Raw genomic sequence first — 55,369 nt, forward strand, 5'->3', positions numbered from 1 at the left:
ACCGGCTGCGCGACCCTTCTGGCTTGCCTGTTTTTGCTTTTATCATCGGTAACCAACACCCTTAAAGATTGCCGAAGAACCTGTGGGAGCGAGCTTGCTCGCGATGACGGACTGACAGTCAGCATCTATGTTGATCGATAAACCGCCATCGCGAGCAAGCTCGCTCCCACATTGAATATGGGCCATTGCGGTTATAGCGCGACGTGCATGAAGCTTTGCGACTGCACCAACGCAAACGGGCTGAACACCTGCCAGGTCTGCTCACGCTGAAACTGGCCTTGGATGAACGGTGCAATCGGGCCGCTCAAGGTATCTACCGGTTCCAGGCTGTCCTGGGCAAAGTGCTGCAAGCCGAAAACCTCATCGACCATCAACCCGGTAAACACCTCGTTATGCTCCACCACCAATACCCGGCGCTGCTTGCGCACGGCTGACAGCTCATGCCCAGGCTCATTACCAGAAAAGAAGCCGCACAAGTCGATGATCGGCAACAGACGCCCGCGCAGGTTGGCCACTCCCTTGACCCAGGGTCTGACCCCCGGCAGCTGGGTATACCTCGGCTCGTGCAACACTTCGCTGACCTCGCCCATCGGCGCGACGTACCAGTGCTCGCCCAGACGGAAGCCGATGCCGCTCCAACTGTCCTGTCGGGTCGGCTGGGACGGCAAGTCAGCCGCCAGCAGACGACAACGCTGGTCGATCTGCAGCAGCAGTTCGAAAGCCGTCAGCGACTCGGTCATGGCCGGACGATCAACCGGCCAGTACGTTGTTCAGGGTTTTGATCAGGGTTTCTTCGTCAACCGGTTTGGTCAGGTAGTCCTTGGCGCCCTGGCGCGTGCCCCAGACTTTGTCCGTTTCCTGATCCTTGGTGGTAATGATGATCACCGGGATGTGCCCGGTTTCCGGGTCTTTGGTCAGCTGACGGGTCGCCTGGAAACCATTGAGGCCAGGCATGACGATGTCCATCAGAACGGCGTCGGGTTTTTCCTGACGGGCCAGGGCCACGCCGTCGGCGCCGTTTTCGGCTTTCAACACTTCGTGACCGTGCTTTTCCAGCATGCCGGTCAGTTTGTACATTTCGGTCGGCGAATCATCGACGATCAGAATACGTGCCATGGTCTTCCCCATTTTTGTCGACGCCGGGCCCGCTGGCCGAGCGTCACTGTGCGTGTCCTACTGCGGCAAAACGGCGGCGAAGCCCGGTACATGGGCCTGGATCGCGTTCAGCAGTTCTTCCTTGCTAAAAGGCTTGGTCAAAAACTGGTCGGAGCCGACGATGCGCCCCTTGGCCTTGTCGAACAGCCCATCCTTGGACGACAGCATAATCACTGGCGTGGACTTGAACGCACTGTTGTTCTTGATTAAAGCGCAGGTCTGATAACCATCCAGACGCGGCATCATGATGTCGACAAAGATGATGCCGGGGTGATTATCGGCAATCTTGGCCAGGGCATCGAAACCATCGATGGCGGTGATCACTTCACACCCCACGTTCTTCAACAGCGTTTCGGCGGTACGGCGAATCGTCTTCGAGTCGTCGATCACCATGACCTTCAAGGCGCTGGAATGCTGTTCCATAAATGCTCTGCCGTCGCCTTTGCGAATCAAATTGTCCATTTCCGATAACCGGAGGCTCGAAACCCTTGATGCTCAAGGGCCAGCGCGATATGGCAGCCTTTTTAGCACAGTCTCCAAAACCAATCTATCGGCCAACCCTGGCAGTGGTTTTTCCTTGACCGGGAACACACTCAGCGCCACTCTGACGCCACTTTTGCAGGTCACTGCGACCCACCCAATTTCGAGGAAAAACCCATGAGCGTTCGCGTCGGGATTGTCATGGACCCTATCGCCAGCATTTCCTATAAAAAGGATAGCTCGCTGGCCATGCTGCTGGCCGCACAGAAGCGCGGCTGGGAACTGTTCTATATGGAACAGGGCGATTTGTACCAGGCCGAAGGCGAAGCGCGGGCGCGGATGCGTCCGTTGAAAGTCTTTGCCAACCCGGAAAAATGGTTCGAACTCGACGCCGAAACCGACGCGCTGCTGAGCGATCTGGACGTGATCCTGATGCGCAAGGATCCGCCGTTCGACATGGAATTCGTCTACTCCACCTACCTGCTGGAGCAAGCCGAACGCGCTGGTGTGCTGGTGGTCAACAAGCCGCAAAGCCTGCGTGACTGCAACGAGAAACTGTTCGCCACGCTGTTCCCGCAGTGCACGCCGCCGACCATCGTCAGCCGTCGCCCGGATGTACTGCGTGAATTCGCCGACCATCACGGCGACGTGATCCTCAAGCCGCTGGACGGCATGGGCGGTTCATCGATCTTCCGTCACACCGCTGGCCACCCGAACCTGTCGGTGATCCTCGAAACCCTGACCCTGCACGGCAAACAGCAGATCATGATCCAGGGTTACCTGCCGGCGATCGTCGATGGCGACAAGCGCATCCTGATGATCGACGGCGAACCGGTGGATTACTGCCTGGCGCGAATTCCTGCCGCCGGTGAAACCCGTGGCAACCTCGCCGCCGGTGGCCGTGGCGAAGCCCGACCATTGACCGAAAAAGATCGCTGGATCGCCGCACAAGTCGGCCCGACCCTGCGCGAAAAAGGCCTGCTGTTCGTCGGTCTCGACGTGATCGGCGAGCACCTGACGGAAATCAACGTCACCAGCCCGACCTGCATTCGCGAGATTGATAACGCGTTCGGCACCGACATCGGCGGCCTGCTGATGGATGCCATCGATCAGAAGCTCAAGGCCCGTTGATATAGAACAGCCAAGAAACGACCAACATTGCGTTATCATCCGCGGCCTGTGAAAAACGCGATGTTGGTTTTTTTGTCATGACGCTCCCGTCCGATCTGCCCGCTGAACTCGCCCATCGTGGCGTGCGCCCGGCTGATCGCCTCGGTTTTACCCTGTTTCTCGCGGCGCTGATTCACCTGGCCTTGCTGTTGGGCGTCGGCTTTACGATGGTCGAACCCAAGCAAATCAGCAAAACCCTGGAAATCACCCTCGCCACCTTTAAAAGCGAAAAGAAGCCTGAGAAGGCCGATTTCCTCGCTCAAGAGAATCAGCAAGGCAGCGGCACCCTGGATAAAAAGGCAATTCCCAAGACCACCGAGGTCGCGCCTTTCCAGGACAACAAGGTGCAGAAAGTCACGCCACCGCCAGCGGCCAAGCCTCAAGTGCAGGAAGCCGCACCGAAGGCAGCCGTGACGACCGTCGCGCCCAAGCCGAAAAAGGCCGCGGCCAAAACCGAAGAACCCAAACCCGTCACCAAACCCGCAGTCGCCGCTCCGACGTTCGACAGTGAACAGCTGTCCAGCGACATCGCCAGCCTGGAAGCGGAGCTGGCCAGCGAACAACAGTTGTATGCCAAGCGCCCGCGCGTCCATCGCTTGAGCGCCGCGTCGACCATGCGCGACAAGGGCGCTTGGTATAAGGATGAGTGGCGCAAGAAGGTCGAGCGCATCGGCAACCTGAATTACCCCGACGAAGCGCGACGCAAGCAGATCTACGGCAATTTGCGCCTGATGGTTTCGATCAACCGCGACGGCTCGCTCTTTGAAGTGCTGGTGCTGGAGTCGTCCGGACAACCGCTGCTGGATCAGGCCGCGCAGCGCATCGTGCGGCTGGCGGCGCCGTTTTCACCGTTTACCGGGGATTTGTCGGATATCGATCGTCTGGAAATCATCCGGACCTGGAAGTTTGCCCGTGGGGACCGGTTGTCCAGCAACTGACACCCCACAAATCCCCTTGTGGGAGCGGGCTTGCTCGCGAATGCGTTCAATCATTCAACATTAATGTCGACTGGCACGATGCCTTCGCGAGCAAGCCCGCTTGTGTCTTGCGCAGGAATTAGACTGAGGGTGAGAGCGGTGAGTGGCAAGCTGAATGCCCGGAGTGCTTAAAGCACGTGTGGGAGCCCATGCTGCCATTCACCTCTCCGCTCTGGTTATTGAGCCCGAACAGTTGAACGAGCCGACCTCGAACATTACAAGCGTGGTGCCCAGCCAGAGCGCTCTCACCTTTGAGTGTAAGAGGGATCGGCTATGTTTTCCTGCGCAGGCATCGATGTTTCCAAAGATACCCTTGAAGTTCGGATTAACCCGCAAGACGTTGGCGCGAGTCACCTCAATACCGCCAGTGATTTCCTTGCGCTGATTGACTGGTTAAAGCGCTATCAGGTCAGCCGCGTATTGCTGGAAGCCACCGGCGGCTATGAGCGAGAGGTCATGAAAGCGCTTCAGGCTGCCGGCTTCGAAGTCTTGCGGATCAACCCTCGCCGAGCCAGGGATTTTGCCAAGGCCATGGGGCAGCGCGCTAAAACCGACCCGATAGATGCGCGGCTGCTCGCGCAGTTTGCCGAAGTCATAAAGTCGCCAAGCAACCGAATCACCAGCCCTGAACAGGACAATTTGCGTGCGCTGGTACAGCAGCGCGAAAATTTTGTTCAGCAGCAAGGCGACGATATACGGCGCCTTAAAACAGCCTCTGCTGACACGGTAAAACCCTGTCTGCGAAGTCATATCGACTATTTATGCCAAGCCATAAAGTCGATAGAAAAGCTGATCCGTCAAACTGCTAAAGACCTGGACAGTGATAAAACGGCCCGTTTGTGCTCGGTCAAGGGTATAGGGCTCGTGACGGCAGCCAGCTTGATGGCCTACTTACCCGAGCTGGGCGAGGTTGGACGGCACGAGATTGCAGCGCTGGCAGGCATAGCCCCCTACAACGACGACAGTGGCAAGCATGAAGGCCCCCGCCACATTAGCGGCGGCAGGTTTGCTGCGCGTCGGGCAATGTACATGGCGTGCTGGGTGGTGATTCAGCGACAGCCTGAGTTCAAAGCGCGGTATGACGCACTGCGTCATAAGGGTAAATGCGCAAAAGTAGCGCTCATCGCCTGTATGCGTGTGTTGTTGATACGGCTGAACGCCATGATCCGAGACCGAACCGAGTGGAAAGAACCCTTGGCCTAAACGGGTCGCGGTGTTCCTGTAGGGCATCGCATGGCCTAAAGCTGTGGGAGTTCAGCCGTCTATCAATATGCTTTCAAAATAAAGGTCATCAAGACAGTTGCTCCCACATTTGATCTGTGTCGACTGCCAAATTGCGCCATCCTCAGCTTGTCAGTTCGCCCCTCCAACGCCACACTAGCGCTCATGAAGAACGTCAGCCCCAGCTACCTCAAGCATCAATTCCTGATCGCCATGCCTCACATGGTCGACCCGAACTTTGCGCACACCTTGACCTACATCGTCGAACACACGGCCAATGGTGCCATGGGCCTGGTGGTCAATCGTCCGCAAGACCTCAACCTGGCCGATATCCTCGAGCAACTGCGCCCCGACATCGAACCGCCGGTGCTCTGCCAGCATGTGCCGATCTTCATCGGCGGCCCGGTGCAGACCGATCGCGGTTTTGTTCTGCACCCCTCGGGGCAGAGTTATCAGGCCACCGTCGAGCTCGATGAGAAACTGGCTCTGTCGACCTCTCAGGATGTGCTGTTCGCCATCGCCGACGGCGTCGGTCCGGCGAAAAGCCTGATCGCCCTCGGATACGCTGGCTGGGAAGCCGGGCAGCTGGAAGCCGAACTGGCCCAGAACGCTTGGCTGACCTGCCCGTTTGATGCCGATATTTTGTTCAACACCAGCAGCGAACTGCGCCTGGAAGCAGCGGCCAAGCACCTGGGCGTCAACCTCAGCCTGCTGACCAGCCAGGCGGGACACGCCTGATGGCCCTGCGCCTGATTTTGGGTTTCGACTACGGCACCAAACAGATCGGCGTTGCGGTCGGCCAGGTGATTACCGGCCAGGCCCGCGAGCTGTGCACCTTGAAGGCACAAAACGGTATTCCCGACTGGAATCAGGTCGAAGCCCTGATTAAAGAGTGGAAACCCGATGCCGTGGTGGTTGGCCTGCCCTTGAACATGGACGGCACGCCGAGCGACATGTGCCTGCGCGCCGAGAAATTCGCCCGCCGCCTGAATGGCCGCTACAACCTGCCCTTCTATACCCACGATGAACGCCTGACCACTTTCGAAGCCAAGGGTGAACGACGTGATCGTGGCGGACAAAAGGGCAGCTACCGCGACAACCCGGTGGACGCCATCGCCGCCGCCCTGCTGCTGCAAGGCTGGCTCGACGAAAACACCGCACTGTTCGAATCCTGAAGAGCCGCTGCAGCGTCTCTACTTAGCTACAACCCGAGCCACCTCTCCAGCAGAACCCGGCTCGGGCCCAAGAAGGAGCAACCATGAGCCTGCCCAATCCCGTTGAACTGATCAGCCAGATGGCGACCCGGCTTGACGCCTATCTGGCCAAACGTGGCATCAGCGAACCGCGCTACATCGGTATTCGTACCGGCGGCGTCTGGGTCGCCCAGGCGTTGCTCGATGAACTGGGCAGCGACTCGCCCCTCGGCACCCTGGACGTCTCCTTCTACCGCGACGACTTCAGTCAGAACGGCCTGCACCCACAAGTGCGCCCTTCGGCGCTGCCGTTCGAGATCGAAGGCCAACACCTGGTGCTGATCGATGACGTGCTGATGAGCGGCCGGACCATCCGCGCCGCCCTCAATGAGCTGTTCGACTACGGCCGCCCGGCCAGCGTGACATTGGTGTGCCTGCTGGACCTGGACGCCGGCGAGCTGCCGATCCGCCCGAACGTGGTCGGTGCGACCCTGTCGCTGGCAGCCCACGAACGGGTGAAACTGTCCGGCCCGGAACTCAAGCTCGAACTGCAAGACCTCGCCCTTTAATTCGCCCTATTGAGAGTCCCCCTCGCGATGACGCCTCTAGAAACCAAGCGCCCGCTGCAGCTCAATGATCAGGGCCAGCTGCGCCACTTCCTCTCGCTCGACGGTTTGCGCCGCGAGCTGCTGACGGAAATCCTCGACACCGCCGACTCGTTCCTCGAAGTCGGCGCCCGGGCGGTGAAGAAAGTCCCGTTGCTGCGCGGCAAGACCGTGTGCAACGTGTTCTTCGAGAACTCCACCCGCACCCGCACCACCTTCGAACTGGCGGCCCAGCGGCTGTCGGCGGACGTGATCACCCTGAACGTGTCCACGTCATCGGCGAGCAAGGGCGAAACCCTGCTCGACACCCTGCGCAACCTGGAAGCCATGGCCGCCGATATGTTCGTCGTGCGTCACGGTGATTCCGGCGCGGCGCACTTCATCGCCGAACATGTCTGCCCGCAGGTGGCGATCATCAACGGCGGCGACGGCCGTCACGCCCACCCGACCCAGGGCATGCTCGACATGCTCACCATCCGTCGGCACAAGGGCGGTTTCGAAAACCTTTCCGTAGCCATCGTCGGCGACATCCTGCACTCGCGGGTGGCACGCTCGAACATGCTGGCACTGAAAACCCTCGGTTGCCCGGACATCCGCGTGATTGCGCCGAAAACCCTGCTGCCGATCGGCATCGAGCAATACGGCGTGAAGGTTTACACCGACATGACCGAAGGCCTGAAAGACGTCGACGTGGTGATCATGCTGCGCCTGCAGCGTGAACGCATGACTGGCGGCCTGCTGCCGAGCGAAGGTGAGTTCTACCGCCTGTTCGGCCTGACCACCGCGCGCCTGGCCGGAGCCAAACCGGATTGCATCGTCATGCACCCGGGGCCGATCAACCGCGGCGTGGAAATCGAGTCGGCGGTGGCCGATGGCCCGCACTCGGTAATCCTCAATCAAGTCACCTACGGTATTGCGATTCGTATGGCTGTGCTGTCCATGGCCATGAGCGGGCAGACTGCCCAGCGCCAATTCGAGCAGGAGAACGCCCAGTGAAGCTCAGCATTCTCGGCGCCCGCGTCATCGATCCGGCCAGTGGCCTGGATCAAGTTACCGATATCCATATTGAAGCCTGCAAGATCATTGCCCTTGGCGCCGCGCCGGCCGGTTTTGTCGCCGTCGACACCCTCGACGCCAAAGGCCTGGTCGCCGCCCCTGGGCTGGTTGACCTGAACGTCGCCCTGCGCGAGCCGGGCTACAGCCGTAAAGGATCAATCGTCAGCGAAACCCGCGCCGCCGCAGCCGGTGGCGTCACCAGCCTGTGCTGCCCGCCGAAAACCAAACCGGTGCTGGACACCTCGGCCGTGGCCGAACTGATCCTCGACCGCGCCCGCGAGGCCGGCAACACCAAGGTTTTTCCGATCGGCGCCCTGAGCAAAGGCCTGGACGGCGAACAGCTGGCCGAACTGGTTGCCTTACGCGACGCCGGTTGCGTGGCCTTCGGCAACGGTCTGGACAGCTTCCGCAACACCCGCACGCTGTGCCGGGCGCTGGAATACGCCGCAACATTCGACCTGACGGTGATTTTCAACTCTCAGGACCATGACCTGGCCGAAGGTGGCCTGGCCCACGAAGGCCCGACCGCCAGCTTTCTCGGTTTGCCGGGCATTCCCGAAACCGCCGAAACCGTGGCTCTGGCCCGAGATCTGCTGTTGGTCGAGCAAAGTGGCGTGCGTGCGCACTTCAGCCAGCTCACCAGCGCCCGTGGTGTGGCCCTGATCGCTCAGGCCCAGGCTCGTGGCCTGCCGGTGACGGCCGATGTCGCCTTGTATCAGCTGATCCTGACCGACGAAGCGCTGATCGACTTCAGCAGCCTCTATCACGTCCAGCCACCGCTGCGCACCCGCGCTGACCGCGACGGCCTGCGCGAAGCGGTGAAATCGGGTGTGGTATCGGCGATCTCCAGCCATCACCAACCCCACGAGCGGGATGCCAAACTGGCGCCGTTCGGGGCCACCGAGCCAGGCATCAGCAGCGTTGAACTGCTGTTGCCGCTGGCGATGACGCTGGTGGAGGATGGTTTGCTGGACCTGCCAACACTGCTGGCACGTTTGAGCACCGGACCTGCCGAGGCGTTGCGCCTGCCGGCGGGCAAACTGGCGGTAGGGGGACCGGCGGACATCGTGCTGTTCGATCCGGCGGCTTCGACCGTGGCTGGTGAGACCTGGCTGTCCAAAGGCGAAAACTGCCCGTTCATTGGCCACAGCTTGCCGGGCGTGGTGCGTTACACCTTGGTGGATGGGCGTATTAGCCACCAGGCGTAAGACCGGGTCGCTACAATCGCGAGCAGGCTCACTCCCACATGGACCGCATCAACCCTGTGGGAGCGAGCCGGCTCCGGGCGGCGATCCGACGATGACTTACTGGAAAGCACCTCGGTTCTGCGCATTGCGAATCGACACCTGATCATTCAGCGTCCAGAAGTCATACAGCACCCCCAGAAAGAACAACCCACCCGTCACCAGGTACAGCAATCCGCTGATCCACTTCCCCTGATACATCCGGTGCACGCCGAACACCCCAAGAAACGTCAGCAGAATCCACGCAACGTTGTACTCAATAGGCCCGGCGGTAAAACGCAGGTCCGCTTCACGATCCATGGCCGGGATCAGAAACAGGTCGATCAGCCAACCGATACCCAACAAACCTAAGGTGAAGAACCAGATCGTCCCGGTCACCGGCTTGCCGTAATAGAAGCGATGAGCGCCGGTAAAACCCAAAATCCACAGCAGGTAACCGATCACTTTGCTGTGGGTATCTTGTTGCGGATCGGACTGTTGATAGGTGTTCATGAGGGTCCTCGTTTCATACGATAGATAAATATTCTTGAATTCTTTGTGACTTTTTTACAGGTGGCCGACGTATGGCATCTGCTACCTTGTGTCCCGTCAAAGCCTTATACCACCTGACTTCTGTCCGACAATTGCGTCAATTTTCTGCTTATTTGGTTCCGTTGTCCGAAAGTTGAATCGACCAACGGCCTCGGAAGGGCCAAAAAAGCTGTTATAAAGTTGCGCGCTAACTTATATGAGCCTTGCCTAATGCGTCCATTTTTCAAGACATGGCTAACCATTTGCCTTTTGATGCCACTGGCCGCCCACGCCACCAATCGTGAGCAACGTCTTCCTGACGTTAATGGTTACACCCAAAAATCCCATGTTTCTGCTCCTTCGAGCAAAAACAAACAATCCGCAAAACGCGCTCCCCAGTTGAGCAGCAGCAAAAGCAGCCTTGTACCGCCGATGGCGAGCAAGGAAAGCAGCAACGTGCTGAGCCGCGCCGTAAACGTCCTGGGTACTCCGTACCGTTGGGGCGGCAGCAGCCCAAGTAAAGGGTTCGACTGCAGTGGCCTGGTGAAATACGCGTTTAACGACGCCACGTTTGACCTGCCGCGCACCTCCAACGCCATGGCCAGCGGTCATGGGGAGAAAGTCGATCGCAAGGATCTTAAGCCTGGCGACCTGATTTTCTTCAACATCAAGAGCCGTCGGGTCAATCACGTTGCCATCTACCTGGGCAACGACCGCTTCATCCACGCACCACGTCGTGGCAAGTCGGTGACCATCGACACGCTGAAAAAACCCTACTGGGAAAGCCACTACGTGGTTGCCAAGCGGGTTATGCCGAAAGAGAAGAACACCCTGCAGGTTGTTCAGCGCTGATTTGAAGCAAGATCAAAAGATCGCAGGCTGCGATCTTTTGCTTTTAAGCCTCAAAAACCATCCGGCGTGCGCGCCTTCTCCCGCGCATGCTCGCGGCTGATCAAGCCCTTGCTCACCAGCTCCTTCAAGCACATATCCAGCGTCTGCATCCCCAGGTTTCCCCCGGTCTGAATCGACGAGTACATCTGCGCCACTTTATCTTCGCGGATCAGGTTACGGATCGCCGACGTGCCGAGCATGATTTCGTGGGCCGCGATCCGCCCGCCGCCGATTTTCTTGACCAACGTCTGCGACACCACCGCCAGTAACGACTCGGAAAGCATCGAACGAACCATCGACTTCTCGTCCCCCGGAAACACGTCCACCACCCGGTCGATAGTTTTCGCCGCTGATGTCGTGTGTAGCGTGCCAAACACCAGGTGACCGGTTTCGGCGGCGGTCAACGCCAGGCGAATGGTCTCGAGATCCCGCATCTCCCCCACCAGAATCACGTCCGGGTCCTCCCGCAGGGCCGAGCGCAGCGCCGTGGCGAAGCTGCGTGTATCGCGATGGACTTCACGCTGGTTGATCAAACATTTGCGCGACTCGTGGACGAACTCGATCGGGTCTTCGATGGTGAGGATGTGGTGATGACGATGGGTGTTCAGGTGATCGATCATCGCCGCCAGGGTGGTGGATTTGCCGGAACCGGTCGGACCGGTCACCAGCACCAGCCCCCGCGGCGCTTCGGTAATCTTGCGAAACACCTCCCCCATACCGAGGTCGTCCATGCTCAGGACCTTGGACGGAATGGTCCGGAACACCGCGCCAGCACCGCGATTGTGGTTGAACGCGTTAACCCGAAAACGCGCCACGCCGGGCACGTCAAAGGAGAAGTCGGTCTCCAGGTGCTTTTCGAAGTCCACCCGCTGCGTGTCGTTCATGATGTCGTAGATCAGCGCCTGCACCTGCTTGTGGTCCAAGGCCGGCAGGTTGATGCGCCGCACATCGCCGTCGACCCGAATCATCGGTGGCAGGCCGGCAGACAGATGCAAGTCGGACGCGCCCTGTTTCGCGCTGAAAGCCAGCAGCTCAGTGATATCCATAGCGTTCCTCAATTCCAGTAGAATGCCGCGAACCTTCAGCCGCCGGCGCCTCTTGATGTCCACGATAGCAGACAACATCGCTCAGGTTAGTTCACGCATCCACGCCGCTGCCGTCGCCGCAAAACGCGACGAAGACAGCGTCCAGCTGCTGGCTGTGAGCAAGACTAAGCCCGCCGAAGCCCTGCGCGAAGCGTATGCTGCGGGGCTGCGCGATTTTGGCGAGAACTACCTGCAGGAAGCCCTGAGCAAACAGCTCGAATTGGCCGACCTGCCCTTGATCTGGCACTTCATCGGCCCCATTCAATCGAACAAGACTCGCGCTATCGCCGAGCACTTCGCCTGGGTGCATTCCGTGGATCGTTTGAAAATCGCACAACGCCTGTCCGAACAACGTCCTGCCGATTTGCCGCCACTGAACATCTGCATCCAGGTCAACGTCAGCGGTGAAGCCAGCAAGTCCGGCTGCACCCCGGCCGACCTGCCGGCCCTGGCCAACGCCATCAGCGAACTGCCCCGCATCAAACTGCGCGGGTTGATGGCAATCCCCGAGCCGACCGAAGATCGCGCCGCCCAGGATGCCGCTTTTGCTGCCGTACAAAGCCTGCAAGCCAGCCTGAACCTGCCGCTCGACACACTTTCCATGGGCATGAGCCACGACCTCGAGTCGGCCATCGCCATGGGCGCCACCTGGGTCCGTATCGGTACGGCCCTGTTTGGTGCTCGCGGCTCTCAACAAATGCATGGCCAGCCATAACGTGGCTGACTCCTCTCTTTATAAGGACCTGACATGAGCAAGACTCGTATTGCCTTTATCGGTGCCGGCAACATGGCAGCCAGCCTGATCGGCGGCCTGCGCGCCAAAGGTCTGGACGCCGCGCAGATCCGCGCCAGTGATCCGGGCGCTGAAACCCGCGCTCGCGTGAACGCTGAACACGGTATCGACGTGTTCGCCGACAACGCCGACGCCATCCAGGGCGCCGAAGTCGTCGTACTGGCGGTCAAACCCCAAGCGATGAAAGCCGTCTGCGAAGCGCTTCGCCCAAGCCTCAAGCCGAATCAACTGGTGGTTTCGATTGCGGCCGGCATCACCTGCGCCAGCATGAACAACTGGCTCGGCGCCCAACCGATCGTGCGTTGCATGCCCAACACCCCGGCGCTGCTGCGTCAGGGCGTGAGTGGTTTGTTCGCCACGGCTGAAGTGAACACCGAGCAACGCAAACAGGCGCAAGAACTGCTGTCCGCCGTCGGCATCGCACTGTGGCTGGATGAAGAGCAACAACTGGACGCGGTCACCGCCGTTTCCGGCTCGGGCCCTGCGTACTTCTTCCTGCTGATCGAAGCCATGACCGCCGCCGGCGTAAAGCTCGGTCTGCCAGCAGACATCGCCGCACAACTGACCCTGCAAACCGCTTTGGGCGCTGCTCACATGGCCGTGGCCAGTGACGTCGACGCTGCGGAACTGCGTCGCCGCGTGACCTCGCCTGCGGGCACGACGGAAGCGGCGATCAAGTCGTTCCAGGCCGGCGGCTTCGAAGCCCTGGTAGAAAAAGCACTCGGCGCCGCTGCGCACCGCTCGGCCGAGATGGCCGAACAATTGGGTCAATAAGGAGCCTTACATGATTGGATTGAACACTGCAGCGGTCTACGTGCTGCAAACCCTCGGCAGCCTGTACCTGCTGATCGTGCTGCTGCGCTTTGTGCTGCAACTGGTACGCGCAAACTTCTACAACCCGCTCTGCCAGTTCGCCGTGAAAGCCACTCAGCCGCTGCTCAAGCCGTTGCGCCGGATCATCCCGAGCATGTTCGGCCTGGACATGTCCTCGCTGGTGCTGGCGATCCTCGTGCAGCTGGCGTTGATGGCCCTGACCCTGCTGCTGACTTACGGCACCATCGGCAACCCGCTGCAATTGCTGATCTGGTCGCTGATTGGCGTGACCGCGCTGTTCCTGAAGATTTTCTTCTTTGCCCTGATCATCAGCGTGATCCTGTCCTGGGTCGCACCGGGCAGCCATAACCCTGGCGCCGAGCTGGTGAACCAGATCTGCGAACCGGCCCTGGCGCCGTTCCGCAAGATTCTGCCAAACCTTGGCGGCCTGGATATCTCGCCGATCCTGGCGTTCATCGTACTCAAGCTGATCGACATGCTGGTGATCAACAACCTCGCTGCCATGACGATGATGCCGGAAATCCTCCGTCTGCTGATCTGACCCGGTGAGCTACTTTCGCTGGGACGGTGACGACCTGATTCTGGAGTGTCACCTGCAACCGGCGGCCCGCAGCGATGATTTCTGTGGGCTGCATGGGGATCGATTGAAGATTCGCCTGACCGCACCGCCGGTTGAAGGCAAGGCCAACGCGTATTTGATGGCATTTCTGGCCAAGGCGTTTGGGGTTTCCAAGAGCCAGGTGAGTTTGATTAGCGGCGAGTTGAACCGGCAGAAGCGGGTGCGGATTTGTTCGCCGAAGAAGTTGCCGGAGTTGCCGGGTTTGGTGCAGCGTTCGCTTTGATTGGGTGTCGCTTCATAAAGCCACCCCTCACCCCAGCCCTCCCGAAACGTCGGACCGCCCCATAGGGGAGAGGGGGAAAGGGAGCGGATCTTCATGGCTTTTGGAGCCTGAGTTCGGCTCAATATTTCAGGTCGATGTAGCTTGGCCAAACACCTCGGTCAGTCCCCTCGCCCCTTTGGGGTGTTTGTACCGGACACATGGTGGACACATGTTCGGGGACATGGTGGACGTCTTCAAAGCCGCTTTCCTGATACAACGGTCTGCAAGCTCAAGTCAATTTTGGCAATGCGATGTCTGCTCCAATAGATGTCGTAGATGCCATCCTCGGTCGTTTCTCTGATGGCTATGTGCTCGCCGATGAAGGCCTTTCCAATCGCATACTTGCGGCTTTTCCAGTACATCTCGCCATTGGCCTGAACCTTTCTGATCAAATCCCCTTCGGCGTACTCCAGTGCTTGCCGATGCTCCTGGTATTCACGAGGACTACAGCTGTAGCGAGTCGCTGGAACCTCCATTTCCAATGCTTGATGGGGGCGTTTCTGGTTGTAGATATCGCGCCAGATATCGAAGGCGTTCTGTGCCCCAAGCAGGTCGATGAAGCACTGACCTTGCAAAACTTCAGCCTTGAGGCTGCGGTGAAAACGCTCAAGCTTGCCCTGAGTCTGCGGGTGATAAGGCCTGGAGTGGCCCACTCGGATGCCCTGGCTCATCAGCCAGACCTCTAACGCGGTATAAACCCCGCTCTGATCGCCCCACGGTGCACCGTTATCCATGGTCATGCGCATCGGCAAGCCGTAGCGCCGAAACACGTGGATAAGCTGCTCCTGCACGGTCTGACGCTGCTCGTTGCCACAGGCCGCGATGCACAGCGAGAACCGCGAATGGTCGTCCAATACCGTCAAGGGATGGCAGCGACCATGGCGCATGCCGACATGTCCCTTGAAGTCCATCTGCCAAAGATCGTTGGGGGCTTCATGCTCAAATCGGATAAAGGGTTTGGTATTTGCCGCCTGCGGGTCGATTCGCGAATTACGCTGCAAAATCGCATGCACCGTGCTGACGGCGGGCATCAAATACCCCTCATCCTCCAGATTGCGTTTGAGCTTGCGGGCGCCCCAGGCCGTGTGCTCCACCCCCAAGGCCAGAATCTGCTTTTCAACCGTATCAGCGCAGCGTTTGGGTGAATGTTTTGGGCGCCGAGACTGGTCGTGCAAGCCGTCTGCACCAGAGGTTTCGAACCGGCCAAGCCATTTGTATCCGGTGCTTGGGCTGATATGAAAGCGTCGGCAGAGTTGTCGGATATTGGCCCCTTCTTGCCGAGCTAACAGTACAAATTCGGAACGAAGCTGCATGGTGGACACCTCTTCCCAAGACACAAACCATCTCCTTTCAGATGAGCAATGTGTCTATTTAAAAGTGTCCACCATGTCTCCGAACACCTGTCCACCATGTGTCCGGTACAAACATGGGGAGAGGGTTAGGGTGAGGGGTCGATCGCCAGCCGAACACACATTTTCCAAACACCCCGGCCTTTGCTTGCCGCTAGCCACACTGGTCTTTAGACTTACGCCTCATTTCAACGAGAGCAGGGTCGATGCCAACTGCCTTTCCCCCCGATTCTGTTGGTCTGGTGACGCCGCAAGTGGCGCACTTCAGCGAACCCCTGGCCTTGGCCTGCGGCCGTTCGCTCCCAGCTTATGACCTGATCTACGAAACCTACGGCACGCTGAACGCCGCGGCGAGCAACGCCGTGCTGATCTGCCACGCCTTGTCCGGTCATCATCACGCTGCCGGCTTCCACAGCCCCGACGACCGCAAACCCGGTTGGTGGGATAGCTGCATCGGCCCCGGCAAGCCGATCGACACCAACAAATTCTTCGTGGTCAGCCTGAACAACCTCGGCGGTTGCAACGGCTCTACCGGCCCGAGCAGCGTCAATCCTGAAACTGGCAAGCCGTTTGGCGCCGACTTCCCGGTGTTGACCGTGGAAGACTGGGTTCACAGCCAGGCACGCCTGGCAGACCTGCTCGGCATCGGCCAATGGGCCGCCGTGATTGGCGGCAGTCTCGGTGGCATGCAGGCGATGCAGTGGAGCATCACTTACCCGGATCGCATTCGCCACTGCCTGGCCATCGCCTCGGCCCCCAAGCTGTCGGCACAGAACATTGCCTTCAACGAAGTGGCGCGCCAGGCGATCCTCACTGACCCCGAGTTCCACGGCGGTTCGTTCCAGGAAGCGGGCGTGATCCCCAAGCGTGGCTTGATGCTGGCGCGGATGGTCGGGCACATCACGTACCTGTCCGACGACTCCATGGGCGAGAAATTCGGCCGGGGCCTGAAGAGCGAAAAGCTCAACTACGACTTCCACAGCGTCGAATTCCAGGTCGAAAGCTACCTGCGTTATCAGGGCGAAGAGTTCTCCGGGCGTTTCGACGCCAACACGTACCTGCTGATGACCAAGGCGCTGGACTACTTCGATCCGGCGGCGAACTTCGACGATGACCTGGCGAAAACCTTCGCCAACGCCCAAGCCAAGTTCTGCGTGATGTCCTTCACCACCGACTGGCGCTTCTCCCCTGCCCGCTCGCGGGAACTGGTAGACGCGCTGATGGCGGCCAGGAAAGACGTCTGCTACCTCGAGATCGACGCTCCGCAAGGCCACGACGCCTTCCTGATTCCGATCCCGCGCTACTTGCAGGCATTCAGCAATTACATGAACCGCATTACGTTGTGAGAAAGCCATGAGAGCTGATCTGGAAATCATCCAGGAATGGATCCCCGCCGGTAGCCGCGTACTCGACCTCGGCTGCGGCGATGGCGAATTGCTGACCTGGCTGCGCGATAACAAGCAAGTGACCGGTTATGGCCTGGAAAACGACCCGGACAACATCGCCGAGTGCGTGGCCAAGGGCATCAACGTGATTGAGCAAGACCTGGACAAGGGCCTGGGCAACTTTGCCAGCAACAGCTTCGACGTCGTGGTCATGACCCAGGCGCTGCAAGCCGTGCATTACCCGGACAAGATCCTCGACGAAATGCTGCGGGTCGGTCGCCAGTGCATCATCACCTTCCCCAACTTCGGTCACTGGCGCTGCCGCTGGTACCTGGCGAGCAAGGGCCGGATGCCAGTGTCCGATTTTCTGCCGTACACCTGGTACAACACGCCGAACATCCACTTTTGCACCTTCGAAGACTTTGAAGCGTTGTGTCGCGCACGTGAAGCCAGGGTCATTGATCGGCTTGCCGTGGATCAACAGCACCGTCACGGGTGGGCCAGTAAGCTATGGCCTAATCTATTAGGTGAAATCGGTATTTACCGCGTCAGCAGCCCAGGGCTGCAAGACCACAAGGTCGCGGTCTGAGTCACCACACTTCGAGGAGAACGATCATGGGTCGACTAGCGCTGTTTGTACTTACTGCCTGCCTGAGCGTCACCGCCATGGCCGCCGACGTCATTAAAGGCGAGCGTAAAGAAACCTTTGGCGATGTAACGGTGCACTACAACACCTTCAACTCCACCTTCCTGACACCGGATATCGCCAAAGCAGCCGGGCTGACACGAAGCAAGAACCAGGGTGTGATAAACGTCTCCGTGCTCAAGGATGGCAAGCCAATGACCGCTGAAGTCAACGGCACGGTCAAAGACCTCACCAGCCAAAGCGTTTCGTTGAAATTCAAACAGGTCACCGAACAGGGCGCTATCTACTACATCGCGCAATACCCGGTCGATCAGCAGGAAACACGTACCTTCCAGGTCAACGTGAAGAACGGCGATAAAACCAACACCATCAATTTCAACCAAGAGCTCTTCCCCGGCGAATGATCAACTTCACGCAACTTGTGCTGGCCAGCCACAACGCCGGCAAACTCAAGGAACTTCAGGCCATGCTCGGCGAATCGGTGCAACTGCGCTCGATTGGCGAGTTCAGCAGCGTCGAACCTGAAGAAACCGGCCTGTCGTTCGTCGAGAACGCCATCCTCAAGGCCCGCAATGCCGCGCGCATCTCCGGCCTGCCAGCGCTGGCCGACGATTCGGGGTTGGCAGTGGATTTCCTTGGCGGTGCGCCGGGTATCTACTCGGCTCGATACGCCGATGGTCAAGGCGATGCGGCGAACAACGCCAAACTGCTTGATGCGTTGAAAGACGTGCCGCAAGCCGAGCGCGGTGCGCAGTTCGTCTGTGTGCTGGCGCTGGTGCGTCATGCCGACGATCCGTTGCCGATTATCTGCGAAGGCCTGTGGCACGGACGAATCCTGCCAGCGGCCAGCGGCGAACACGGTTTTGGTTACGATCCGCTGTTCTGGGTGCCGGAGCGCGATTGCTCCAGCGCCGAACTGAGCCCGAGCGACAAGAACCTCATCAGCCACCGCGCCCGTGCAATGGATCTGCTGCGCCAGCGTCTGGGCCTGAAATGATCCACGACTCATCCGCGTCGCCGCTGATCTTCGGCGGCGCCGCACAATCGCCTCGGGCCGCCCTGCCTGTGCTGCCGCCCCTGGCGTTGTACATCCACATTCCGTGGTGTGTGCGCAAATGCCCTTATTGCGACTTCAACTCCCACACCGCCAGCCCGGTGTTGCCGGAAGAAGAATATGTGGACGCGCTGCTCGCCGACCTCGATCAGGACCTGCATGCCGTCTACGGCCGTGAGCTGAGTTCGATCTTCTTTGGGGGCGGCACGCCGAGCCTGTTCAGCGCTGAAGCCCTGGGCCGCTTGCTTAAAGGCGTCGAGCAACGCATTCCGTTCGCCAGCGACATCGAAATTACCCTGGAAGCTAATCCCGGGACGTTCGAACAGGAGAAGTTCGTCGCCTACCGGGCGCTGGGCATCAATCGTCTGTCGATCGGCATCCAGAGCTTTCAGGAAGAGAAACTCAAGGCTTTGGGGCGGATTCATAACGGTGACGAAGCGGTCCGTGCCGCCGGCATGGCCCGTCAGGCCGGGTTCGACAACTTCAATCTGGACCTGATGCACGGTTTACCCGATCAGTCCCTGGACGACGCCCTGAGCGACCTGCGCCAGGCCATCGCCCTGAAGCCGACCCACTTGTCCTGGTATCAGCTGACCCTGGAACCGAACACGGTGTTCTGGAACCAGCCACCGACGCTGCCGGAAGACGACACACTGTGGGACATTCAGGAGGCCGGTCAGGCGCTGTTGGCCGAGCACGGTTACGCGCAATACGAAGTCTCGGCGTATGCCCAACCCGGTCGTCCGGCGCGGCACAACCTCAATTACTGGAGTTTCGGCGACTTCATCGGCATCGGCGCCGGGGCTCACGGCAAGCTCAGCCACCCGGACGGACGCATCGTCCGCACCTGGAAGACCCGGTTACCGAAGGACTACCTCAACCCGGCCAAAAGCTTCAAGGCTGGGGAGAAAGCCCTGACCAATGAAGAACTGCCGTTCGAGTTCCTGATGAACGCCTTGCGCCTGACCGAGGGTGTGGAATCGCGACTGTATCCGGAACGCACCGGGCTGAGCCTGGAAAGCCTCGCCGAAGGCCGTCGGGAAGCCGAACGAAGCGGCCTGTTGCAGGTCGAACCGTCACGTCTGGCGGCGACCGATCGCGGACAGCTGTTTCTCAATGATTTGCTGCAAACATTTCTGAGCTGATTTCAGCCTTAGGGGAAAACGAATGGATTTGATACTCGACCTGCTCGCCACCGCGTCCCGCTGGAGCCGTAGCAACCTGTCTGAAATCGCTCTGGCACTGGTGGGCAGCCTGCTGGTGTTGTTTGGTGCCGATATCAAAGGCTGGGTCGACCAACGCCTGGGCAGCATCGCCGGCGCCTTGCGCGTGCCGCTGATGGCCCTGCTGTGCATGATCGGCAGCGGCGTCGCGCTGATCTACGCCACGCCGTGGATCATCAAAGGCCTGAGCCAGTTCAACAACTACAGCCTGGCGCCGGTGTTGTTGGTGGTGCTGGTGTTGATCGGCGTCGTCGCAGACCGCCGCTGAACTCCAGAACAGCACACATAACAACTGTGGGAGCGAGCCTGCTCGCGATGAGGGCCTGACATTCAACATCTTCGTTGACTGTCAGACCGCTATCGCGAGCAGGCTCGCTCCCACAGTTGGTATTGCGTAGGGTTTAAGACTGTTTTTCGAACTTCAGGTCCCACACACCATGCCCAAGTCGTTCGCCGCGGCGTTCGAACTTGGTGATCGGGCGCTCGGTCGGACGCGGGACGCATTTGCCATCTTCGGCCAGGTTGCGATAACCCGGCGCGACGTTCATCACTTCCAGCATGTACTCGGCATACGGTTCCCAGTCAGTGGCCATGTGCAGCACACCGCCGACCTTCAACTTGCTGCGCACCAGCTCAGCGAACGATGCCTGAACGATACGGCGCTTGTGGTGGCGACTCTTGTGCCATGGGTCCGGGAAAAACAGCATCAGGCGATCGAGGCTGTTGTCGGCCACGCAGCGGTTGAGCACTTCGATCGCATCGCAATCGTAGACCCGCAGGTTGGTCAGGCCCTGAGTGAGCACGCCATTGAGCAGCGCACCAACACCCGGACGGTGCACTTCCACGCCGATGAAATCCTGCTCTGGCGAGGCCGCGGCCATTTCCAGCAGCGAGTGGCCCATGCCGAAACCGATTTCCAGCGAGCGCGGCGCCGAACGGCCAAACACCTGATCGAAGTCCACCGGCGCGTCGGCCAGAGGCAGCACGAACAGCGGCGTACCCTGTTCCAGACCGCGTTGCTGGCCTTCGGTCATGCGCCCGGCGCGCATCACGAAACTCTTGATGCGGCGGTGTTGGCGCTCGTCGCCTTCTTCCGTCTGGATAGGCGTGTCGTTTGATTCAGTCATCAATGGCTCTTACTTGATCAGACCATCCAGCGGCGAGGAGGCGCTGGCATAGAGTTTTTTCGGCATGCGGCCGGCGAGGTAGGCCAAGCGACCTGCAACGATGGCGTGTTTCATGGCTTCAGCCATCATGACCGGCTGCTGGGCATGGGCGATGGCCGAGTTCATCAGCACCGCTTCGCAACCCAGTTCCATGGCGATAGTGGCGTCGGAGGCGGTACCGACACCGGCGTCCACCAGCACAGGGATCTTGGCTTCTTCGAGGATGATCTGCAGGTTGTACGGGTTGCAGATCCCCAGGCCCGTGCCGATCAGGCCGGCCAGCGGCATGACCGCGATGCAGCCGATTTCCGCCAGTTGACGGGCGATGATCGGATCATCGCTGGTGTAGACCATCACGTCGAAACCTTCCTTGACCAGCACTTCGGCGGCCTTGAGGGTTTCGATCACGTTGGGGAACAGGGTTTTCTGATCCGCCAGCACTTCCAGCTTCACCAGGTTGTGGCCGCCGAGCAGCTCACGGGCCAGGCGACAGGTGCGCACCGCCTCGGTAGCGTCGAAGCAACCGGCGGTGTTAGGCAGGAAGGTGTAGCGATCCGGCGACAGGACTTCGAGCAGGTTCGGTTCGCCCGGGTTCTGGCCGAGGTTGGTGCGGCGCACGGCGAAGGTGACGATCTCGGCACCCGAGGCTTCGATGGCCAGGCGGGTTTCTTCCATGTCGCGGTACTTGCCGGTGCCTACCAGCAAACGCGACTGGTAAGTACGACCGGCCAGGACGAAGGGCTTGTCGCTACGAACGATGCTCATGGGAAATCCTCTGTAGGAGTGAGGTTCTTGCAGAATTCTGTGCCCTTATGGGCCGGACGACTAGCCGCCGCCGATGGCGTGGACCACCTCGACGGAATCGCCGTCGTTCAGCGTGGTTTCCGCATGCTGGCTGCGCGGGACGATATCCAGATTGAGTTCGACCGCCACCCGGCGTCCGGTCAGTTCCAGACGGGTCAGCAGGGCCGCAACGGTTTCACCGTCGGGCAGTTCAAGGGATTCGCCGTTCAACTGAATGCGCATGCCGAATGCCGCCATCATTTTTAGGGGCTGGCATTCTAGCCCGATCAGTCTTGGCGACCCAAGCCATTCGTCATGAAATGGACCACCCGGTCAGCTCAACCGCCAGGCGGCAAGCCCCAGACAGAACCAGCCGACCAGAAATGCCAGCCCGCCGAAGGGGGTGATGATCCCGAGCTTGCTGACGCCGGTCATGGTCAACAGGTACAGACTGCCGGAAAACAGCAGGATGCCGACGACAAACGATGCACCCGCCCAGGTGATCAGGCGACCGGGAATCTGCGTGACCAGCAGCGCAACGCCCAGCAAGGCCAACGTGTGCACCAATTGGTAGGTCACGCCGGTGTGGAAAATCGCCAGGTACTCGGGCGTCAGACGGCTTTTCAAGCCATGGGCGGCGAACGCGCCAAGGGCAACGCCGGTGAAGCCGAAGAAAGCGGCCAGCATCAGAAAGCCACGCAGCATGAAGAACTCCAGTCAGACTCGATCCACAGGGTCTGTATAATGGCCCGCTCAACGGGTTCGGCCAAGCCATCTCTATGCTGCGTTTATTTTTGCGACGATTCACGAAGGCCCTGCTCTGGTTCGCGGGTGGCAGCGTATTACTGGTGCTGATCTTTCGCGTGGTACCGCCACCGGGAACGGCGTTGATGGTCGAGCGTAAGGTCGAATCCTGGTTCGACGGCGAGCCCATCGATCTGCAGCGCACCTGGAAACCCTGGGATGAAATTTCCGATGACCTGAAAGTCGCAGTGATTGCCGGCGAGGATCAGAAATTCCCGGAGCATTGGGGTTTTGACTTTGGCGCGATCCAGGCCGCTCTGGCCCACAACGAACTCGGTGGAACGATTCGCGGCGCCAGCACCCTGAGCCAGCAGGTCTCGAAGAATCTGTTTCTATGGTCCGGCCGCAGCTGGCTGCGCAAAGGCCTGGAAGCCTGGTTTACCGGGCTGATCGAAGTGTTCTGGCCCAAGCAGCGAATACTTGAGGTGTACCTCAACAGTGTCGAGTGGGATGACGGTGTGTTTGGCGCTGAAGCAGCAGCCAGGCATCACTTTGGTGTCGGCGCTCGCTCGCTGACCCGGCAGCAGGCCAGTTTGCTGGCGGCGGTGCTGCCTAACCCGCGGGTGTGGAGCGCCAGTCATCCAACTAACTACGTCGCACGGCGAGCGGGATGGATTCGACAGCAGATGAGTCAGCTCGGTGGCGATAGCTACCTTGTAGGAATCAATGATTCACGCCGCGTACCTTGGGCTCAGTGACCTTTTGATCCACAAACAAAAACGCCCCGATCAATGATCGGGGCGTTTTTTTTATGCCGGAGCTGCGGTCAGGCGGCGATCGACAACTTGAGCTTGTTCATCGCGCTCTTCTCGAGCTGACGAATACGCTCGGCCGACACGTTGTACTTCTGCGCCAGGTCATGCAGCGTGGCTTTTTCTTCCGCCAGCCAGCGCTGGTAGAGGATGTCGCGGCTGCGGTCGTCCAGCACTTCGAGCGCTTCGTGCAGGTTGTGGTTGGAGTTGTCGCTCCAGTCGGCATCTTCCAGCTGACGGGCCGGGTCGTACCGGTGGTCTTCCAGATAGTTGGCCGGCGATTGGAAAGCACTGTCGTCGTCCGCTTCCGTGGCCGGGTCGAAGGCCATGTCATGGCCGGTCAGGCGACTTTCCATCTCACGCACTTCCCGAGGCTCTACACCGAGGCTTTCCGCCACACGATGGACTTCCTCGTTGTTCAGCCACGCCAGACGTTTCTTCTGGCTGCGCAGGTTGAAGAACAGCTTGCGCTGGGCCTTGGTGGTCGCGACTTTCACGATCCGCCAGTTGCGCAGGATGAACTCGTGGATTTCCGCCTTGATCCAGTGCACGGCAAAGGACACCAGGCGCACACCCATTTCCGGGTTGAAACGCTTCACGGCCTTCATCAGGCCGACATTGCCTTCCTGGATCAGGTCAGCCTGAGCCAGACCGTAGCCGGAATAGCTACGGGCGATATGTACAACAAAACGCAGGTGGGCGAGCACCATCTGCCGAGCCGCCCCCAAATCCTGCTCATAATAGAGACTCTCGGCCAGTTCACGCTCCTGCTCCGGCGTCAGCAATGGAATGCTGTTCACGGTGTGCACATAGGCCTCCAGGTTCGCACCCGGGACCAGAGCATATGCAGGTTGCAAAGAATTGGTCATACGAAAAAACCTCCGACTTACATAACTCGTGCAGTTCAGCACTGCGAAAATTGACCGGAAACCGAAAGACAAGTTCCCATAAACGCTGAAAGGTCAATACGAGCAAAATGATATTACTTTGGCGCAAGCTCCCGCAGGTGGCGTGCGACTGCAATCCATGCACCGATATACCCCAACAGCACCGCGCCAAGCAAGAGAGACAGACCGTCGGCAACTGGCACTCCGGCCAGCGCAAAATCACTGCCATACAGACCGGCCAGCCCAACCACCGCGTCGTTCAGCCAATCAAGGCCGAACGCCAATACGCCCCAGGAAAGAATCCCCGCACCGAAGCCATAAAGCGCACCCATATACAGAAAGGGCCTGCGTACATAGCTGTCAGTGCCGCCGACGAGTTTAATCACTTCTATCTCTGTGCGGCGGTTTTCAATATGAAGACGAATGGTATTGCCTATCACCAAAAGTAATGCAGAAACCAGAAGCACGGTCAGACCGAAGACAAAACGGTCACCCAACTTGAGGATCGCTGCCAGACGCTCGACCCAGACTAGATCAAGTTGCGCCTGTTGTACCTTGGGCAGCTCGGAAAGTTTTTGTCGTAATGCTTCAAGCGCGGGCTTGTCGACTTCGTTCGGGGTGACCAGCACCACGCCTGGCAGCGGGTTTTCCGGCAGCTCCTTGAGCGCCTCGCCCAGGCCGGACTGCTGCTGGAACTCTTCCAGCGCCTGATCGCGGCCGACATATTCAGCATCAGCTACGCCAGGCATCCCCTTGATCTGCTCGCGCAACGACTCGCCCTCCGCAGGGCTGGCCTCGATTTGCAAATACAGGGAAATCTGCGCCGCACGCTGCCAGGAACCGCCGAGACGCTCGACGTTACTTAGCAAAAGTGACAGGCCCATCGGCAAACTCAGGGCAACCGCCATTACCATGCAGGTGAAGAAGCTACCGATTGGCTGCTTGCCCAAACGACGCAAGCTATCGAGCAGGCTGGCGCGATGACTCTCGACCCAGGCACGGAACAGTGTGGCGAAATCCGGACCGTCATCATCGTCGCGTTTTTTCTTCTGCGGTTGCTGATCGGCGGCCTTCGGGGCCACGCGCTCGGAAACCTTGGGGCTGCGTGTCGCACTCATACGCCGGCCTCCCCGTCGCCGATCAACCGGCCGCGTTGCAGGGTCAGCATGCGGTGTCGCATGCGGGCGATCAGTGCCAGGTCGTGACTGGCAATCAGCACGCTGGTGCCCAGACGGTTGATGTCTTCGAACACGCCCATGATTTCGGCCGCCAGACGCGGATCGAGGTTACCGGTCGGTTCGTCCGCCAGCAGCAAGGCCGGGCGGTGAACGATGGCGCGGGCGATGCCGACGCGCTGCTGCTGACCGGTGGACAGGTCGCCAGGGTACAAGTCGGTCTTGTCCGACAGCGCCACGCGCTCCAGCGCCGAATCCACGCGTTTGGCGATCTCGGCCTTGGACAACCCAAGGATCTGCAAGGGCAGCGCGATGTTGTTGAACACCGTGCGATCGAACAACAGCTGGTGATTCTGGAACACCACGCCGATCTGGCGCCGCAGATAAGGAATCTGCGCGTTGCTGATGGTGCCAAGGTCTTGCCCCGCCAGCAGCAACTTGCCAGTGGTCGGACGCTCCATCGCCAGCAGCAGGCGCAACAAAGTGCTTTTACCTGCGCCAGAGTGCCCGGTCACAAACAAAAACTCGCCCCGACGGACTCGAAAGCTCAGCTCATGCAAGCCGACGTGGCCGTTCGGGTAGCGTTTACCGACCTGTTCGAAACGAATCATGAACGCTCCCGCTCGGCAAACAATGCCTGGACAAAGGGTTCTGCTTCAAAAGTACGCAAATCATCGATGCCTTCACCGACGCCGATGTAGCGAATCGGCAGGCCAAACTGCTTGGCGAGGGCGAAAATCACCCCGCCTTTGGCGGTGCCATCGAGCTTGGTCAGCGCCAGGCCTGTCAGTTCGACGGTCTGGTTGAATTGTTTGGCCTGGCTGATCGCGTTCTGTCCTGTACCGGCATCAAGCACCAACAGCACCTCGTGAGGCGCGTCGGCGTCGAGCTTGCTGATCACCCGGCGAACCTTCTTCAGCTCTTCCATCAAGTTGTCTTTGGTGTGCAAACGACCGGCGGTGTCGGCGATCAGCACGTCAATGCCACGGGCCTTGGCGGCTTGCACGGCATCGAAGATAACCGAAGCCGAGTCAGCGCCGGTGTGCTGGGCGATGACCGGGATCTTGTTGCGCTCGCCCCAGACCTGCAATTGTTCGACGGCGGCGGCGCGGAAGGTATCGCCGGCCGCGAGCATGACTTTCTTGCCTTCGAGCTGCAGCTTCTTCGCCAGTTTGCCGATGGTGGTGGTCTTGCCGGCACCGTTGACGCCGACGACCAGGATGACGAACGGCTGGGTCTGCGAAGTGATTTTCAGCGGTTGCTCGACAGGCTTGAGCATCGCCGCCAATTCCGCTTGCAGGGATTTGTACAGTGCGTCGGCATCGGCCAATTCTTTACGGGCGACCTTCTGGGTCAGACGCTGAATGATCACCGAAGTCGCCTCGACGCCCACGTCGGCCGTCAGCAGGCGGGTCTCGATGTCTTCGAGCAGCTCGTCATCGATGATCTTCTTGCCCAGAAACAGGCTGGCCATGCCTTCGCCGATGCTGGCGCTGGTCTTGGTCAAGCCTTGTTTCAGGCGGGCGAAGAAACCGGCTTTGGTTTCTTCGGTACGCACAGGCTCGGCAGGCGCTTCGATGGGAACGACAGGTGCGGCGGCAACGGGAGCGACGGGAGCGATGGCCGGAGCCGGCGCTTGGACAACCGGAGCAGCCGGAGCAACCGGAGCAACCGGAGCAACGAATGCGGGCACCACAGGTTCTGGAACAACCGGTTCAGGCTCGGCCACCACCACTGGCGTGACAACCGACTCAACCACTGGCGCTTGAACGGGCTCAGGAGCAAACGCAGTCGGCGCTGGAATCGGCGGCGTAACGTGCGGCGCCAGCTCATCTTCGACCAATGCCACCGGCTCTTCCGCCACTGGCAGCGTCAGCCATGGCTCGGCAACGGGCGTGAGCGGCATCTGGGCCACGACTTCGGCGACGACATCAGGCTCAGGCTCGGCGACCGGTTGCAGCACCGGCTCGGCGATCGGCAAGACAATCGGCGCGGGCTCTTCTTCTATTACCGGCGCAGGCGTGGGCTCAGGAAGTGGCTGTGGCTGTTCGACGACGGGTTCCTGCGGCTTTTTGCGCAGCCATCCGAACAGGCTTTTCTTCTCACCAGCCGCAGCTGGGGCTTTCTTGTCGTCGTTGGAACCAAACATGGAGGACGGCTATCTCACGGTAGCGACGCGCCAAAGGGCGCCTCGGCAAATAAATATTCGATGCAGAACAGACTGCGATTGACCCAGCTTGTTCACGCGCAACATTTTGTCGAGGTGCAAACAGCACCTAAAAGGTCGACTAATACGAAGGACTGGAACGGCATCGTCGGCGAAAACGCAGAGTTTAGCTGACAAACTCAAAGCTTTAGCCGTAAACCCAAACAACCTGCTGACCGATCAAAGGCCTGATAGGCGTGGCCGCCAGTAAAACGGATCAGTATCCTAGCACCCTCTCGCCCGCCGACGCTAAGACCAAGCGGGCAGCCCCAAAGGTTTAAAAACGAATGAATGCTCTAGCCCGCCGCGCTGCAGGCCTGCTGCTCAGCACAGTTTGTCTGCCCCTCTCGGCCCTGGCTGCCGATCCACAACCCACCCACGAATTCACCCTCGATAACGGCCTGAAGGTCGTCGTGCGCGAAGACCATCGTGCGCCGGTGGTGGTTTCCCAAGTCTGGTACAAGGTCGGCTCAAGCTACGAGACCCCGGGTCAGACCGGTTTGTCCCACGCTCTGGAACACATGATGTTCAAGGGCAGCGAAAAAGTCGGCCCTGGCGAAGCGTCGCTGATCCTGCGCGACCTCGGCGCCGAAGAGAACGCGTTCACCAGCGACGACTTCACGGCGTATTACCAGGTGCTGGCCCGCGACCGTCTGGGCGTGGCCTTCGAGCTGGAAGCCGACCGCATGGCCAGCCTGCGTCTGCCGGCCGACGAGTTCGCCCGCGAGATAGAAGTCATTAAAGAAGAACGTCGCCTGCGCACCGACGACAAGCCGATGTCCAAGGCCTACGAACGCTTCAAGGCCATGGCCTACCCGGCCAGCGGTTACCACACGCCGACCATCGGCTGGATGGCTGACCTGGACCGCATGAAAGTCGAAGAGCTGCGCCACTGGTACCAATCCTGGTACGTGCCGAACAACGCCACGTTGGTGGTGGTCGGCGACGTGACCCCGGACGAGGTCAAAACCCTGGCCCAGCGCTATTTCGGCCCGATCGCCAAACGTGACGTGCCGTCCGCGAAAATCCCGCTGGAACTGGCCGAACCCGGCGAGCGACAGATCACCCTGCACGTGCAGACCCAATTGCCAAGCCTGATGCTGGGCTTCAACGTGCCAAGCATCGCCACCGCCGAAGACAAACGCTCGGTCAACGCCTTGCGCCTGATCTCCGCCCTGCTCGACGGCGGCTACAGCGGACGTATCCCGACACAACTGGAGCGTGGCGAAGAGCTGGTGTCCGGCGGTTCGTCGAGTTACGACGCCTATACCCGTGGCGACAGTCTGTTCACCTTGTCCGCAACGCCCAACACCCAGAAAAAGAAAACCATGGCCCAGGCCGAAGCGGGCCTGTGGAAGCTGCTCGAACAGCTGAAAACCACCGCGCCGTCCGCTGAAGAACTGGAACGCGTCCGCGCGCAGGTCATCGCCGGCCTGGTTTACGAGCGTGACTCGATCACCAGCCAGGCGACCGCCATTGGCCAATTGGAAACCGTTGGCCTGTCGTGGAAGCTGATGGACACCGAACTCGCCGAGCTGGAAAGCGTGACCCCGGAAGACATCCAGAAAGCCGCCAAGCTGTATTTCACCCGCGAACGTCTCAGCGTCGCCCATGTACTGCCACTGGAGACGACTCATGAGTGAGCGTAAAAAACCGCGCCTGGCCCTGATGGGCCTGATCGCTGTCGCATTGATCGGGTCTGCCGCGTTTTACTTCTCAAAGACCGACGAATCCAAGGCCAGCGAAGCCCTCGACAAGGCCAAGGCCAGCCAGAAACTGCAATCACTGGCCGAACTCGACGGCAAAGCGCCAAGCCACCGTACCCTGGACGTGCAGACCTGGAAAACCGCCGAGGGCGCCAAGGTGCTGTTCGTTGAAGCCCGGGAGCTGCCGATGTTCGACATGCGCCTGATCTTCGCCGCCGGCAGCAGCCAGGACGGCGACGCACCTGGCCTCTCCGTGCTGACCAACGCCATGCTCAACGAAGGTGTGGCCGGCAAAGATGTCGGCGCCATTGCTCAGGGCTTCGAAGGCCTGGGCGCAGACTTTGGCAACGGCGCATTTAAAGACATGGCACTGGCTTCCCTGCGCAGCCTCAGCGCCGCGGATAAACGCGAACCGGCCCTGAAATTGTTCTCTGAAGTCGTCGGCAAACCGACCTTCCCGGCCGATTCCTTTGCGCGCATCAAGAACCAGATGCTCGCCGGTTTCGAGTACCAGAAGCAGAACCCCGGCAAACTCGCGAGCCTGGAGCTGATGAACCGTCTGTACGGCGATCACCCGTACGCACACTCCAGCGACGGCACGGCGAAAACCGTTCCAGCGATTACCGCGGCACAGATGCGCGCGTTCCATGAGAAGGCCTATGCGGCTGGCAACGTGGTGATTGCGCTGGTGGGCGACCTGTCTCGTGCCGAGGCGGAGGCGATTGCTGCGCAAGTCTCCAGCGCGCTGCCAAAAGGCCCGGAGCTGGCGAAAATCCCGCAACCGGAGGAACCGAAAGCCAGCATCGGTCACATCGAGTTCCCGTCCAAGCAGACCAACCTGATGCTCGCGCAATTGGGCATCGACCGTGACGACCCGGACTACGCGGCACTGTCCATGGGTAACCAGATTCTTGGCGGCGGTGGCTTCGGCACCCGATTGATGAGCGAAGTGCGCGAGAAGCGCGGCCTGGCTTACGGCGTCTATTCGGGCTTTTCCCCGATGCAGGCTCGCGGTCCGTTCATGATCAATCTGCAAACCCGCGCCGAGATGAGCGAAGGCACGCTGAAACTGGTGCAGGACGTGCTCGCTGACTACCTTAAAACCGGCCCGACCCAGAAAGAACTCGACGACGCCAAGCGTGAACTGGCCGGCAGCTTCCCGCTGTCCACCGCCAGCAACGCCGATATCGTCGGCCAGCTTGGCGCCATGGGTTTCTACAACTTGCCGCTGAGCTATCTGGATGACTTTATGCGCGAGTCCCAGAGCCTGACGGTCGAGCAGGTCAAAACCGCACTGAACAAACACTTGAGCACGGACAAAATGGTCATCGTCAGCGCTGGCCCGACCGTGCCGCAAAAGCCGTTACCGGCCCCAACTGATAAACCTGCCGAGCAACCGCTCGGGGTTCCGGAGCATTAATGGCCACTCGTCCCAAAAAACCCGTACACAACGTCCATAACGGCGTGAACCAACTGCGCATCATCGGCGGTGAATGGGGCAGCAGAAAGCTGAGTTTCCCGGATGCACCGGGCCTGCGTCCGACCCCGGACCGGGTGCGTGAAACCCTGTTCAACTGGCTCGCGCCTTATGTCGCTGGCGCCAAGGTTCTGGACCCGTTCGCCGGCAGCGGCGCGTTGTTCCTCGAAGCCTTGTCCCGTGGCGCGGCCATGGGTCAGGCGCTGGACGCCAGTAACATCGCGGTCGCCAGCATCAAGGAACATCTGGGCACACTGCGCTGCACCACCGGCCAGATTCAGACCGCCGATGCCCTGCGCTATCTGGAAACACAAACAGCGACCGCTTACGACCTGGTGTTCCTCGATCCGCCCTTCAACCAGAACCTGTTGCCAGGCGTTTGCGCATTGCTTGAAGAACGTCAGTGGCTGGCCGATGAAGCCTGGATCTACACTGAAAGCGAGAATGCGCCATCGAGCCTTGGCTTACCAGGCAACTGGCGCCTGCACCGGGAGCAAAAATCCGGGCGGGTGTATTACGCGTTGTGGCAACGTATGGCAGAGATTGCCGGTTAATCAACCGGCCTGAAAAAGGTGCGCGCCTCAAGCGAGGCTCGCACCGCTGCATCGAGAACCATCGTGTCCCATTCGCCAGAACGTTTCACCCCCGCCTTCGGCCTCGGCAACCCGCACTTGCAAACCTTGTGGGGACCGCTGTGGCGCAAAACCACGCACATAGAACGCCAGCGCGAACGCTTGTGGCTTGAGGATGGCGACTTTCTCGATCTCGACTGGCACGGCCCGCACAGCGCCGATGCACCACTGGTGCTGGTGTTGCACGGTCTGACCGGCTCTTCCAATTCGCCTTACGTGGCCGGGGTGCAGAAAGCACTGGGCGCCCAAGGCTGGGCCAGCGTCGCGCTGAACTGGCGCGGCTGTTCGGGTGAGCCGAATCTGTTGCCACGCAGCTACCATTCCGGCGCCAGTGAAGACCTGGCCGAAACCATCAAACACCTGAAGGCTCAACGACCGCTCGCGCCGTTGTATGCGGTCGGCTATTCCCTGGGTGGCAATGTGTTGCTTAAGCACTTGGGCGAATCCGGCAGCCATAGTGGCGTGGTCGGTGCGGTGGCGGTGTCGGTCCCGTTTCGTCTCGATCAATGCGCCGACCGTATCGGCCAGGGTTTCTCGAAGGTCTATCAGGCGCATTTCATGCGGGAGATGGTGGCCTACATCAAGAACAAACAACGCCAGTTCCAGCATGACGGACGCGAGGATGGACTGGCGGCATTGGCCGCGCTGGGCTCGCTGGAGAACATGCGCACGTTCTGGGATTTCGATGGCCGGGTCACCGCGCCGCTGAACGGTTTCGTCGACGCCAAGGATTACTATCAACGCGCCTCAAGTCGCTATTTCCTTGGCGAGATTCGTACGCCGACCCTGATCATTCAAGCGGCCGATGACCCGTTTGTCTTTCCTCATAGCCTGCCGCAAGCCGACGAATTGTCCGCCTGCACTCAATTCGAGTTACAGACCAAGGGTGGGCATGTCGGCTTCGTCGATGGTTCGGTCAAGCAACCGGGTTACTACCTGGAACGCCGCATCCCACAGTGGTTGACCGCCGTGGGTCGTCAGTAAGGCCATGGACGTCGATCAGGGCGAGTCGATCCGATTCTGGCAAACAGCGCCGTTGGCCGGCGTCGAGTTATTGTCCGCGCGCTACATCGAACACCGTTTCGCCCCCCATGTGCATGACGGTTACGTGATCGGCATGATCATGGCGGGCGCCCAGCGCTATCGCTATCGCGGTGCCGAACACCTGGCGGGCAGCGGCACGCTGGTGCTGATCAATCCAGACGAACTGCACACCGGCCATAAAGGCACGGAGGACGGTTGGTTGTATCGGGCGTTCTATCCGGACAGCGGTCAGATTCTGTCGCTACTCGATGAACTGGAACTGCCGACCAACAACTTACCGGCGTTCGGCGCGACGCTGTATCGCGATCCGGATCTGGTGAAGGGTTTCTGCCAACTGCATCGTCTACTGGAAAGTCCGTCCACTGCCTTGCAACAACAAACGGTCTGGCGGGAAATGATGCTGTTGCTGCTGCAACGGCACGCGGCCGTGCCGATTGCCGGCAAGCCGGGCAAGGAACATCGGGCGGTGACGCGGGCCAAGGATCTGCTGCAAGCACAACTGGCGACGCCGCCTTCGCTGGAAGAACTGGCAGCGGCGGTCAACCTTTCGCCCTTCCACTTCGCCCGGATGTTCCGCCGCGCCACGGGCATGCCGCCGCACACCTGGCTGATGCAGCAGCGCATCGCTCGGGCGCGGGCGCTGTTACAGAGCGGTTGCTTGCCGCTGGAAGTGGCGACGCAATTGGGGTTTGCTGACCAGAGTCATCTGAGTCGGCAATTCAAGCAGGTTTACGGCGTGGGACCGGGCGCGTATCGCAGCGCCCGGCAACTCCCCGGAAGTTGAGGTCGACACAGGTCCAAATGTGGGAGCGAGCCTGCTCGCGAAGGCGGTGGGTCAGTAGGCATCAATGTTGATTGACACTCCGCTTTCGCGAGCAGGCTCGCTCCCACATTGGATCGGGATTACTCGCCGATGGCGATGCCGTGCGCAGGATCGTTGATCCACTCGCTCCATGAACCGGCATACAACGATCCCAGCGGATAGCCGGCCAGACACAACGCGAACAGGTTGTGACAGGCCGTCACGCCAGAACCGCAGTACGCCACCAGATCGGTCGGCGAACGATTACCGAGTTTTGCGGCAAAACGCTGCTTGAGCTGATCCGCCGGCAGAAAACGCCCGTCGCTGCCCAGGTTGTCGGTGAACGCCGCACATTGCGCGCCGGGGATGTGCCCGGCAATCGGATCGATCGGCTCTACTTCGCCTTTGAAACGCGGCAAGCCGCGGGCATCGAGCAGGGTCAGCGCGGTCTGGCCGAGACGTTGCTGGAGCTGTTCGGCGCTCAAGATCAGCGCGTTGTCCGGCGACCCCGTGAAGGTGCCACGCTCAATCTGCGGCGCATCAAGACTCAGGGGCAAACCGGCCGCGTGCCAGGCCTTGAGCCCGCCATCCAGAATGAACACGCCGTCACGTTTGCCCAGCCAGGCCAGCAACCACCAGGCCCGCGCCGCGTAGGCACCCGGACCGTCGTCGTACAAAATCACATCGCTGTCGGCGTTGATGCCCCAGTATTGCAGACGTTCGATCACGTCTTCAGGTTCTGGCAACGGATGGCGCCCGGTCACACCCTTGACCACGGTCCCGCTCAAATCACGCTCAAGATCGGCAAAGCTCGACCCGGCGATATGCCCTTCGGCATAACTGCGCTGACCGTAATCCGGGTCTTCGAGGGCAAAACGACAATCCAGAATCACCAACCCCGGCTGATCCTTTTTCAGGTCCAACGTTTGTGGGCTGATCAGTTGCGCAATGGGCATAACGGACTCCAGTGATTTTGGCGATGTTTGATCCTACTTCACTTCTTCCAGCGCTTGGGCCAGCGGCACGTAAAACTCATCGAACAGCGCATTCACCGCGGCGCGGGACTGATCCGTGACAAACCCGGCCTCAAGCACCAGCACCTGATACACGCCTCGTTTAATCGCCTGTTCGCTCAGGTGATTGGAGTTTTCACGCGTGGTGCACAGAAAACGCACCCAGGACGTCAGGATGATCCAGGCATTGAGCGTCAGGGATTCAATCTGAACCTTATCCATTTGTAGGATGCCGGCCTCGACGAAGCCGGCGTAGATGTGCGTGCCATGGATCAGACAGCGTTGGGAAAAGCGCCGATATCGGGCGGCCAGCTCCGGATCGCTGTCGAGCAAATGCTCCAGATCGCGGTGCAAAAACCGGTAGCGCCACATGGCGGCCAGCAACTCCTGGAGGTAGACGCGCTTGTCGTCAACCGTGGCGGCGCGACCCTGGGGCGGGCGCAGGAAGCTGTCCACCAGGCTTTCGTACTCACTGAACAGCACGGCGATGATCGCCTGCTTGTTGGGGAAATGGTAGTACAGGTTCCCCGGTGAAATTTCCATGTGGGCAGCAATGTGGTTGGTGCTGATGCTTCGCTCACCCTGCTGATTGAACAGCTCCAGGCTGTTCTGCACGATGCGCTCGCTGGTTTTGATCCGAGGGGCCATGGCTTGGGCTTTAATTCAGAGTGCATTGACGGGCATCTTACGACCTAACGGGGAGTGGATAAAACAACGCTGCACCAGGATGTCATTTGACTTTCTAGAGCATGGACTCTAAAAAGTCCCTTATTACAATAAAACCGGAGCCGACCATGACTGCTGACATCGCCTACCTGCAGAACCTCCAGCAGCCTCTGGAAGAGCTCCAGACCCTGTTCGACGCCCAACGCACGGCGTATGCAGCCAACCCGATGCCGCCCGCTGCCCAGCGCCAGCAATGGCTAAAAGCCCTGCGAGATCTGTTGAGCAATGAGCGGCAGGCTCTGATCGATGCCATCAGCCAGGATTTCAGTCATCGCAGCGCCGATGAAACCCTGCTCGCCGAACTGATGCCCAGCCTGCATGGCATTCACTACGCCAATCAGCACCTCAAAGGCTGGATGAAGGCGTCGAAGCGCAAGGTCGGGATTGCCTTTCAACCCGCGGCAGCCAAAGTCGTTTATCAACCTTTGGGTGTGGTCGGGGTGATCGTGCCGTGGAACTATCCACTGTATCTGGCCATCGGGCCATTGGTAGGCGCGTTGTCGGCAGGCAATCGGGTGATGCTCAAACTCAGTGAGTCGACCCCGGTCTTCGGTTTGTTGCTCAAAGAATTGCTGGGCCGAATCTTCCCGCAAGACCTGGTCTGCGTGGTGCTGGGCGAAGCCGATATCGGTGTAGCGTTCTCTAAACTGCGCTTCGATCACCTGCTGTTCACCGGCGCCACCAGCGTTGGCAAACACGTAATGCGTGCGGCGGCCGAGAACCTGACTCCGGTGACCCTCGAACTCGGCGGCAAATCCCCGGCCATCGTGTCTCGCGACGTGCCGCTCAAGGACGCTGCCGAACGCATCGCGTTCGGCAAGACGCTCAACGCCGGGCAGACCTGCGTGGCCCCGGACTATGTCCTGGTGCCGGAAGATCGCGTCGGTGCGTTCATCGAGGCCTATCTTCAGGCGGTTCGCGGGTTTTATCCGACCCTGACCGACAACCCGGACTACACCGCGATCATCAATGACCGACAATTGGCGCGCCTCAACGGCTACATCAGCGACGCCACCAGCAAGGGGGCGCTGCTAATTCCTCTGTTCGACCAGGGCCAGGGGCGCCGCATGAGCCACAGCCTGCTGCTCAATGTCAGCAACGACATGATGGTGATGCAGGACGAAATATTCGGCCCGCTGTTGCCGATCGTTCCGTACAAGGACCTGGATCAAGCCTTTGCCTACATCAACCAACGACCTCGTCCGCTGGCCCTGTATTACTTCGGCTACGACAAGCGTGAGCAAAACCGCGTACTTCACGAAACCCATTCCGGCGGCGTGTGCCTGAACGACACCCTGCTGCACGTCGCTCAAGACGACATGCCATTCGGCGGTATCGGCGCCTCGGGCATGGGCCATTACCACGGCCACGAAGGTTTCCTGACCTTCAGCAAAGCCAAAGGTGTGCTGATCAAACAGCGGTTCAATGCGGCGAAATTGATCTATCCGCCGTACGGCAAATCCATTCAGAAGCTGATTCAGAAGCTGTTTATCCGCTAACGATCACCACCACCGGGTAATAACAATAATGAGCCCAAGTCTGTCCGATACACCTGCGCTGTCACGGCGCGGCTTGCTTAAATTCAGCCTGGGTGCCAGCGCCTTTCTCGCCACCGCCGGTTTGGGAGCGAGCCTCAGCGGCTGCTCGTCGAGCATTCCGGCCAGTGGTTTCGCGATTCTGCGCAGCGGTGACTTGCTGTTTCTGCGGGCACTGATTCCGGTGATGCTCGACGGCGCCGTGGCCGTCGAGAGAATGCCGGCGGCCGTCGGTGAAACCCTGCACTGCCTGGATAACGGTCTGAATCATCTGTCGCCGGAAATGCTCAAGCTGACCCGGCAGTTGTTCGATGTGCTGGGAATGAGCATCACCCGCGGACCACTGACCGGGATCTGGGGCAGTTGGGAAAACGCCAGTGCCGACGAGATCCGGCACTTTCTGGATCGCTGGGAAAACAGCTCGTTAAGTCTGCTACGCATGGGTCATAGCTCGCTGCTGCAACTGGTGATGATGGCGTGGTACAGCCGGGCGGAGTCGTGGGCGCATTGCGGGTATCCCGGACCGCCAACAGTTTAAAACCGAGTCGACCCATTCGCGAGCAGGCTCGCTTGTATGTTTAGACTTGAAGGGGTGGGCGGGACTAAAAGCTCGATTCTGACTCTGACCAGTACAGACCGTGGGAGACTTCTCATCCCGCCCCTTCTACCCAAAGCGCCGATAAGGAATTCATCGGTAAAACCGACGATAGAGGCAAGCCAGCGCAACGGTAGACCCCGACAAGCTCTTAAACCCTAGCTCCGAGGATTCGTCATGACAATCCTTACTTCGCAGACGGTGGTTGGCGTCGATATCGCCAAGGCCGAAATAGTTGTCTATCGCTCCGACCGGCTAACCACTGACACCATCAAGAACGATCGAACAGCCCTCAAACGCTGGCTTAAAACATTGCCCGCCCAAAGCGCTATCGCCGTTGAAGCCACCAACATCTACCACCTGGACACCGTCGAGCTGGCCCATGCGATGGGGCACCAGGTCTATGTCGTGGATGCTTATCGGGTGAGCAACTATCGCCGCGGCATCGGCCAACGAGCCAAGAACGATCCCTGCGATGCCCGTCTGCTGGCGCGTTATTTGACGAACGAACAAGACGGACTGCGGATCTGGAGCCCACCACCCAAGGCCTACACCTCGCTGAAAAGCCTGCTCCACAGACGTGCAACGCTGATCCAGAACCATGCCGGTCTGATGCTGAGCTGGGCCAATGAACCCTTGTTGAAGAAAGTACAGAGCGCCCAGCAAAAGGCCTTCAAGCAAGCGGATCAGGCCATTCAGAAACTGCTGCGCAAGGTCAGCAAAGAGGCGGGTATTGAAGAGAATATCGACCGCTGCAAAGCCATCGAAGGGGTTGGCGAACTGACTGCAACCGGGTTGGCGACGACCTTTATGCGCGGTGATTTTGCCAATAGTGATGCGTTCATCGCGTTTCTAGGGATGGACCTTACGGTCGATGACTCCGGGAAGAAGAACGGCCCCCGGCACCTGACAAAAAAAGGGGATCCGGAAGTCCGCCGGTTGGCTTACAACGCCGCAATGGCAGCCTGTCGCTCAGCTAAATGGAAACCGTTTTACGAGTCGTATTTGGCAAGAGGCTTCTCGAAAACCCAGGCCTTGGTGGCCCTTGCCCGGAAACTCTGCCGGGTGGCATTTGCCCTGATGAAAAATCAGAGCGAATACCACCCGGCCTGAGGTTGCGGGGTTGCCCTGCAACATAGAATCTCCCACAGGGGGCTCGCGATCCATGTGGGAGCGAGCCTGCTCGCGAAGGCGTCAGCCGCCTCACCAATGCGTCCAAACCATAACAACAAGAGAACCTGAACATGCCCGTACCCGATCCGTTCCGCGAAGGCCTGGCCCGTGGCTGGAAAACCTATAACGGTTCACAACTGACCCAAGACCTGACCCTCGAAGTGGACGTGGCGATTATCGGCAGCGGCGCGGGCGGTGGCACCACCGCAGAAATCCTCAGCGCAGCGGGCTACAAGGTATTGCTGATCGAGGAAGGCCCGCTCAAGACCAGCAGCGACTTCAAGATGCTCGAAGACCAGGCCTACACCAACCTCTATCAGGAAGGTATCGGCCGCATGAGTAAGGACGGCGCGATCACCATCCTTCAGGGCCGGGCGGTGGGCGGCACCACGCTGATCAACTGGACCTCCAGTTTTCGCACGCCGGACCCGACCCTCGACCACTGGGCTAAGGAACACGGCGTCAAAGGCCATACTCCGGCCGAGATGGCGCCGTGGTTCGAGAAAATGGAGCAACGCCTGGGCGTCGCCCCCTGGATGATCCCGCCCAACGCCAACAACGACGTGATCCGCAAAGGCTGCGAAAAACTCGGCTACGCCTGGCATGTGATCCCGCGCAACGTGCGTGGCTGCTGGAACCTCGGCTACTGCGGCATGGGTTGCCCGACCAACGCCAAGCAATCGATGCTGGTCACGACCATCCCGGCGACCCTGGAAAAAGGTGGGGAGTTGCTCTATCTGGCTCGCGCCGAAAAGCTCTTGATCAGCGGCGACAAGGTCATGGGCCTGCAATGCGTAGCGATGGACGACCGCTGCGTTGCTACCACGGGCAAGACAATCACGGTCAAGGCCCGGCATTACGTGCTGGCTGGCGGCGGGATCAACAGCCCCGCGCTGCTCATGCGCTCCGAGGCGCCCGATCCGCACAAACGGCTGGGGAAAAGGACTTTTCTACACCTGGTGAACATGTCGGCCGGGCTGTTCGACGAGGTGATCAACCCGTTTTATGGCGCGCCACAGTCGATCTATTCCGACCATTTCCAATGGCAGGACGGCACCACCGGGAAAATGTCTTACAAACTCGAAGTGCCGCCGCTGCACCCGGCACTGGCCACGACCCTGCTCGGCGGTTTCGGCAAGGAAAACGCCCAACACATGGAAAACCTGCCCCACACCCACGCCATGTTGGCGTTGCTGCGGGACGGCTTTCACCCGGACAGCCCCGGTGGTAGCGTCGAGTTGCGCAGTGACGGCACGCCGGTGCTCGACTATCAGGTTTCACCCTATGCCTGGGACGGATTGCGTCGGGCGTTCCACAGCATGGCCGAGATCCAGTTCGCGGGCGGTGCCCATGCGGTAATGCCAATGCACGCCGACGCTCGCTACGTAAAAACCCTGGCCGAAGCACGCACGCTGATCGACGGCCTGAACCTGGAGCTGTATCGCACACGCCTGGGCAGCGCCCATGTGATGGGCGGTTGTGCCATGGGTGAAGACCCGAAAAACGCGGTGACCGACAGCCTCGGCCGGCATCATCAGTTAGGCAACCTGTCAATTCATGATGGCTCGCTGTTCCCCACCAGCATTGGCGCAAACCCGCAATTGTCGGTCTACGGGCTGACAGCGCAGTTGGCAACTTCTTTGGCCGAACGTTTGAAAAACCCATGAAAATGGAGAATATTCCAATCGTCTATAGTGCTTTCTTACACAAAAGGCGACTTGGCCGACCGGGAAGGCTGCGATACCATCCGACTCCCCAACGGACTCCCGCCAGGACGACGCGATGAACCGAGTGTTGTACCCAGGTACCTTCGACCCTATTACCAAGGGCCATGGCGATCTGGTCGAACGCGCCGCGCGCCTGTTCGATCATGTGATCATCGCCGTCGCCGCCAGCCCGAAGAAAAACCCGTTGTTTCCCCTGGAACAGCGTGTGGCGCTGGCCCGCGAGGTCACTAAACATCTGCCCAACGTTGAAGTCGTCGGCTTCTCGACGTTGCTGGCGCATTTCGCCAAAGAGAAGAACGCCAACGTGTTCCTGCGTGGTTTGCGTGCGGTGTCGGACTTCGAATACGAATTCCAGCTGGCCAACATGAACCGTCAGTTGGCGCCAGATGTGGAAAGTCTGTTTCTCACCCCGTCCGAGCGTTATTCGTACATTTCCTCGACGCTGGTCCGTGAAATCGCAGCCCTGGGTGGCGATATCACCAAGTTCGTCCACCCTGCGGTGGCGGACGCCCTGAACGAACGCTTCAAGAAGTAGCAACCGCTCAAGCGGCGCCCGCGTGCACTGCGGGCGCCAATGCGGCACAATTGTGCGCATTGGTTTATTGCGCCCGGGCCTTCCGCCCTGGCTGGAGTTAGCATGTCCCTGATCATCACCGACGACTGCATCAACTGCGACGTCTGCGAACCCGAGTGCCCGAACGCCGCCATCTCCCAGGGCGAAGAGATCTACGTGATCGACCCGAACCTGTGCACCCAGTGCGTCGGCCACTACGACGAACCTCAGTGCCAGCAAGTGTGCCCGGTGGATTGCATTCCGCTGGACGAGGCGCATCCGGAGACTGAAGAGCAGTTGATGGAGAAGTACCGGATCATTACCGGTAAGGCTTGAGTCATTTGGCGCCTGTGAGGGCGCCTTCGCGGGCAAGCCTCGCTCCTACAGGATCTTGCACAAGATTCGCGTATCACCTGTAGGAGCGAGGCTTGCCCGCGAAGCGCTTAAGGCTTCACTCCCGCTGCTCAAACCCTTCTCCGATACACCCCAAGCACCGCACAAACGCCGCTTTCGCCGGGTCGACCACCAACGCCTGCCCCGCATCGCCGACGCCGCCACCCAATGCGGTAAACGGCAACGACACCACAAACACTCCTGCACCAATCACCGTCGCCACGACCAGCAAAGGTCGGGCAATCAGCATATCGCCGATCATGGCGTACGCCGGGGGATTCTGGATGGTGTAACGCGGGTCGCCGCTGCCCGTGTTTGCTGCCAACGCTGGCGCACCGACGCTCAGCAGCAAAACGACGACAACGGTTCGAAACAGGTTCATGGCGCGGTCCTTGGGCTAGGCAGTCAGAACACTGACTATAGACCCTGGGCGTATCAGCTCTGACAACGCGGGCAAAAGACGCTGGCGCGCTGCCCCAGCTTCACTTCCCGCAACTCCGTGCCGCAGATCTTGCAGGGTGCACCGCCACGGCCATACACGAACAGTTCCTGCTGGAAATAACCCGGCTGACCGTCACCGCCGATAAAGTCTCGCAATGTGGTGCCGCCGCGCTCGATAGCGGCCGCCAGGATGCGTTTGATCTCGATCGCCAGTTTCAGATAACGCCCCCGAGAGATGCTCTTGGCCTCACGACGCGGGTCGATACCGGCCGCGAACAATGCTTCGGTTGCGTAGATATTGCCCACGCCCACCACCACCGCGTTGTCCATGATGAACGGTTTGACCGCCATGGATCGCCCGCGGGACTGCTGGAACAAGCGCTCGCCGTCAAACAGGTCGGTCAACGGCTCCGGCCCCAGGCGAATCAGCAACTCGTGGTTGAGCGGATCGAGACTCCAGAGCATCGCGCCAAACCGTCGCGGGTCGGTGTAACGCAAGGCCAGGCCGGATTCCAGTTCGATGTCCACATGCTCATGCTTGGCCACCGGCGTGCCGACTTCCACCAGACGCAGATTTCCCGACATCCCCAAATGGCTGATCAGCGTGCCGACTTCGGCATTAATCAACAGGTACTTCGCGCGTCGCTCCACCAGCACGATGCGCTGGCCAGACAGCCGCACATCCAGGTCCTCGGGAATCGGCCAGCGCAAGCGCCGCTCACGCACGATCACCCGGCTGACGCGCTGGCCTTCCAGGTGCGGCGCAATTCCGCGGCGAGTGGTTTCGACTTCAGGCAGTTCCGGCATGGTGCTCTCGAATCAGGCTGTGCAACGCTCAGCGGTGAGCGCCAAGGTCACGAATCGTTTGTTTAAGGGTCTCGAAGTCGTAGTCCGAGAGCCCGACATAATCGAGAACCAGTGGTGCGATGCTGTTCCACTCGTGGTCATCACGCTGGTTGCCCAGCACCCGGAAGGACGCACAAATGTGCTCGGCCATTTTCAGGATCGCCAGCAGGTTTTTCACCTGACTGTTGCGCGACGACTCATCGCTGAAGATCGCCAATGCATTGTGGTGATTGGCGATGGCGGCGGTCACATGCTCCGGCAGGCGCCAGGATTTGGCGGTGTAATAACCCACCACCGCATGATTGGTATTGAACACCCGATTCTCGGTATCCACCACTCGGCATTCGGCGCTGGCGCTGGCATAGGCCTCTTCCAGAATGGTCATGTAGTTGGGGAAGCGCTGGAGCATCAGCGGCACGCCGCAGTCATGGAACAGGCCCAACGCGTACGCTTCATCGCCGGCCTGGGTGCCAATGCGCTTGGCCAGGGTCAGGCAAGTCATCGCCACGTCCTGAGCGGTATCCCAGAAACGATTCAAGGTAACAATGGTGTCGTCGTTCATCTCGCCCTTGATCGACTGCGCGTTGATCAGGTTGATGATCGAGCGGCTGCCCAGCAGATTCACCGCACGCTGAATCGAGGCGATCTTGTTGCTCAAGCCGTAATACGGTGAGTTGACGATTTTCAACAAGGCGCCAGAGAGGCCCGGGTCCTGGGAGATCAGCTTCGCGATCACCTCCAGATCCGGATCGGGCATGTACTGTTCCATCTGCAAATCCACCATGATTTGCGGTTGGGCCGGCACGCTGATGCCTTGCAGGGACTGTTGAATCTGTTCGGTAGTCAGCTCTGGGGACATAAGTACACACTCTGGGACAGGCGGCGATTCTAACCCTTATAAAGTTGGATCCGACACCTTGGCCGGTCCATCGTCTGAAGTTTCATCAAATGCCTTGCCCTTCCTCACCGCATGTCCATCCGCCAAACCGTGGCCGTGCGCAACACGCTATACTCCCGCTCTTTTTTCCGGAGCGACGTCATGTCCCTGCCTAGCCTGCGCCTCAAAGCCAACGCCGACCGTCGCCTGCGAAACGGCCATTTGTGGGTCTATAGCAACGAAATCGATGTAGCCGCTACTCCTTTGCACGGTTTCAAGGCCGGCGACCAGGCGATCCTCGAAGCAGCCAGCGGCAAGCCGCTGGGCATCGTTGCCATGAGTCCGAACAACCTGATCTGCGCCCGCCTCTTGTCGCGCGACATCAAGTTGCCGCTGGACAAGTCGCTGCTGGTGCATCGCCTGAACGTCGCGCTGTCCCTGCGCGATCGCCTGTTCGACAAGCCGTTCTATCGCCTGGTCTACGGCGATTCCGATCTGCTGCCAGGTCTGGTAGTCGACCGTTTCGGCGACATCCTGGTGGTACAGATCGCTTCGGCAACCATGGAAGCCCATAAAGAAGACGTGATCGCAGCGCTGACCCAAGTGATCAAGCCTAGCGGCATTCTGTTCAAGAACGACTCCGCTGCCCGTGATGCCGAAGGCCTCAACCGCTACGTCGAAACCGTGTTCGGCCTGGTGCCGGAGTGGGTTGCCCTGGAAGAGAACGGCGTGAAATTCGAAGCGCCCGTCATCCAGGGACAGAAAACCGGCTGGTTCTACGACCACCGCATGAACCGCGCACGTCTGGCACCTTATGCCAAAGGCAAGCGCGTTCTCGACCTGTACAGCTACATCGGTGGCTGGGGCGTGCAAGCGGCTGCGTTCGGCGCCAGTGAAGTGTTCTGCGTCGACGCGTCGGCCTTCGCCCTCGACGGCGTCGAGCGCAACGCCGCGCTGAACGGTTTCGCAGACAAGATGACCTGCATTGAAGGTGACGTGTTCGAAGCCCTGAAAGAGCTGAAAGCCAGCGAAGAGCGTTTCGACGTGATCGTTGCCGATCCTCCGGCGTTCATCAAACGCAAGAAAGACATGAAGAACGGTGAAGGTGCCTACCGTCGCCTGAACGAGCAAGCCATGCGTCTGCTCAGCAAAGACGGCATCCTGGTCAGCGCTTCGTGCTCGATGCACCTGCCGGAAGACGATCTGCAGAACATCCTGCTGACCAGCGCCCGTCACCTGGACCGCAACATCCAGATCCTGGAGCGCGGCGGTCAGGGCCCGGATCACCCGGTTCACCCAGCCATCGCCGAAACCCGCTACATCAAGAGCATCACCTGCCGTCTGCTGCCAAACAGCTGATTACGCTGGTTTGACGGGGAGCCAGCCGGCTCCCCGTTCTGTTATCTGTTATTGAATCCTCCAACTTCCTACTCCAGCGGTCTTAATGACTTGCAGGACGTTTCGCTTTGTCTTTTATTTTAGCGGACAGAACTTACAAGACTCATCCAACCCTCAGATCAATCCGACAAAATTACTGGAATATTCCTACCCAATCCCCCCTTGATAAGAACTCATTACAAACTATGATTAAGTCGTCACAAAGGAGTGACACTCACTATCAATTACAAGGAGTTCAAAACATGAAAGCAATTACTCTGGAAACCAACAAAATCGCTAACCTGGCTTTTCTGGTTGCGCCAAAAGCCCGCTAAGTAAATGAAACGCTGGGGAGTGCCGGCTACCCAGCGTTTTCTATGGCAAAGACCAGAGTGAGTCGCCAATCATGCAGATAAACCCTTATATATTCATACTTCCCCGCACGCCCGACCAAATAGTCTGGGATTACAAGAACCACAAACAGTTCGAATTGAATCTTGAATATTCAACCCGTCTCGCACACCTTATCGAAAACCCTGAAAAGTTTGATAACAACAACATAATAGACACGCAACTCCTGAACGCGGGAATACTCACAACCTCAATACAAGACACCCTTGAATGGGGCTGGGATGAACTGTCGAAGATATTTCATATCGGCACCAAGAACATTCCTTGTGAATATATCCCCCAAGATATTAATGAATGGTCGAGACACTATCTGAACCATTGCGCCGAAGTACTGGCCACTCCTGCCCCGGAGGCCAGACTCACAGAGCACCCGACAACCGAACGGATTGCATTGCCTCAACCTTCCTGCTTCCCGGTAAAAGCGCTTGTAAAGACGTTGATCGAGCGAAAGACCTGTCGCACCTTCACGGGTGAAAGAGTTTCCCTCGATGATGTGAGCACTCTTCTGTATTTGTCCCTTGGTTATCTGCGTGAGCGCGACAACGACATCGACGAAACCATCGCTGAAGGTCTTGGCGCCCGGCGCAGCAGTCCATCCGGTGGCGGGCTGAATGCCTGCGAAGGTTTTCTGCATGTTCAGAACGTCAGCGGCCTGAATCCCGGGCTCTACGCCTACCACCCCGACGAACATGCGTTGAGCTTCGTCAATCCGGTACCTGACTTGCCCTTGGGCCAGTTGTTGTGTGGGCAGCATTTCATCAACAACTTGCCAGTCGGCCTGTTCATCACCGCTCGCTTCGACAAACTGTGGTGGAAATATGAACACTCGCGGGCCTACCGAATGGCTTACGTCGAGGCAGGTCATATTTCCCAGACCTTTCAACTGGTGGCCACCGCACTTGGGTTAAGCACCTGGCTGACCGGTGCGTTGGCCGACGATCAGGTCGAAACGTTGCTGGGGATCGAGGACAGCGCCGAACAACCGTTGTTTTTTGTGGGCTGCGGCCAGAGTGACGGACAAGTGATGTGCAAGGAATTGAAAGCGCTGCTGCGCAACCGAGGCCCACAACAATGACCGAGCCCCGCACAGACGACCTGTCACTGCCCGACGCCTGGGCACAGCGCTTCACCCTCGGCGACTGGAACACCCGGGCCTCGGTACGAACCAGCGAGCACACCTATCAATTGCCATCAGATCTGGAACGGCAACTGGAAACACGACACTGGTTCCCGCCCGCCTTCCTGCCCTACCTGAATCACCCGGAAATCGATGCAGCCGGCAGTGCGATCACCCATCGTTTATCGGCCAACCATCTGGTGTATTTCCTCGACTACACCACCCGGCTCGAACATCGAATCGTCAACCGCTCCGTGGAAACCATCGTCCACGATGAGCTCGGTGTATCTATACCCCGACGGATGAAAACAGCTGCCCTCCAGCTTTATACCGATGAGGGTTTTCACGCTCTGTTCTCCAATAGTCTCGCCGAGCAGATAGCCGACCTTTACGACATGAGCCAACGCCCGGTGATGCCGCACCGCATTACCCGACTGAACGCCCTGCTTGACCACGCGCCTGACAGGCATAAGGCGCTGGCCTGGTTTCTCGTCGGCTTCGTGTCCGAGACCATCATCGCCAGGGAACTGCTCGAGGTTTGCCGCAACGAGTTGGTGTCCAGCGTCCAGGAAATGCTCAGGGACCACCTCACCGACGAGGCCCGACACAGTCGTTATTTTTGCGAAGTGTTCCATTATCTGTGGCTGACCCTGAACAGCAGCCAACGCACGTTCGCGGCGAAGCTGCTGGTGGACATCATCCTGATGTTCTTTGAGGTCGATGAGCGATGGCTGAAGGAAAGCCTGAACAGCGTGGGCCTCAGGGAGAATTGCGTCGCAGAAATCCTCAGTGCCCTGACCAGCCCGCAAGCCTGCCTTCAGCGCGCCCGATCAGGTGCAGGCGCGACGCTACAGGCGATGGAAAAGGCAGGTTTTTTCGACCTGCCTTTTAACCAGCAGCTCTTCGCACAGGCAGGACTTGTCGATGGATGAAGGAATATCTGCGGTCAGTGTCAAACACCGCCGCTCTGCGATCACCCTGTTAATGACCATGGTGATGCTCGGGGTCTTCCCTCTGGATGTTCTGCTGCCATCGTTCCCGGCGCTGGCCGAACACTTCCGGACCACGCCAGGCGACATCGCGTTTTCCATCAGCCTGTTTGCCATCGGGATCGCACTTTCCCAACTACTGGTCGGGCCGCTCTCGGATGTCATCGGGCGCAAAAGTCTGCTGCTGGCGGGAATGGCGGTCTCGATTGTCGGTGCGACTGGTTGCGTGCTGTCCACCGACTACGCCTGGTTCCTGATGTTCCGGGTGGTGCAAGCCATCGGCTGCGGTTGCTTCGTGCTCTCGCAGGCGCTGGTCCAGGACCTGTTCGACGGCAAGGAGCGGGATCAACTGCGGATTCTGATGGTCACCGCCAGCGGGATCTTCATTTCCGTCTCGCCACTGGCTGGCACCCTGTTGCAACAGGCACTGGACTGGCCCGCAAGCTTCATTGTCTTTATTGCCATCGCCGCCGCCGTGTTCCTTAAGGCCTGCTTCTTTCTTGAAAACCGGCACACTGCCACAACCCAGCGCCGAAGTATTCTTCAGTCCTACCGGCGTGTCTGTCGCGATGCGGGTTTCCTCGGCTATTGGCTGATCGCCGCAATCGCCTTCACCTGCCACTTTTCCTTCATTGTCATCTCGCCCCTGATCTTCATGGAGCAGTTGCAGCTTTCGGCCTACGAGTTTTCCCTGACACTGCTGCTGTATGGCGTGGCCTACATCATCGGCGGCATTCTCGCTCGAGTCCTCGCTGGGCGAATCGCCCCCAACACACAGATCATCGTCGGTCTAAGCCTGATCTTCTTTTCGGGGCTGGTAATGCTCATGCTCTCAAACGCGATAGGGCTGTCGACCCTGACGGTGCTGATCCCGATGATCGTCTGCACCGCCGGCACCACCATCGCTCGCCCTATCGCCACCTCGAAGGCGATGGAGGTTTTTCCGGACATGGCCGGTACCTCGGCGTCCGCCGGGAACACGCTGGTATTCATCTTCGGTGGCCTGATCAGCGCCCTGATCAACCTGAGTCCCTTCGAACTGCAACTGACGCTGGCCCTCAGCTTCATCGCCTTGAGCAGCGTCGGGCTGGTCATGATCTGTCACATCCGCCTGCGCAATCCGGCCTTGCGCGAAGCCTGAGACAGTGGGTGCGGTGTCATTGCTCCTCAGGTTCGGGGACCAGCGAGAGCGTACCTATTTGAACGTTCTTGAAGCGCGGCTCGATGAGTTTGACCTCTCCCGCACGCAGCTGGTCAAGGTTTTGCGGCGTGACATTCGCACCCTGGAGCACGGTGACATATTGCCACTCACCGTCGGCGGCGCGTTTATAGAGGAACGCCCTGTGATCCCACGGCTGCTGATTGAATTGCACCACTTCGGCTTGGCCATCGCCATCCAGGTCGGCCGCCCACATCACGCACCCCGCATCCTGGCACTGACGTTTTTTGCTGTTGAGGCTGACAAACTGCTCGCTGCCGTCCACCTTCGGCCCCACCCATTCAATGTTCACGGGTGTCGACTCCGTCGGCGGGTACGTAAAGGTGGTTTCACCGGGCGTTTGTTTCATCTGGATGCGCAGCACCTCTCGCGAGGGCGCATCGAGAATTTCATTGCGTTCAAGCCGCTCGGACAACGCCTCGAATTGCTGCCGTCCAGACACGCCGAGCCCGTTGCGCAAGTAGTTGGAATCGAACGTCAACACCGACATGCGGCCATCGAGCAAACGTCGCACCTGATCCCGTGCGCTGAACGATTGCGCATTGAGCCAAGGTGTATTGATCAGCACCAACACCACGCACACTGCCAGGGCAAGGGCCGGGTTACTGCGCCGCAGACTGTCCAGCCATGGGGTCTTGCGTTGCGCCACGGCCCACGTCGCAGCCAGGCTATACGCCGCGATGACCGCGACCAGCAACAGGCTGACAAACCGCCGGGGCGACAGGCCGTACTGCTCAACACGCAGCCAGCTTGAGTACCCGGCCACCACCATCAGCACCGGCAAGCAAAGCAAACCCGCCTCGACACAACGCATCAGCCACACCGGATAAGGCTGAGCCTGACGCCCATCCTGAAACACCCCCATGAGCAAAAACAGATACGTCCCCACCAGACACAACAATATCGGGGTCGAGTAGCCGGTGGCCCAGATCTGTTGCAGGCCGGTAAAGGGGAGCGTCACGGTAAACAGAACGGTAATGAGCGTGATCAGCGGCAACAGAAAATGACACGCCGCCAGGAAGACACCCCGCAGCATGCCGATGACTTTTTCGTTGTTCAGCCCCAGGCGCATGGTCAGGGAAAACACCACCGGCCCACTCAGGCAAATAAACAGCGGGGAACCGAATAGCTCGGCAAAGAACCCGATGCCCAGCATGACAAACAGCATGCTCCAGAGCAGAAGCAGCAAACCGAATACACCGGTCAGCGTCAGAGCAAAAAACACCACGAACACATGGCTCCAGGCGTACTGGAACAGATCGTCGTAGCGCCAACTGCGGCCTTCGCCGGAAGGCCAACTGGCCAGAAACGCACACACCACGTAACACAGCGGCACGCTGGTCAACAGCCAAGTGTTCGTCAGCCAGCGATTGCCATACTCCATCCCGGACACCAGGACCCAGCTGCTGATTGACATCGTCAACACGCAAAACACCACCGTCAGCGCCAGAACCCGCGTGTTTCTGAGTTTAGGGCCGAGCAATTGCAGAAACAGGCCACCCACCAACACCAGCGTCAAGCTTGCCGCCAGCACCCCCGCGCCAAAAGTCTTGAGTGTTTCGAACTGCCAGAACACTAACCCTTGGCACAGGCCGGTCAGCAGGTAAAACCACAACGAACGATTCAACAGCGACATTCCAATTCCTTTTGGTGGGGTTGCGCGAGGCCGGGCAGTTTAGCCAAGCGTCCCGTGCGGTGATATCCCCACAAAGCGATTGCTCACCTACCGATGGTCATCCCACACATTCCGTCAGAGCTGGATCCCCCTTTTCCGGCATTCCCTCCTGACGCCAGCCGTGTAGAATCGCGACATTCATCGCCAGTCATCCCCCGGCGGGTTTATGAGCTCAAGCTGAAGCGCGCGGCGATCCCGCAAAGTTATCGGCAACTTCCGGACACACGGCCATTTCTGAGTGTTCCAGACGTCAATAGAAGCTCACTTCCCTTTTGATACCTGATTAGCCGCCCGGAGTGCTTCATGCCTGATTACCGCTCGAAAACATCCACCCATGGCCGCAACATGGCCGGTGCCCGCGCACTGTGGCGCGCCACGGGGATGAAAGATGACGACTTCAAAAAGCCGATCATCGCCATTTCCAACTCCTTCACCCAGTTCGTACCAGGCCACGTCCACCTCAAGGACCTGGGCCAACTGGTCGCCCGTGAAATCGAACGCGCTGGCGGTGTAGCCAAAGAATTCAACACCATCGCTGTGGATGACGGCATCGCCATGGGTCATGACGGCATGCTGTATTCGCTGCCGAGCCGCGAGATCATCGCCGACTCCGTCGAGTACATGGTCAACGCCCACTGCGCCGACGCCATCGTCTGCATCTCCAACTGCGACAAGATCACCCCTGGCATGTTGATGGCCGCCCTGCGCCTGAACATCCCGGTGATCTTCGTCTCCGGCGGCCCGATGGAAGCCGGCAAGACCAAACTGGCCAGCCACGGTCTCGACCTGGTCGACGCCATGGTGATCGCCGCCGACTCCAGCGCTTCTGACGAGAAAGTCGCTGACTACGAGCGCAACGCCTGCCCGACCTGCGGCTCGTGCTCCGGCATGTTCACCGCCAACTCGATGAACTGCCTGGTTGAAGCCCTGGGTCTGGCATTGCCGGGCAACGGTTCGACCCTGGCCACCCACAGCGACCGCGAACAGCTGTTCCTGCAGGCCGGTCGCACCATCGTCGAGCTGTGCAAGCGTTACTACGGCGACAACGATGAGTCGGTATTGCCGCGCAACATCGCCAACTTCAAGGCATTCGAAAACGCCATGACGCTGGACATCGCGATGGGCGGTTCTACCAACACCATCCTGCACTTGCTGGCCGCGGCCCAGGAAGCCGAGATCGATTTCGACCTGCGCGACATCGACCGTCTCTCCCGTCACGTGCCGCAACTGTGCAAGGTCGCGCCGAACATCCAGAAGTACCACATGGAAGACGTGCACCGCGCCGGCGGGATCTTCAGCATCCTCGGCTCGCTGGCCCGTGGCGGTCTGCTGCACACCGACCTGCCGACCGTGCACAGCAACACACTGGCTGAAGGCATCGCCAAGTGGGACATCACCCAGACCAACGACGAAGCGGTGCATCACTTCTTCAAGGCCGGTCCTGGGGGCATCCCGACGCAAACCGCGTTCAGCCAGTCGACCCGCTGGGAAACCCTGGACGACGACCGTGAAAACGGCTGCATCCGTAGCGTCGAACACGCGTACTCGAAAGAAGGCGGCCTGGCCGTTCTGTACGGCAACATTGCACTGAACGGCTGCGTGGTGAAAACCGCCGGTGTCGACGAGTCGATTCATGTCTTCGAAGGCAACGCGAAGATCTTCGAAAGCCAGGACAGCGCCGTACGCGGCATTCTCGCGGACGAAGTGAAAGCCGGTGACATCGTGATCATTCGTTACGAAGGCCCGAAAGGCGGCCCGGGCATGCAGGAAATGCTGTACCCGACGTCGTACCTGAAATCCAAAGGCCTGGGCAAAGCTTGCGCCCTGCTCACCGATGGCCGTTTCTCCGGCGGCACCTCGGGCCTGTCCATCGGCCACGCTTCGCCAGAAGCGGCGGCGGGCGGCGCGATTGGTCTGGTACAGGATGGCGACAAAGTGCTGATCGACATTCCGAACCGCTCGATCAACCTGTTGATCAGCGACGAAGAAATGGCCGGCCGTCGTGCCGAGCAGGATCAGAAAGGCTGGAAGCCTGTGGAAAAACGTCCACGCAAGGTGACCACCGCACTGAAGGCCTACGCCCTGTTGGCAACCAGCGCCGACAAGGGTGCCGTGCGTAACAAGGCAATGCTCGACGGGCTGTAAGGCTTAACCGTCGAACAAAAAAATGCCCCGCCAAGTGCGGGGCATTTTTTTGCGGCCAACTCGGTCAAGTGTGGGAGCGAGCCTGCTCGCGAAGGCGGTGTGTCACGCAGCATTGATGTTGAATGGCCCGACGCTTTCGCGAGCAGGCTCACTCCCACATTTGGATTTTTGGTGCTTACTGGATTTCTTCTGGCTTCACAATCACCCAGTTCTTGTCCGCCGTAACCTGCAACCCTTCCTTGGCCTGAGCCGCGGCGTGCTTGGCCATCATGCCGTTAATCTGGGTCATGTATTTGTCTTTGCGGTTGACCCACAAGTGGATGCCGCCCTTGGCCACGTCGACATCGTGGAACAGCATGTAACCGTCGCTGGTCGGCGTATCGCCGCCAACCAGTACTGGTTTTTTCCACTCGTCGATGTAGGTCAGGATCGCGGAGTGCTTGCCGGCCATCCAGGTCGCCGGAGTCCAAAGGTACGGGGTCAGTTCGAGGCCGAGGTTAGCCTTTTCGTCATACTTGCCCGCGGTGATCTGCTTGCGCGCCGTGGTCAGCTCGCCGGTCTTCGGATCCTTGAGCAACAAGCTCACGCCGATCACGTTTTGCGGTTTCACGTTGTAGCCGTACTTCGGATCGGCGGCGACCATGCGCACCAGTTCTTCGGAGGCGGCGGTCATCACGTAGACCTCGATGCCGTTCTCCATCAGCTTGTTGTACAGCTCTTTCTGACCAGTGAAGATTTTCGGCGGATTGACGTCGAGGTTCTTGACCACGTCGCCTTCGTAGTAAGTCGCCGGAACCGGTTTACCGGACGCCATCAACTCATCGACGTAGCCTTTGAGTTCCTGGAGGGTGAAGCCGGAGAACACTTGCGCGACCCATGGATAGCAGACCATATCGTCGAGTTCGCAGAGGCGATAGTAGTAACTGAACAGACTTTCCTTGTGGTCGGCGGTGTCTTTGAACGGCATCAGTTTCAGGGAGGGGTCGAGTTTCTCGCGGGTGATCAGGCCCTTGTTTTCCATGAACGGCAGCAACGACTCTTCGAGGTCGTAGCGGTAACTGGTGTTGTCCATGTCGAACACCGCGTAGTTACCTTTGTTGGCGTTGGCGGCAATCATTGCGTCCAGCGCCTTGGCCTGATCGGCTGGCCAATGCTTCAAATCCGTAGCGAAGGCTTGGCCGGCGAGGCCCAAGCAGAGTGCAGCGACCAGAAATTTCGGTGCGAGCTTCATCGGCATGCTTTCCTTATTAAAAGACCCTGAATTAAAGACATCGAAGCTAACAAATAAGTGTGACAGCCCTCGTCTGCCCGCGACCGCCTGCGTCCCTATTGCGCCAGCTGCATCTCTGTCAGCGACACTCGCTTATTCCAAAAACGACAGTATCCAGATTTTTTTGATATTAATTCATTAGATATCAAGCTGTTAGGCTTGCCGGTTCGCGGCTGCCCCGGAAGGTAGCTGGCACAAGTCTTTATCGGAGTTCCAATGAATCTGCCGCTGATCCTCAATCTGCTGGTGTTCCTCGCCCTGCTCTTTGGCCTGGCGCAAACCCGTCACACCACATGGAGCCTGGCGAAAAAAGTCCTGCTCGCGTTGGTGCTGGGCGTGGTCTTCGGTGTGGCTCTGCACACCGTTTACGGTGCCGGCAACCCGGTACTGAAAGCCTCGATCGGCTGGTTCGATCTGGTAGGCAACGGTTACGTGCAGTTGCTGCAAATGATCGTGATCCCGCTGGTGTTCGCCTCGATCCTCAGTGCCGTGGCCCGTCTGCACAACGCCTCGTCGCTGGGCAAGATCAGCTTCCTGACCATCGGCACGCTGTTGTTTACCACGGCCCTCGCGGCGCTGATCGGTATCGGTTTGACCAACCTGTTTGGTTTGACCGCCGAAGGCCTGGTGGCCGGCACTCAGGAAATGGCCCGTCTGCAAACCATCCAGACCGACTACGCGGGCAAGGTTGCCGACCTGAATGTGCCGCAGCTGTTGCTGTCGTTCATTCCGCAAAACCCGTTCGCCGACCTCGCTCGCGCGAAGCCGACCTCGATCATCAGCGTGATGATTTTTGCTGCGTTCCTTGGCGTCGCAGCGCTGCAACTGCTGAAAGATGACGTCGAAAAAGGTCAGAAAGTGATCAACGCCATCGACACCCTGCAAGCCTGGGTGATGCGTCTGGTGCGTCTGGTGATGAAGCTGACCCCGTACGGTGTATTGGCTCTGATGACCAAAGTGGTCGCCGGCTCCAACCTGCAGGACATCATCAAACTTGGCAGTTTCGTGGTGGTTTCCTACATCGGACTGGGCCTGATGTTCGTGGTCCATGGCTTGCTGGTGTCGGCCGCCGGGATCAATCCGCTGCGCTTTTTCCGCAAGATCTGGCCGGTGCTGACGTTTGCTTTCACCAGCCGCTCCAGCGCCGCGACCATTCCGCTGAGCATCGAAGCCCAGACCAGCCGTTTGGGTATTCCACAATCCATCGCCAGTTTCGCCGCCTCGTTCGGCGCGACCATTGGCCAGAATGGTTGTGCCGGTCTGTACCCGGCGATGTTGGCGGTGATGGTTGCGCCAACCGTGGGCATCAACCCGCTGGACCCGCTGTGGATCGCGACGCTGGTGGCGATTGTGACGCTGAGCTCGGCCGGTGTGGCCGGCGTGGGCGGTGGCGCGACGTTTGCCGCGTTGATCGTGCTGCCCGCGATGGGCTTGCCGGTGTCACTGGTGGCGTTGCTGATTTCGGTTGAGCCGCTGATTGACATGGGCCGTACGGCGTTGAACGTCAGCGGTTCGATAACGGCCGGTGCGATTACCAGCCAGATCATGCAGCAGACCGATAAAGAACTGCTACATGCGGATGAGCATTCGGAGTTGGCTCACGCTTAAGTAGCGCCTGATAGTCCGCCTTCGCGAGCAAGCCCGCTCCCACAGTTGATCTTCGGTGTTCATAAGTTCTATGTACACCGCAGGACCAATGTGGGAGCAACTGTCTTGGTGATCTTTATTTTGAAGGCATATTGATAGACAGCTGAATTCCCACAGCTTTACGCCATGCGATGCCCTACAGGAACACCGCGACCCGTTTTAGGCCAAGGGTTGTTTCCACTCAGTTCGGTCTCGGATCATGGCGTTCAGTCGTATCAGCAGCACGCGCATACAGGCGATGAGCGCTACTTTTGCGCATTTGCCCTTACGACGCAGTGCGTCATACCGCGCTTTGAACTCAGGCTGTCGCTGAATCACCACCCAGCACGCCATGTACATCGCGCGACGCGCAGCAAACCTGCCGCCGCTAATATGGCGCGGACCTTCATGCTTGCCGCTGTCATCGTTGTAGGGGGCTATGCCTGCCAGCGCTGCAATCTCGTGCCGTCCAACC

General features: G+C 59.4%; 59 protein-coding genes and 1 pseudogene (2 of these 60 running past the window's edge). 37 read left to right on the plus strand and 23 right to left on the minus strand.

Going from position 1 to position 55,369, the window contains the following annotated elements:
- The 4 genes from QFW87_RS27605 to pilG all read right to left on the minus strand — a co-directional run.
- Positions 1-46, minus strand: the 5' portion of a protein-coding gene (locus QFW87_RS27605) for a methyl-accepting chemotaxis protein (protein ID WP_283189329.1). Its footprint begins 2,012 nt before the window's first position; the window shows 46 of its 2,058 coding nt (coding positions 1-46); it begins with the start codon at positions 44-46; the stop codon falls past the left edge of the window.
- Positions 47-191: 145 nt separating this feature from the next.
- Complete coding sequence (locus QFW87_RS27610; RefSeq protein WP_283189330.1) at positions 192-740, minus strand: chemotaxis protein CheW; 549 nt, start codon at positions 738-740, stop codon at positions 192-194.
- 10 nt (positions 741-750) lie between these two features.
- On the minus strand, positions 751-1,116 hold the full coding sequence (pilH, locus tag QFW87_RS27615) for a twitching motility response regulator PilH (RefSeq protein ID WP_008068134.1): 366 nt from the start codon (positions 1,114-1,116) through the stop codon (positions 751-753).
- Positions 1,117-1,173: 57 nt separating this feature from the next.
- The gene (gene pilG / locus QFW87_RS27620; RefSeq protein ID WP_008152601.1) at positions 1,174-1,578 is read right to left on the minus strand and encodes a twitching motility response regulator PilG; all 405 of its coding nucleotides are present in this window, start codon (positions 1,576-1,578) and stop codon (positions 1,174-1,176) included.
- Positions 1,579-1,812: 234 nt separating this feature from the next.
- Here pilG and gshB point away from each other — a divergent pair, with 234 nt between their 5' ends.
- The 8 genes from gshB (at position 1,813) to QFW87_RS27660 (ending at position 9,065) form a co-directional block, all read left to right on the plus strand.
- On the plus strand, positions 1,813-2,766 hold the full coding sequence (gene gshB, locus QFW87_RS27625) for a glutathione synthase (protein ID WP_140675026.1): 954 nt from the start codon (positions 1,813-1,815) through the stop codon (positions 2,764-2,766).
- Between the two features lie 77 nt (positions 2,767-2,843).
- Entirely contained in the window at positions 2,844-3,743 is a 900-nt protein-coding gene (locus QFW87_RS27630) for an energy transducer TonB (protein WP_283182025.1), read from the plus strand.
- A 312-nt stretch (positions 3,744-4,055) separates the two neighbouring features.
- Positions 4,056-4,985, plus strand: coding sequence for a transposase (locus QFW87_RS27635; protein ID WP_283180508.1), 930 nt, complete (start codon positions 4,056-4,058; stop codon positions 4,983-4,985).
- A gap of 183 nt (positions 4,986-5,168) precedes the next feature.
- Positions 5,169-5,741 (plus strand): YqgE/AlgH family protein, encoded by a 573-nt coding sequence (locus tag QFW87_RS27640; RefSeq protein WP_046045231.1) that lies wholly within the window; start codon positions 5,169-5,171, stop codon positions 5,739-5,741.
- Positions 5,741-6,178: a Holliday junction resolvase RuvX gene (gene ruvX, locus QFW87_RS27645; RefSeq protein ID WP_005792259.1), complete on the plus strand. Its 438-nt coding sequence runs from the start codon at positions 5,741-5,743 to the stop codon at positions 6,176-6,178. Before QFW87_RS27640 ends, ruvX begins: the two co-directional genes overlap by 1 nt.
- Positions 6,179-6,261: 83 nt before the next feature.
- Positions 6,262-6,765, plus strand: a complete 504-nt coding sequence (gene pyrR, locus QFW87_RS27650; protein WP_033060467.1) for a bifunctional pyr operon transcriptional regulator/uracil phosphoribosyltransferase PyrR — start codon at positions 6,262-6,264, stop codon at positions 6,763-6,765.
- 27 nt (positions 6,766-6,792) lie between these two features.
- Positions 6,793-7,797 (plus strand): aspartate carbamoyltransferase catalytic subunit, encoded by a 1,005-nt coding sequence (locus QFW87_RS27655; protein ID WP_007897943.1) that lies wholly within the window; start codon positions 6,793-6,795, stop codon positions 7,795-7,797.
- Complete coding sequence (locus tag QFW87_RS27660; RefSeq protein WP_008152614.1) at positions 7,794-9,065, plus strand: dihydroorotase; 1,272 nt, start codon at positions 7,794-7,796, stop codon at positions 9,063-9,065. Before QFW87_RS27655 ends, QFW87_RS27660 begins: the two co-directional genes overlap by 4 nt.
- Positions 9,066-9,161: 96 nt before the next feature.
- Here QFW87_RS27660 and QFW87_RS27665 read toward each other — a convergent pair whose 3' ends face one another.
- Positions 9,162-9,593: a TM2 domain-containing protein gene (locus tag QFW87_RS27665; protein WP_283182027.1), complete on the minus strand. Its 432-nt coding sequence runs from the start codon at positions 9,591-9,593 to the stop codon at positions 9,162-9,164.
- 249 nt (positions 9,594-9,842) lie between these two features.
- Between QFW87_RS27665 and QFW87_RS27670 the strand changes: the two genes are divergently transcribed.
- Positions 9,843-10,463: a C40 family peptidase gene (locus QFW87_RS27670; RefSeq protein ID WP_283182028.1), complete on the plus strand. Its 621-nt coding sequence runs from the start codon at positions 9,843-9,845 to the stop codon at positions 10,461-10,463.
- A 50-nt stretch (positions 10,464-10,513) separates the two neighbouring features.
- On the opposite strand, the gene QFW87_RS27675 is transcribed toward QFW87_RS27670, so the two are convergent.
- Positions 10,514-11,548, minus strand: a complete 1,035-nt coding sequence (locus QFW87_RS27675; RefSeq protein WP_008152619.1) for a type IV pilus twitching motility protein PilT — start codon at positions 11,546-11,548, stop codon at positions 10,514-10,516.
- A 55-nt stretch (positions 11,549-11,603) separates the two neighbouring features.
- On the opposite strand from QFW87_RS27675, the gene QFW87_RS27680 reads away from it, so the two are divergent.
- From QFW87_RS27680 to QFW87_RS27695, 4 genes are read left to right on the plus strand one after another with little or no spacing between them, the layout of a single operon-like run.
- On the plus strand, positions 11,604-12,302 hold the full coding sequence (locus QFW87_RS27680) for a YggS family pyridoxal phosphate-dependent enzyme (protein WP_283182030.1): 699 nt from the start codon (positions 11,604-11,606) through the stop codon (positions 12,300-12,302).
- A 33-nt stretch (positions 12,303-12,335) separates the two neighbouring features.
- Positions 12,336-13,154, plus strand: coding sequence for a pyrroline-5-carboxylate reductase (proC, locus tag QFW87_RS27685; RefSeq protein WP_283182031.1), 819 nt, complete (start codon positions 12,336-12,338; stop codon positions 13,152-13,154).
- 10 nt (positions 13,155-13,164) lie between these two features.
- Positions 13,165-13,755 (plus strand): YggT family protein, encoded by a 591-nt coding sequence (locus QFW87_RS27690; protein WP_283182032.1) that lies wholly within the window; start codon positions 13,165-13,167, stop codon positions 13,753-13,755.
- A gap of 4 nt (positions 13,756-13,759) precedes the next feature.
- A complete protein-coding gene (locus QFW87_RS27695) occupies positions 13,760-14,056 on the plus strand; it encodes a DUF167 domain-containing protein (RefSeq protein ID WP_283189331.1) in 297 nt (98 codons plus the stop codon).
- A gap of 233 nt (positions 14,057-14,289) precedes the next feature.
- Here the strand turns inward: QFW87_RS27695 and QFW87_RS27700 are convergent, their stop codons facing one another.
- The gene (locus QFW87_RS27700) at positions 14,290-15,408 is read right to left on the minus strand and encodes an IS481 family transposase (protein WP_283182018.1); all 1,119 of its coding nucleotides are present in this window, start codon (positions 15,406-15,408) and stop codon (positions 14,290-14,292) included.
- A 242-nt stretch (positions 15,409-15,650) separates the two neighbouring features.
- Between QFW87_RS27700 and QFW87_RS27705 the strand changes: the two genes are divergently transcribed.
- From QFW87_RS27705 to QFW87_RS27730, 6 genes are read left to right on the plus strand one after another with little or no spacing between them, the layout of a single operon-like run.
- On the plus strand, positions 15,651-16,790 hold the full coding sequence (locus tag QFW87_RS27705; protein WP_283189332.1) for a homoserine O-acetyltransferase: 1,140 nt from the start codon (positions 15,651-15,653) through the stop codon (positions 16,788-16,790).
- Between the two features lie 7 nt (positions 16,791-16,797).
- A complete protein-coding gene (metW, locus tag QFW87_RS27710; protein ID WP_283182035.1) occupies positions 16,798-17,418 on the plus strand; it encodes a methionine biosynthesis protein MetW in 621 nt (206 codons plus the stop codon).
- A 26-nt stretch (positions 17,419-17,444) separates the two neighbouring features.
- On the plus strand, positions 17,445-17,879 hold the full coding sequence (locus tag QFW87_RS27715) for a DUF4426 domain-containing protein (protein ID WP_283182036.1): 435 nt from the start codon (positions 17,445-17,447) through the stop codon (positions 17,877-17,879).
- Complete coding sequence (gene rdgB / locus QFW87_RS27720; RefSeq protein ID WP_283182037.1) at positions 17,876-18,472, plus strand: RdgB/HAM1 family non-canonical purine NTP pyrophosphatase; 597 nt, start codon at positions 17,876-17,878, stop codon at positions 18,470-18,472. The genes QFW87_RS27715 and rdgB overlap by 4 nt, the downstream gene beginning before the upstream one ends.
- Entirely contained in the window at positions 18,469-19,674 is a 1,206-nt protein-coding gene (gene hemW, locus QFW87_RS27725; RefSeq protein ID WP_283189333.1) for a radical SAM family heme chaperone HemW, read from the plus strand. The genes rdgB and hemW overlap by 4 nt, the downstream gene beginning before the upstream one ends.
- A 22-nt stretch (positions 19,675-19,696) precedes the next feature.
- Positions 19,697-20,020, plus strand: a complete 324-nt coding sequence (locus QFW87_RS27730; RefSeq protein ID WP_283182039.1) for a DUF3392 family protein — start codon at positions 19,697-19,699, stop codon at positions 20,018-20,020.
- A 133-nt stretch (positions 20,021-20,153) separates the two neighbouring features.
- Here QFW87_RS27730 and trmB read toward each other — a convergent pair whose 3' ends face one another.
- From trmB to QFW87_RS27750, 4 genes are all read right to left on the minus strand, one after another.
- Positions 20,154-20,879: a tRNA (guanosine(46)-N7)-methyltransferase TrmB gene (gene trmB, locus QFW87_RS27735; protein ID WP_111448446.1), complete on the minus strand. Its 726-nt coding sequence runs from the start codon at positions 20,877-20,879 to the stop codon at positions 20,154-20,156.
- Positions 20,880-20,888: 9 nt separating this feature from the next.
- The gene (locus QFW87_RS27740; protein WP_150767690.1) at positions 20,889-21,683 is read right to left on the minus strand and encodes a thiazole synthase; all 795 of its coding nucleotides are present in this window, start codon (positions 21,681-21,683) and stop codon (positions 20,889-20,891) included.
- A gap of 60 nt (positions 21,684-21,743) precedes the next feature.
- Positions 21,744-21,944: a sulfur carrier protein ThiS gene (gene thiS / locus QFW87_RS27745; RefSeq protein ID WP_007897898.1), complete on the minus strand. Its 201-nt coding sequence runs from the start codon at positions 21,942-21,944 to the stop codon at positions 21,744-21,746.
- Positions 21,945-22,034: 90 nt separating this feature from the next.
- Positions 22,035-22,406, minus strand: coding sequence for a DUF423 domain-containing protein (locus QFW87_RS27750; RefSeq protein WP_283182040.1), 372 nt, complete (start codon positions 22,404-22,406; stop codon positions 22,035-22,037).
- Positions 22,407-22,480: 74 nt separating this feature from the next.
- Here QFW87_RS27750 and mtgA point away from each other — a divergent pair, with 74 nt between their 5' ends.
- A complete protein-coding gene (mtgA, locus tag QFW87_RS27755) occupies positions 22,481-23,203 on the plus strand; it encodes a monofunctional biosynthetic peptidoglycan transglycosylase (protein ID WP_283182041.1) in 723 nt (240 codons plus the stop codon).
- Positions 23,204-23,271: 68 nt separating this feature from the next.
- Here the strand turns inward: mtgA and rpoH are convergent, their stop codons facing one another.
- From rpoH to ftsY, 4 genes are all read right to left on the minus strand, one after another.
- The gene (gene rpoH, locus QFW87_RS27760; RefSeq protein ID WP_033060492.1) at positions 23,272-24,126 is read right to left on the minus strand and encodes an RNA polymerase sigma factor RpoH; all 855 of its coding nucleotides are present in this window, start codon (positions 24,124-24,126) and stop codon (positions 23,272-23,274) included.
- Positions 24,127-24,239: 113 nt separating this feature from the next.
- Positions 24,240-25,262 (minus strand): permease-like cell division protein FtsX, encoded by a 1,023-nt coding sequence (gene ftsX / locus QFW87_RS27765; protein ID WP_008152652.1) that lies wholly within the window; start codon positions 25,260-25,262, stop codon positions 24,240-24,242.
- Entirely contained in the window at positions 25,259-25,930 is a 672-nt protein-coding gene (ftsE, locus tag QFW87_RS27770; RefSeq protein ID WP_283182044.1) for a cell division ATP-binding protein FtsE, read from the minus strand. Before ftsE ends, ftsX begins: the two co-directional genes overlap by 4 nt.
- Entirely contained in the window at positions 25,927-27,468 is a 1,542-nt protein-coding gene (gene ftsY, locus QFW87_RS27775; protein WP_283189334.1) for a signal recognition particle-docking protein FtsY, read from the minus strand. The genes ftsE and ftsY overlap by 4 nt, the downstream gene beginning before the upstream one ends.
- A 344-nt stretch (positions 27,469-27,812) precedes the next feature.
- On the opposite strand from ftsY, the gene QFW87_RS27780 reads away from it, so the two are divergent.
- The 5 genes from QFW87_RS27780 (at position 27,813) to QFW87_RS27800 (ending at position 33,168) form a co-directional block, all read left to right on the plus strand.
- Complete coding sequence (locus QFW87_RS27780) at positions 27,813-29,168, plus strand: pitrilysin family protein (protein WP_283189335.1); 1,356 nt, start codon at positions 27,813-27,815, stop codon at positions 29,166-29,168.
- A complete protein-coding gene (locus tag QFW87_RS27785) occupies positions 29,161-30,651 on the plus strand; it encodes a pitrilysin family protein (protein ID WP_283182047.1) in 1,491 nt (496 codons plus the stop codon). The genes QFW87_RS27780 and QFW87_RS27785 overlap by 8 nt, the downstream gene beginning before the upstream one ends.
- Entirely contained in the window at positions 30,651-31,262 is a 612-nt protein-coding gene (rsmD, locus tag QFW87_RS27790; protein WP_033060498.1) for a 16S rRNA (guanine(966)-N(2))-methyltransferase RsmD, read from the plus strand. Before QFW87_RS27785 ends, rsmD begins: the two co-directional genes overlap by 1 nt.
- Positions 31,263-31,325: 63 nt before the next feature.
- Positions 31,326-32,324: a hydrolase gene (locus QFW87_RS27795; protein ID WP_283182048.1), complete on the plus strand. Its 999-nt coding sequence runs from the start codon at positions 31,326-31,328 to the stop codon at positions 32,322-32,324.
- Between the two features lie 4 nt (positions 32,325-32,328).
- The gene (locus QFW87_RS27800; protein ID WP_283189336.1) at positions 32,329-33,168 is read left to right on the plus strand and encodes an AraC family transcriptional regulator; all 840 of its coding nucleotides are present in this window, start codon (positions 32,329-32,331) and stop codon (positions 33,166-33,168) included.
- A 119-nt stretch (positions 33,169-33,287) separates the two neighbouring features.
- Here QFW87_RS27800 and QFW87_RS27805 read toward each other — a convergent pair whose 3' ends face one another.
- Positions 33,288-34,142 (minus strand): sulfurtransferase, encoded by an 855-nt coding sequence (locus QFW87_RS27805; RefSeq protein WP_283189337.1) that lies wholly within the window; start codon positions 34,140-34,142, stop codon positions 33,288-33,290.
- 33 nt (positions 34,143-34,175) lie between these two features.
- Complete coding sequence (locus QFW87_RS27810; RefSeq protein ID WP_283189338.1) at positions 34,176-34,847, minus strand: TetR/AcrR family transcriptional regulator; 672 nt, start codon at positions 34,845-34,847, stop codon at positions 34,176-34,178.
- A 146-nt stretch (positions 34,848-34,993) separates the two neighbouring features.
- Between QFW87_RS27810 and QFW87_RS27815 the strand changes: the two genes are divergently transcribed.
- The 6 genes and pseudogenes from QFW87_RS27815 (at position 34,994) to QFW87_RS27840 (ending at position 40,844) form a co-directional block, all read left to right on the plus strand.
- Positions 34,994-36,424, plus strand: a complete 1,431-nt coding sequence (locus tag QFW87_RS27815) for a coniferyl aldehyde dehydrogenase (RefSeq protein WP_283189339.1) — start codon at positions 34,994-34,996, stop codon at positions 36,422-36,424.
- 28 nt (positions 36,425-36,452) lie between these two features.
- The gene (locus QFW87_RS27820; protein WP_283189340.1) at positions 36,453-36,998 is read left to right on the plus strand and encodes a twin-arginine translocation pathway signal protein; all 546 of its coding nucleotides are present in this window, start codon (positions 36,453-36,455) and stop codon (positions 36,996-36,998) included.
- A 234-nt stretch (positions 36,999-37,232) separates the two neighbouring features.
- Positions 37,233-38,194, plus strand: a pseudogene (locus tag QFW87_RS27825) (IS110 family transposase).
- Between the two features lie 105 nt (positions 38,195-38,299).
- A complete protein-coding gene (locus QFW87_RS27830) occupies positions 38,300-39,895 on the plus strand; it encodes a GMC family oxidoreductase (RefSeq protein ID WP_283189341.1) in 1,596 nt (531 codons plus the stop codon).
- A 115-nt stretch (positions 39,896-40,010) separates the two neighbouring features.
- Entirely contained in the window at positions 40,011-40,490 is a 480-nt protein-coding gene (coaD, locus tag QFW87_RS27835) for a pantetheine-phosphate adenylyltransferase (RefSeq protein ID WP_008150570.1), read from the plus strand.
- A 102-nt stretch (positions 40,491-40,592) separates the two neighbouring features.
- Positions 40,593-40,844, plus strand: coding sequence for a YfhL family 4Fe-4S dicluster ferredoxin (locus QFW87_RS27840; RefSeq protein ID WP_038358877.1), 252 nt, complete (start codon positions 40,593-40,595; stop codon positions 40,842-40,844).
- A gap of 115 nt (positions 40,845-40,959) precedes the next feature.
- On the opposite strand, the gene QFW87_RS27845 is transcribed toward QFW87_RS27840, so the two are convergent.
- From QFW87_RS27845 to QFW87_RS27855, 3 genes are read right to left on the minus strand one after another with little or no spacing between them, the layout of a single operon-like run.
- Complete coding sequence (locus QFW87_RS27845; RefSeq protein ID WP_283182055.1) at positions 40,960-41,283, minus strand: multidrug transporter; 324 nt, start codon at positions 41,281-41,283, stop codon at positions 40,960-40,962.
- 53 nt (positions 41,284-41,336) lie between these two features.
- A complete protein-coding gene (mutM, locus tag QFW87_RS27850) occupies positions 41,337-42,149 on the minus strand; it encodes a bifunctional DNA-formamidopyrimidine glycosylase/DNA-(apurinic or apyrimidinic site) lyase (protein WP_283182056.1) in 813 nt (270 codons plus the stop codon).
- A gap of 28 nt (positions 42,150-42,177) precedes the next feature.
- Positions 42,178-42,993 (minus strand): HDOD domain-containing protein, encoded by an 816-nt coding sequence (locus QFW87_RS27855; protein ID WP_283184644.1) that lies wholly within the window; start codon positions 42,991-42,993, stop codon positions 42,178-42,180.
- Positions 42,994-43,227: 234 nt separating this feature from the next.
- Between QFW87_RS27855 and QFW87_RS27860 the strand changes: the two genes are divergently transcribed.
- The 4 genes from QFW87_RS27860 (at position 43,228) to QFW87_RS27875 (ending at position 48,100) form a co-directional block, all read left to right on the plus strand.
- The gene (locus tag QFW87_RS27860; protein WP_134420712.1) at positions 43,228-44,424 is read left to right on the plus strand and encodes a class I SAM-dependent rRNA methyltransferase; all 1,197 of its coding nucleotides are present in this window, start codon (positions 43,228-43,230) and stop codon (positions 44,422-44,424) included.
- A gap of 424 nt (positions 44,425-44,848) precedes the next feature.
- The gene (locus QFW87_RS27865) at positions 44,849-45,928 is read left to right on the plus strand and encodes a SagB family peptide dehydrogenase (RefSeq protein ID WP_283182057.1); all 1,080 of its coding nucleotides are present in this window, start codon (positions 44,849-44,851) and stop codon (positions 45,926-45,928) included.
- Positions 45,925-46,902, plus strand: coding sequence for a diiron oxygenase (locus QFW87_RS27870; RefSeq protein ID WP_283190961.1), 978 nt, complete (start codon positions 45,925-45,927; stop codon positions 46,900-46,902). Before QFW87_RS27865 ends, QFW87_RS27870 begins: the two co-directional genes overlap by 4 nt.
- Positions 46,895-48,100, plus strand: a complete 1,206-nt coding sequence (locus tag QFW87_RS27875; protein ID WP_283189342.1) for a multidrug effflux MFS transporter — start codon at positions 46,895-46,897, stop codon at positions 48,098-48,100. The genes QFW87_RS27870 and QFW87_RS27875 overlap by 8 nt, the downstream gene beginning before the upstream one ends.
- 16 nt (positions 48,101-48,116) lie before the next feature.
- On the opposite strand, the gene QFW87_RS27880 is transcribed toward QFW87_RS27875, so the two are convergent.
- A complete protein-coding gene (locus QFW87_RS27880) occupies positions 48,117-49,814 on the minus strand; it encodes a DUF4153 domain-containing protein (RefSeq protein WP_283189343.1) in 1,698 nt (565 codons plus the stop codon).
- 342 nt (positions 49,815-50,156) lie between these two features.
- Between QFW87_RS27880 and ilvD the strand changes: the two genes are divergently transcribed.
- Positions 50,157-51,998, plus strand: a complete 1,842-nt coding sequence (gene ilvD / locus QFW87_RS27885; protein ID WP_283189344.1) for a dihydroxy-acid dehydratase — start codon at positions 50,157-50,159, stop codon at positions 51,996-51,998.
- A 175-nt stretch (positions 51,999-52,173) separates the two neighbouring features.
- On the opposite strand, the gene QFW87_RS27890 is transcribed toward ilvD, so the two are convergent.
- Entirely contained in the window at positions 52,174-53,229 is a 1,056-nt protein-coding gene (locus tag QFW87_RS27890) for a haloacid dehalogenase-like hydrolase (RefSeq protein ID WP_283189345.1), read from the minus strand.
- A gap of 255 nt (positions 53,230-53,484) precedes the next feature.
- Between QFW87_RS27890 and QFW87_RS27895 the strand changes: the two genes are divergently transcribed.
- Complete coding sequence (locus QFW87_RS27895) at positions 53,485-54,876, plus strand: L-cystine transporter (protein WP_283189346.1); 1,392 nt, start codon at positions 53,485-53,487, stop codon at positions 54,874-54,876.
- A 198-nt stretch (positions 54,877-55,074) separates the two neighbouring features.
- Here QFW87_RS27895 and QFW87_RS27900 read toward each other — a convergent pair whose 3' ends face one another.
- Positions 55,075-55,369: the final stretch of a transposase gene (locus QFW87_RS27900; RefSeq protein WP_283188224.1), read on the minus strand. It continues 635 nt past the right edge of the window; the window shows 295 of its 930 coding nt (coding positions 636-930); its start codon lies off the right edge, out of view — the gene reads right to left on this strand; its stop codon occupies positions 55,075-55,077.

It is taken from the genome of Pseudomonas sp. PMCC200344 (assembly GCF_030053095.1).
Classification (GTDB): Bacteria; Pseudomonadota; Gammaproteobacteria; order Pseudomonadales; family Pseudomonadaceae; genus Aquipseudomonas; species Aquipseudomonas svalbardensis.

What these genes read in the sequence shown, in the direction of transcription:
- QFW87_RS27610 (WP_283189330.1), bottom strand. Translation starts at nt 740, where the DNA reads ATGACCGAGTCGCTGACGGCTTTCGAACTGCTGCTGCAGATCGACCAG.
- pilH (WP_008068134.1), bottom strand. Translation starts at nt 1,116, where the DNA reads ATGGCACGTATTCTGATCGTCGATGATTCGCCGACCGAAATGTACAAA.
- pilG (WP_008152601.1), bottom strand. Translation starts at nt 1,578, where the DNA reads ATGGAACAGCATTCCAGCGCCTTGAAGGTCATGGTGATCGACGACTCG.
- gshB (WP_140675026.1), top strand. Translation starts at nt 1,813, where the DNA reads ATGAGCGTTCGCGTCGGGATTGTCATGGACCCTATCGCCAGCATTTCC.
- QFW87_RS27630 (WP_283182025.1), top strand. Translation starts at nt 2,844, where the DNA reads ATGACGCTCCCGTCCGATCTGCCCGCTGAACTCGCCCATCGTGGCGTG.
- QFW87_RS27635 (WP_283180508.1), top strand. Translation starts at nt 4,056, where the DNA reads ATGTTTTCCTGCGCAGGCATCGATGTTTCCAAAGATACCCTTGAAGTT.
- QFW87_RS27640 (WP_046045231.1), top strand. Translation starts at nt 5,169, where the DNA reads ATGAAGAACGTCAGCCCCAGCTACCTCAAGCATCAATTCCTGATCGCC.
- ruvX (WP_005792259.1), top strand. Translation starts at nt 5,741, where the DNA reads ATGGCCCTGCGCCTGATTTTGGGTTTCGACTACGGCACCAAACAGATC.
- pyrR (WP_033060467.1), top strand. Translation starts at nt 6,262, where the DNA reads ATGAGCCTGCCCAATCCCGTTGAACTGATCAGCCAGATGGCGACCCGG.
- QFW87_RS27655 (WP_007897943.1), top strand. Translation starts at nt 6,793, where the DNA reads ATGACGCCTCTAGAAACCAAGCGCCCGCTGCAGCTCAATGATCAGGGC.
- QFW87_RS27665 (WP_283182027.1), bottom strand. Translation starts at nt 9,593, where the DNA reads ATGAACACCTATCAACAGTCCGATCCGCAACAAGATACCCACAGCAAA.
- QFW87_RS27670 (WP_283182028.1), top strand. Translation starts at nt 9,843, where the DNA reads ATGCGTCCATTTTTCAAGACATGGCTAACCATTTGCCTTTTGATGCCA.
- QFW87_RS27675 (WP_008152619.1), bottom strand. Translation starts at nt 11,548, where the DNA reads ATGGATATCACTGAGCTGCTGGCTTTCAGCGCGAAACAGGGCGCGTCC.
- QFW87_RS27680 (WP_283182030.1), top strand. Translation starts at nt 11,604, where the DNA reads ATGTCCACGATAGCAGACAACATCGCTCAGGTTAGTTCACGCATCCAC.
- proC (WP_283182031.1), top strand. Translation starts at nt 12,336, where the DNA reads ATGAGCAAGACTCGTATTGCCTTTATCGGTGCCGGCAACATGGCAGCC.
- QFW87_RS27690 (WP_283182032.1), top strand. Translation starts at nt 13,165, where the DNA reads ATGATTGGATTGAACACTGCAGCGGTCTACGTGCTGCAAACCCTCGGC.
- QFW87_RS27700 (WP_283182018.1), bottom strand. Translation starts at nt 15,408, where the DNA reads ATGCAGCTTCGTTCCGAATTTGTACTGTTAGCTCGGCAAGAAGGGGCC.
- QFW87_RS27705 (WP_283189332.1), top strand. Translation starts at nt 15,651, where the DNA reads ATGCCAACTGCCTTTCCCCCCGATTCTGTTGGTCTGGTGACGCCGCAA.
- metW (WP_283182035.1), top strand. Translation starts at nt 16,798, where the DNA reads ATGAGAGCTGATCTGGAAATCATCCAGGAATGGATCCCCGCCGGTAGC.
- QFW87_RS27715 (WP_283182036.1), top strand. Translation starts at nt 17,445, where the DNA reads ATGGGTCGACTAGCGCTGTTTGTACTTACTGCCTGCCTGAGCGTCACC.
- rdgB (WP_283182037.1), top strand. Translation starts at nt 17,876, where the DNA reads ATGATCAACTTCACGCAACTTGTGCTGGCCAGCCACAACGCCGGCAAA.
- hemW (WP_283189333.1), top strand. Translation starts at nt 18,469, where the DNA reads ATGATCCACGACTCATCCGCGTCGCCGCTGATCTTCGGCGGCGCCGCA.
- QFW87_RS27730 (WP_283182039.1), top strand. Translation starts at nt 19,697, where the DNA reads ATGGATTTGATACTCGACCTGCTCGCCACCGCGTCCCGCTGGAGCCGT.
- trmB (WP_111448446.1), bottom strand. Translation starts at nt 20,879, where the DNA reads ATGACTGAATCAAACGACACGCCTATCCAGACGGAAGAAGGCGACGAG.
- QFW87_RS27740 (WP_150767690.1), bottom strand. Translation starts at nt 21,683, where the DNA reads ATGAGCATCGTTCGTAGCGACAAGCCCTTCGTCCTGGCCGGTCGTACT.
- thiS (WP_007897898.1), bottom strand. Translation starts at nt 21,944, where the DNA reads ATGCGCATTCAGTTGAACGGCGAATCCCTTGAACTGCCCGACGGTGAA.
- QFW87_RS27750 (WP_283182040.1), bottom strand. Translation starts at nt 22,406, where the DNA reads ATGCTGCGTGGCTTTCTGATGCTGGCCGCTTTCTTCGGCTTCACCGGC.
- mtgA (WP_283182041.1), top strand. Translation starts at nt 22,481, where the DNA reads ATGCTGCGTTTATTTTTGCGACGATTCACGAAGGCCCTGCTCTGGTTC.
- rpoH (WP_033060492.1), bottom strand. Translation starts at nt 24,126, where the DNA reads ATGACCAATTCTTTGCAACCTGCATATGCTCTGGTCCCGGGTGCGAAC.
- ftsX (WP_008152652.1), bottom strand. Translation starts at nt 25,262, where the DNA reads ATGAGTGCGACACGCAGCCCCAAGGTTTCCGAGCGCGTGGCCCCGAAG.
- ftsE (WP_283182044.1), bottom strand. Translation starts at nt 25,930, where the DNA reads ATGATTCGTTTCGAACAGGTCGGTAAACGCTACCCGAACGGCCACGTC.
- ftsY (WP_283189334.1), bottom strand. Translation starts at nt 27,468, where the DNA reads ATGTTTGGTTCCAACGACGACAAGAAAGCCCCAGCTGCGGCTGGTGAG.
- QFW87_RS27780 (WP_283189335.1), top strand. Translation starts at nt 27,813, where the DNA reads ATGAATGCTCTAGCCCGCCGCGCTGCAGGCCTGCTGCTCAGCACAGTT.
- QFW87_RS27785 (WP_283182047.1), top strand. Translation starts at nt 29,161, where the DNA reads ATGAGTGAGCGTAAAAAACCGCGCCTGGCCCTGATGGGCCTGATCGCT.
- rsmD (WP_033060498.1), top strand. Translation starts at nt 30,651, where the DNA reads ATGGCCACTCGTCCCAAAAAACCCGTACACAACGTCCATAACGGCGTG.
- QFW87_RS27800 (WP_283189336.1), top strand. Translation starts at nt 32,329, where the DNA reads ATGGACGTCGATCAGGGCGAGTCGATCCGATTCTGGCAAACAGCGCCG.
- QFW87_RS27805 (WP_283189337.1), bottom strand. Translation starts at nt 34,142, where the DNA reads ATGCCCATTGCGCAACTGATCAGCCCACAAACGTTGGACCTGAAAAAG.
- QFW87_RS27810 (WP_283189338.1), bottom strand. Translation starts at nt 34,847, where the DNA reads ATGGCCCCTCGGATCAAAACCAGCGAGCGCATCGTGCAGAACAGCCTG.
- QFW87_RS27815 (WP_283189339.1), top strand. Translation starts at nt 34,994, where the DNA reads ATGACTGCTGACATCGCCTACCTGCAGAACCTCCAGCAGCCTCTGGAA.
- QFW87_RS27820 (WP_283189340.1), top strand. Translation starts at nt 36,453, where the DNA reads ATGAGCCCAAGTCTGTCCGATACACCTGCGCTGTCACGGCGCGGCTTG.
- QFW87_RS27830 (WP_283189341.1), top strand. Translation starts at nt 38,300, where the DNA reads ATGCCCGTACCCGATCCGTTCCGCGAAGGCCTGGCCCGTGGCTGGAAA.
- coaD (WP_008150570.1), top strand. Translation starts at nt 40,011, where the DNA reads ATGAACCGAGTGTTGTACCCAGGTACCTTCGACCCTATTACCAAGGGC.
- QFW87_RS27840 (WP_038358877.1), top strand. Translation starts at nt 40,593, where the DNA reads ATGTCCCTGATCATCACCGACGACTGCATCAACTGCGACGTCTGCGAA.
- QFW87_RS27845 (WP_283182055.1), bottom strand. Translation starts at nt 41,283, where the DNA reads ATGAACCTGTTTCGAACCGTTGTCGTCGTTTTGCTGCTGAGCGTCGGT.
- mutM (WP_283182056.1), bottom strand. Translation starts at nt 42,149, where the DNA reads ATGCCGGAACTGCCTGAAGTCGAAACCACTCGCCGCGGAATTGCGCCG.
- QFW87_RS27860 (WP_134420712.1), top strand. Translation starts at nt 43,228, where the DNA reads ATGTCCCTGCCTAGCCTGCGCCTCAAAGCCAACGCCGACCGTCGCCTG.
- QFW87_RS27865 (WP_283182057.1), top strand. Translation starts at nt 44,849, where the DNA reads ATGCAGATAAACCCTTATATATTCATACTTCCCCGCACGCCCGACCAA.
- QFW87_RS27870 (WP_283190961.1), top strand. Translation starts at nt 45,925, where the DNA reads ATGACCGAGCCCCGCACAGACGACCTGTCACTGCCCGACGCCTGGGCA.
- QFW87_RS27875 (WP_283189342.1), top strand. Translation starts at nt 46,895, where the DNA reads ATGGATGAAGGAATATCTGCGGTCAGTGTCAAACACCGCCGCTCTGCG.
- QFW87_RS27880 (WP_283189343.1), bottom strand. Translation starts at nt 49,814, where the DNA reads ATGTCGCTGTTGAATCGTTCGTTGTGGTTTTACCTGCTGACCGGCCTG.
- ilvD (WP_283189344.1), top strand. Translation starts at nt 50,157, where the DNA reads ATGCCTGATTACCGCTCGAAAACATCCACCCATGGCCGCAACATGGCC.
- QFW87_RS27890 (WP_283189345.1), bottom strand. Translation starts at nt 53,229, where the DNA reads ATGAAGCTCGCACCGAAATTTCTGGTCGCTGCACTCTGCTTGGGCCTC.
- QFW87_RS27895 (WP_283189346.1), top strand. Translation starts at nt 53,485, where the DNA reads ATGAATCTGCCGCTGATCCTCAATCTGCTGGTGTTCCTCGCCCTGCTC.